The organism is Paraburkholderia sp. GAS206C, assembly GCF_050435645.1.
GTDB classification, from domain to species: domain Bacteria; phylum Pseudomonadota; class Gammaproteobacteria; order Burkholderiales; family Burkholderiaceae; genus Paraburkholderia; species Paraburkholderia phenazinium_B.
The window spans coordinates 460,827-517,679 of the sequence record NZ_JBNDKR010000008.1 but is presented as its reverse complement, the minus strand read 5'-3'; the positions used below and the strand labels follow the sequence as shown (position 1 = coordinate 517,679).

General features: G+C 59.5%; 52 protein-coding genes and 4 pseudogenes (2 of these 56 running past the window's edge). 35 read left to right on the top strand and 21 right to left on the bottom strand.

Features of this window, described 5'->3' with window-relative positions:
* The 4 genes from P3T20_RS24480 to P3T20_RS24465 form a co-directional block, all read left to right on the top strand.
* Positions 1-429: the 3' portion of an SDR family oxidoreductase gene (locus P3T20_RS24480; RefSeq protein WP_074267595.1), read on the top strand. The gene continues 285 nt to the left of window position 1, outside the view; the window shows 429 of its 714 coding nt (coding positions 286-714); its start codon lies off the left edge, out of view; the stop codon is at positions 427-429.
* A 110-nt stretch (positions 430-539) separates the two neighbouring features.
* Positions 540-1,409, top strand: a complete 870-nt coding sequence (locus P3T20_RS24475; RefSeq protein ID WP_074267596.1) for an NmrA family NAD(P)-binding protein — start codon at positions 540-542, stop codon at positions 1,407-1,409.
* Between the two features lie 76 nt (positions 1,410-1,485).
* The gene (locus tag P3T20_RS24470) at positions 1,486-2,679 is read left to right on the top strand and encodes an MFS transporter (protein ID WP_074267597.1); all 1,194 of its coding nucleotides are present in this window, start codon (positions 1,486-1,488) and stop codon (positions 2,677-2,679) included.
* 137 nt (positions 2,680-2,816) lie between these two features.
* The gene (locus P3T20_RS24465) at positions 2,817-3,833 is read left to right on the top strand and encodes a fumarylacetoacetate hydrolase family protein (RefSeq protein ID WP_254368981.1); all 1,017 of its coding nucleotides are present in this window, start codon (positions 2,817-2,819) and stop codon (positions 3,831-3,833) included.
* Between the two features lie 68 nt (positions 3,834-3,901).
* Here the strand turns inward: P3T20_RS24465 and P3T20_RS24460 are convergent, their stop codons facing one another.
* The 5 genes from P3T20_RS24460 to P3T20_RS24440 all read right to left on the bottom strand — a co-directional run bounded on the left by P3T20_RS24460 (position 3,902) and on the right by P3T20_RS24440 (position 9,804).
* Entirely contained in the window at positions 3,902-6,178 is a 2,277-nt protein-coding gene (locus P3T20_RS24460; RefSeq protein ID WP_074267599.1) for a xanthine dehydrogenase family protein molybdopterin-binding subunit, read from the bottom strand.
* Positions 6,175-6,663, bottom strand: coding sequence for a (2Fe-2S)-binding protein (locus tag P3T20_RS24455; RefSeq protein ID WP_074267600.1), 489 nt, complete (start codon positions 6,661-6,663; stop codon positions 6,175-6,177). The genes P3T20_RS24460 and P3T20_RS24455 overlap by 4 nt, the downstream gene beginning before the upstream one ends.
* Positions 6,660-7,955 (bottom strand): c-type cytochrome, encoded by a 1,296-nt coding sequence (locus tag P3T20_RS24450; protein ID WP_429288136.1) that lies wholly within the window; start codon positions 7,953-7,955, stop codon positions 6,660-6,662. The genes P3T20_RS24455 and P3T20_RS24450 overlap by 4 nt, the downstream gene beginning before the upstream one ends.
* A gap of 153 nt (positions 7,956-8,108) precedes the next feature.
* The gene (locus P3T20_RS24445; protein ID WP_074267602.1) at positions 8,109-8,744 is read right to left on the bottom strand and encodes an SRPBCC family protein; all 636 of its coding nucleotides are present in this window, start codon (positions 8,742-8,744) and stop codon (positions 8,109-8,111) included.
* 40 nt (positions 8,745-8,784) lie between these two features.
* Complete coding sequence (locus P3T20_RS24440) at positions 8,785-9,804, bottom strand: aldo/keto reductase (RefSeq protein ID WP_429288111.1); 1,020 nt, start codon at positions 9,802-9,804, stop codon at positions 8,785-8,787.
* A 109-nt stretch (positions 9,805-9,913) separates the two neighbouring features.
* Between P3T20_RS24440 and P3T20_RS24435 the strand changes: the two genes are divergently transcribed.
* A complete protein-coding gene (locus P3T20_RS24435; RefSeq protein WP_074267604.1) occupies positions 9,914-10,828 on the top strand; it encodes a LysR family transcriptional regulator in 915 nt (304 codons plus the stop codon).
* Positions 10,829-10,860: 32 nt separating this feature from the next.
* Here the strand turns inward: P3T20_RS24435 and P3T20_RS24430 are convergent, their stop codons facing one another.
* The gene (locus P3T20_RS24430) at positions 10,861-12,402 is read right to left on the bottom strand and encodes an MFS transporter (RefSeq protein ID WP_074267605.1); all 1,542 of its coding nucleotides are present in this window, start codon (positions 12,400-12,402) and stop codon (positions 10,861-10,863) included.
* Between the two features lie 327 nt (positions 12,403-12,729).
* Here P3T20_RS24430 and P3T20_RS24425 point away from each other — a divergent pair, with 327 nt between their 5' ends.
* The gene (locus P3T20_RS24425) at positions 12,730-13,743 is read left to right on the top strand and encodes a LacI family DNA-binding transcriptional regulator (protein WP_429288110.1); all 1,014 of its coding nucleotides are present in this window, start codon (positions 12,730-12,732) and stop codon (positions 13,741-13,743) included.
* Between the two features lie 137 nt (positions 13,744-13,880).
* Here the strand turns inward: P3T20_RS24425 and P3T20_RS24420 are convergent, their stop codons facing one another.
* On the bottom strand, positions 13,881-14,258 hold the full coding sequence (locus P3T20_RS24420) for a helix-turn-helix domain-containing protein (protein WP_167379440.1): 378 nt from the start codon (positions 14,256-14,258) through the stop codon (positions 13,881-13,883).
* 313 nt (positions 14,259-14,571) lie between these two features.
* Between P3T20_RS24420 and P3T20_RS24415 the strand changes: the two genes are divergently transcribed.
* The 4 genes and pseudogenes from P3T20_RS24415 to istB all read left to right on the top strand — a co-directional run bounded on the left by P3T20_RS24415 (position 14,572) and on the right by istB (position 16,829).
* The gene (locus tag P3T20_RS24415) at positions 14,572-14,877 is read left to right on the top strand and encodes a hypothetical protein (RefSeq protein ID WP_429288109.1); all 306 of its coding nucleotides are present in this window, start codon (positions 14,572-14,574) and stop codon (positions 14,875-14,877) included.
* Between the two features lie 11 nt (positions 14,878-14,888).
* A complete protein-coding gene (locus P3T20_RS24410; RefSeq protein ID WP_074296335.1) occupies positions 14,889-15,554 on the top strand; it encodes an AbiEi antitoxin N-terminal domain-containing protein in 666 nt (221 codons plus the stop codon).
* A 52-nt stretch (positions 15,555-15,606) separates the two neighbouring features.
* Positions 15,607-16,035, top strand: a pseudogene (locus P3T20_RS24405) (IS21 family transposase); the annotation flags it as partial.
* The gene (istB, locus tag P3T20_RS24400) at positions 16,032-16,829 is read left to right on the top strand and encodes an IS21-like element helper ATPase IstB (protein WP_074267609.1); all 798 of its coding nucleotides are present in this window, start codon (positions 16,032-16,034) and stop codon (positions 16,827-16,829) included. The pseudogene P3T20_RS24405 and the gene istB, both read left to right, overlap by 4 nt.
* Positions 16,830-17,652: 823 nt before the next feature.
* Here the strand turns inward: istB and P3T20_RS24395 are convergent.
* Complete coding sequence (locus P3T20_RS24395) at positions 17,653-17,973, bottom strand: type II toxin-antitoxin system YafQ family toxin (protein WP_074267611.1); 321 nt, start codon at positions 17,971-17,973, stop codon at positions 17,653-17,655.
* Positions 17,945-18,235 carry a type II toxin-antitoxin system RelB/DinJ family antitoxin gene (locus P3T20_RS24390; RefSeq protein WP_074267612.1) on the bottom strand — a complete coding sequence of 97 codons (291 nt, stop codon included), beginning with the start codon at positions 18,233-18,235 and terminating at the stop codon, positions 17,945-17,947. The genes P3T20_RS24395 and P3T20_RS24390 overlap by 29 nt, the downstream gene beginning before the upstream one ends.
* A gap of 432 nt (positions 18,236-18,667) precedes the next feature.
* Between P3T20_RS24390 and P3T20_RS24385 the strand changes: the two genes are divergently transcribed.
* The gene (locus P3T20_RS24385; RefSeq protein ID WP_074267613.1) at positions 18,668-19,486 is read left to right on the top strand and encodes a DUF5677 domain-containing protein; all 819 of its coding nucleotides are present in this window, start codon (positions 18,668-18,670) and stop codon (positions 19,484-19,486) included.
* A 70-nt stretch (positions 19,487-19,556) separates the two neighbouring features.
* Here P3T20_RS24385 and P3T20_RS24380 read toward each other — a convergent pair whose 3' ends face one another.
* From P3T20_RS24380 to P3T20_RS24365, 4 genes are all read right to left on the bottom strand, one after another.
* Positions 19,557-20,318, bottom strand: coding sequence for a hypothetical protein (locus P3T20_RS24380; RefSeq protein ID WP_143787666.1), 762 nt, complete (start codon positions 20,316-20,318; stop codon positions 19,557-19,559).
* Positions 20,319-21,039: 721 nt separating this feature from the next.
* Positions 21,040-21,507 (bottom strand): DUF6527 family protein, encoded by a 468-nt coding sequence (locus tag P3T20_RS24375; RefSeq protein WP_074267616.1) that lies wholly within the window; start codon positions 21,505-21,507, stop codon positions 21,040-21,042.
* The gene (locus P3T20_RS24370; RefSeq protein WP_074267617.1) at positions 21,504-22,691 is read right to left on the bottom strand and encodes a ThiF family adenylyltransferase; all 1,188 of its coding nucleotides are present in this window, start codon (positions 22,689-22,691) and stop codon (positions 21,504-21,506) included. The genes P3T20_RS24375 and P3T20_RS24370 overlap by 4 nt, the downstream gene beginning before the upstream one ends.
* Complete coding sequence (locus P3T20_RS24365) at positions 22,666-23,403, bottom strand: multiubiquitin domain-containing protein (protein WP_074267618.1); 738 nt, start codon at positions 23,401-23,403, stop codon at positions 22,666-22,668. The genes P3T20_RS24370 and P3T20_RS24365 overlap by 26 nt, the downstream gene beginning before the upstream one ends.
* Before the next feature lie 134 nt (positions 23,404-23,537).
* Between P3T20_RS24365 and P3T20_RS24360 the strand changes: the two genes are divergently transcribed.
* From P3T20_RS24360 to P3T20_RS24340, 5 genes and pseudogenes are all read left to right on the top strand, one after another.
* Positions 23,538-23,753, top strand: coding sequence for a ribbon-helix-helix protein, CopG family (locus P3T20_RS24360; protein ID WP_074267619.1), 216 nt, complete (start codon positions 23,538-23,540; stop codon positions 23,751-23,753).
* Positions 23,750-24,373 (top strand): GNAT family N-acetyltransferase, encoded by a 624-nt coding sequence (locus tag P3T20_RS24355; protein WP_074296331.1) that lies wholly within the window; start codon positions 23,750-23,752, stop codon positions 24,371-24,373. The genes P3T20_RS24360 and P3T20_RS24355 overlap by 4 nt, the downstream gene beginning before the upstream one ends.
* A 2-nt stretch (positions 24,374-24,375) precedes the next feature.
* Positions 24,376-24,867, top strand: a complete 492-nt coding sequence (locus P3T20_RS24350) for a helix-turn-helix domain-containing protein (protein WP_074267621.1) — start codon at positions 24,376-24,378, stop codon at positions 24,865-24,867.
* A gap of 21 nt (positions 24,868-24,888) precedes the next feature.
* Positions 24,889-25,824: an ImmA/IrrE family metallo-endopeptidase gene (locus P3T20_RS24345; protein WP_074267622.1), complete on the top strand. Its 936-nt coding sequence runs from the start codon at positions 24,889-24,891 to the stop codon at positions 25,822-25,824.
* Between the two features lie 313 nt (positions 25,825-26,137).
* A pseudogene (locus P3T20_RS24340) lies at positions 26,138-26,389 on the top strand (transposase domain-containing protein); the annotation flags it as partial.
* A gap of 223 nt (positions 26,390-26,612) precedes the next feature.
* Here the strand turns inward: P3T20_RS24340 and P3T20_RS24335 are convergent.
* Complete coding sequence (locus P3T20_RS24335; RefSeq protein WP_167379442.1) at positions 26,613-28,064, bottom strand: tyrosine-type recombinase/integrase; 1,452 nt, start codon at positions 28,062-28,064, stop codon at positions 26,613-26,615.
* Between the two features lie 62 nt (positions 28,065-28,126).
* Entirely contained in the window at positions 28,127-28,936 is an 810-nt protein-coding gene (locus P3T20_RS24330; RefSeq protein ID WP_074267624.1) for a DNA-binding protein, read from the bottom strand.
* A 1,018-nt stretch (positions 28,937-29,954) separates the two neighbouring features.
* Between P3T20_RS24330 and P3T20_RS24325 the strand changes: the two genes are divergently transcribed.
* From P3T20_RS24325 to P3T20_RS24300, 6 genes and pseudogenes are all read left to right on the top strand, one after another.
* Positions 29,955-32,717 (top strand): integrase catalytic domain-containing protein, encoded by a 2,763-nt coding sequence (locus P3T20_RS24325; RefSeq protein WP_429288108.1) that lies wholly within the window; start codon positions 29,955-29,957, stop codon positions 32,715-32,717.
* Positions 32,698-33,783 carry an ATP-binding protein gene (locus P3T20_RS24320; protein ID WP_429288107.1) on the top strand — a complete coding sequence of 362 codons (1,086 nt, stop codon included), beginning with the start codon at positions 32,698-32,700 and terminating at the stop codon, positions 33,781-33,783. Before P3T20_RS24325 ends, P3T20_RS24320 begins: the two co-directional genes overlap by 20 nt.
* A pseudogene (locus P3T20_RS24315) lies at positions 33,722-34,288 on the top strand (TniQ family protein); the annotation flags it as partial. The gene P3T20_RS24320 and the pseudogene P3T20_RS24315, both read left to right, overlap by 62 nt.
* Before the next feature lie 177 nt (positions 34,289-34,465).
* Positions 34,466-35,116 carry a hypothetical protein gene (locus tag P3T20_RS24310; protein WP_429288140.1) on the top strand — a complete coding sequence of 217 codons (651 nt, stop codon included), beginning with the start codon at positions 34,466-34,468 and terminating at the stop codon, positions 35,114-35,116.
* A gap of 233 nt (positions 35,117-35,349) precedes the next feature.
* A pseudogene (locus tag P3T20_RS24305) lies at positions 35,350-35,769 on the top strand (TniQ family protein); the annotation flags it as partial.
* A gap of 165 nt (positions 35,770-35,934) precedes the next feature.
* A complete protein-coding gene (locus P3T20_RS24300; RefSeq protein WP_429288139.1) occupies positions 35,935-36,585 on the top strand; it encodes a hypothetical protein in 651 nt (216 codons plus the stop codon).
* A gap of 147 nt (positions 36,586-36,732) precedes the next feature.
* On the opposite strand, the gene P3T20_RS24295 is transcribed toward P3T20_RS24300, so the two are convergent.
* From P3T20_RS24295 to P3T20_RS24285, 3 genes are all read right to left on the bottom strand, one after another.
* Positions 36,733-38,055, bottom strand: coding sequence for an SUMF1/EgtB/PvdO family nonheme iron enzyme (locus tag P3T20_RS24295; RefSeq protein ID WP_429288106.1), 1,323 nt, complete (start codon positions 38,053-38,055; stop codon positions 36,733-36,735).
* Between the two features lie 157 nt (positions 38,056-38,212).
* A complete protein-coding gene (gene fnr / locus P3T20_RS24290) occupies positions 38,213-38,971 on the bottom strand; it encodes a fumarate/nitrate reduction transcriptional regulator Fnr (protein WP_074267630.1) in 759 nt (252 codons plus the stop codon).
* Positions 38,972-39,047: 76 nt separating this feature from the next.
* Entirely contained in the window at positions 39,048-39,521 is a 474-nt protein-coding gene (locus P3T20_RS24285) for a universal stress protein (protein WP_074267631.1), read from the bottom strand.
* 275 nt (positions 39,522-39,796) lie between these two features.
* Between P3T20_RS24285 and P3T20_RS24280 the strand changes: the two genes are divergently transcribed.
* The 3 genes from P3T20_RS24280 (at position 39,797) to P3T20_RS24270 (ending at position 42,711) form a co-directional block, all read left to right on the top strand.
* Entirely contained in the window at positions 39,797-40,486 is a 690-nt protein-coding gene (locus tag P3T20_RS24280) for a FadR/GntR family transcriptional regulator (RefSeq protein ID WP_074269329.1), read from the top strand.
* 157 nt (positions 40,487-40,643) lie between these two features.
* On the top strand, positions 40,644-42,158 hold the full coding sequence (locus P3T20_RS24275; RefSeq protein WP_429288135.1) for an MFS transporter: 1,515 nt from the start codon (positions 40,644-40,646) through the stop codon (positions 42,156-42,158).
* Positions 42,159-42,378: 220 nt separating this feature from the next.
* Positions 42,379-42,711, top strand: coding sequence for a hypothetical protein (locus P3T20_RS24270; RefSeq protein WP_074267633.1), 333 nt, complete (start codon positions 42,379-42,381; stop codon positions 42,709-42,711).
* Here the strand turns inward: P3T20_RS24270 and P3T20_RS24265 are convergent.
* Positions 42,695-43,399: a helix-turn-helix transcriptional regulator gene (locus tag P3T20_RS24265; RefSeq protein ID WP_074267634.1), complete on the bottom strand. Its 705-nt coding sequence runs from the start codon at positions 43,397-43,399 to the stop codon at positions 42,695-42,697. The two genes, P3T20_RS24270 and P3T20_RS24265, sit on opposite strands and share 17 nt — an antisense overlap.
* 887 nt (positions 43,400-44,286) lie before the next feature.
* On the opposite strand from P3T20_RS24265, the gene P3T20_RS24260 reads away from it, so the two are divergent.
* The 8 genes from P3T20_RS24260 to araD all read left to right on the top strand — a co-directional run bounded on the left by P3T20_RS24260 (position 44,287) and on the right by araD (position 54,006).
* The gene (locus P3T20_RS24260) at positions 44,287-45,228 is read left to right on the top strand and encodes a dihydrodipicolinate synthase family protein (protein WP_429288105.1); all 942 of its coding nucleotides are present in this window, start codon (positions 44,287-44,289) and stop codon (positions 45,226-45,228) included.
* A 12-nt stretch (positions 45,229-45,240) separates the two neighbouring features.
* On the top strand, positions 45,241-46,821 hold the full coding sequence (locus tag P3T20_RS24255) for an aldehyde dehydrogenase (NADP(+)) (RefSeq protein WP_429288104.1): 1,581 nt from the start codon (positions 45,241-45,243) through the stop codon (positions 46,819-46,821).
* Between the two features lie 100 nt (positions 46,822-46,921).
* Positions 46,922-47,854 carry an SMP-30/gluconolactonase/LRE family protein gene (locus P3T20_RS24250; RefSeq protein ID WP_429288103.1) on the top strand — a complete coding sequence of 311 codons (933 nt, stop codon included), beginning with the start codon at positions 46,922-46,924 and terminating at the stop codon, positions 47,852-47,854.
* A 167-nt stretch (positions 47,855-48,021) separates the two neighbouring features.
* On the top strand, positions 48,022-49,200 hold the full coding sequence (locus P3T20_RS24245; protein ID WP_074267638.1) for an extracellular solute-binding protein: 1,179 nt from the start codon (positions 48,022-48,024) through the stop codon (positions 49,198-49,200).
* A 54-nt stretch (positions 49,201-49,254) separates the two neighbouring features.
* The gene (locus P3T20_RS24240; protein WP_429288102.1) at positions 49,255-50,334 is read left to right on the top strand and encodes an ABC transporter ATP-binding protein; all 1,080 of its coding nucleotides are present in this window, start codon (positions 49,255-49,257) and stop codon (positions 50,332-50,334) included.
* Entirely contained in the window at positions 50,331-51,209 is an 879-nt protein-coding gene (locus P3T20_RS24235) for an ABC transporter permease (protein WP_074267640.1), read from the top strand. The genes P3T20_RS24240 and P3T20_RS24235 overlap by 4 nt, the downstream gene beginning before the upstream one ends.
* Positions 51,209-52,168, top strand: coding sequence for an ABC transporter permease (locus P3T20_RS24230; protein WP_429288101.1), 960 nt, complete (start codon positions 51,209-51,211; stop codon positions 52,166-52,168). Before P3T20_RS24235 ends, P3T20_RS24230 begins: the two co-directional genes overlap by 1 nt.
* Positions 52,169-52,269: 101 nt before the next feature.
* Positions 52,270-54,006, top strand: coding sequence for an L-arabinonate dehydratase (araD, locus tag P3T20_RS24225; RefSeq protein ID WP_429288100.1), 1,737 nt, complete (start codon positions 52,270-52,272; stop codon positions 54,004-54,006).
* Positions 54,007-54,107: 101 nt separating this feature from the next.
* On the opposite strand, the gene P3T20_RS24220 is transcribed toward araD, so the two are convergent.
* On the bottom strand, positions 54,108-54,713 hold the full coding sequence (locus P3T20_RS24220) for a short chain dehydrogenase (protein ID WP_429288099.1): 606 nt from the start codon (positions 54,711-54,713) through the stop codon (positions 54,108-54,110).
* A gap of 253 nt (positions 54,714-54,966) precedes the next feature.
* Positions 54,967-55,416 (bottom strand): DUF3005 domain-containing protein, encoded by a 450-nt coding sequence (locus P3T20_RS24215; protein ID WP_429288098.1) that lies wholly within the window; start codon positions 55,414-55,416, stop codon positions 54,967-54,969.
* Between the two features lie 278 nt (positions 55,417-55,694).
* Here P3T20_RS24215 and P3T20_RS24210 point away from each other — a divergent pair, with 278 nt between their 5' ends.
* Positions 55,695-55,928: a hypothetical protein gene (locus P3T20_RS24210; RefSeq protein WP_074267645.1), complete on the top strand. Its 234-nt coding sequence runs from the start codon at positions 55,695-55,697 to the stop codon at positions 55,926-55,928.
* Between the two features lie 105 nt (positions 55,929-56,033).
* A protein-coding gene (gene epsC / locus P3T20_RS24205) for a serine O-acetyltransferase EpsC (RefSeq protein ID WP_074267646.1) crosses the window boundary here: on the top strand, positions 56,034-56,853 show its 5' portion. The gene runs 107 nt beyond the window's last position; only the first 820 of its 927 coding nucleotides appear in the window; the start codon lies at positions 56,034-56,036; its stop codon lies beyond the right edge, outside the window.

Genomic DNA, 56,853 nt, shown 5'->3' with positions numbered 1-56,853 from the left:
CGAGAAGAAATGATGACAAATTACTTCGGAACACTGAACATGTGCCGTGCGTTTTCGCCGGTGCTCGGTAATAACGGTGGCGGGGCGCTGGTCAATATGCTTTCGGTCGTCAGCTGGTTTACGCATCCGATGAACGGTTCCTACTGTGCATCGAAGGCAGCTGAACGCGCGCTGACAGACGGGCTGCGCCTGGAGCTGGCGGCACAGGGCACGCTGGTCGTGGGTGTCTATGCGAGCTTTATCGATACGGATATGGCGGCGTCCTTGGGCGTTTCTAAAACAAGCGCGGATGATATCGCACGTAGCGCGATTGCGGGCGTTGCCAGTAACCAGCGCGAAGTGTGTGCCGACGCGCGTAGCGCCGAGATCAAGGCCATGCTCGCGCGCGATGCCGACGCATTTTATGCGGGCCTGGCGCGACCGTCGTAATCGACGCACGTAATTGGGGGTAGCCAAGCTTGCCTGTCTGGTTCCACTTTCCTGGCTGACATTGTAGTCACGATGGCAGCACTTTTCGACAATCCTTCGTAGGGTGACACATGTTTTCGGTTCTCGGAATAACCGGTAAGGTCGGCGGAGCAGTGGCCCGATCGCTTCTTGCCACAGGCCAGCCAGTTCGCGCGATCGTGCGCAGTCAGGAAAAGGGATCCGCCTGGGCGGAGCGTGGATGTGAGGTGTGTGTCGCCGACATGGACGATCAGAAGTCACTGGTCACCGCGTTCCACGGCTCAAGAGGGGTCTTTGTCATGCTGCCGTCGAATTTCGATCAGGCAGACGGATTTCCCGAGACGGTCAGGATGGTGACGTCCATTCGCCGTGCGCTCGAGGAGACACTCCCTCAGAGGGTGGTCTGTCTGTCAACCATCGGTGCGCGGGCGACACAGTCAAACTTGCTGAGCAAGCTTGGGATCATGGAACGGAGCCTCATCGCGCTCCCGGTATCCGTCACGTTTTTGCGTGCCGCATGGTTCATGGAGAATGCGGCGCGCGACATTCAGACGGCCATGACAACCGGAACGATTGCCAGCTTTCTGCAGCCGCTCGACAAGCCGGTACCGATGGTTTCCACTGAGGACATCGGACAGGTCGCGGCGGAACTGCTCCAACAGGACGACGCGATACAGCGTGTTGTGCAGCTTGAAGGACCGCAACGGGTGACGCCGACCGAAATCGCGATTGCGCTCGGCAAGTTGCTCGCACGGCCGGTGCGCGCGGAGGTGGTACCAAGGCAGACGTGGGCCGACCTGTTCCGCTCGCAGGGCGCGTCCAATCCCGAACCACGTATACGCATGCTCGATGGCTTCAACGAAGGATGGATCGAGTTCGACGGCGACAAGTCTGCGATACGGAAGGGTTCTATCACGATCGATCGGGCACTCGAACGTCTGATACAGCGAATGTCGCAATAGAGTGGTCATGGTAGACCCATGATTTTTCTTGCGTCCATGCGATCCGTTGCCACCGTTGCTGTTCAGGATTCTGTCTATGCTCAAGGAAGCGCACGTGGTCCGGCAACTGGTACCGTTTTCTGCGGTAGCGTTTCTGGGCTTTCTCGCGGTTGGTCTTCCGTTACCCGTGCTGTCGCTCTATGTGCATGAAAGACTAGGTTTCGGCACGCTTGTTGTCGGCGGCGTAATTGGTCTGCAGTCACTCGCTACGCTTCTGACGCGCCAGTATGCCGGTCGGCTGTCGGATACCCGTGGCCCGAAGCTGACCTCGCTGGTGGGGCTCCTTTTCGCGTCCTTAGCGGGTTTGTTTTATCTGCTCGCCGCTGTCCTGGTTCAGCACCCGGGGGAGAGTCTCGCGCTACTTTGCCTTGGGCGTTTGCTTCTCGGTTTGGCAGAAAGCCTTTTCATTACCGCGTTGGCTGCGTGGAGTATCGGTCGTGTCGGTTCGGAATATGCAGGTCGGGCGATGGCGTGGTCAGGCATCGCGATGTACGCAGCACTGGCTGTCGGCGCGCCGCTGGGGTTGGCAATCTATCGTGCCGCTGGCTTCGGTGCTGTCGCGGCTTGCGCGGTCCTTGCCCCACTTCTTGGCGCAGCGGCTGCAAGCACATGGCAAGCCTTCGCCGTCGAACGCATCGCCCAGCGTACTTCCTTCTTACGCGTGTTGCGCATGATATGGGTACCCGGACTCGGCATGGCACTGGCGTCCTCCGGCGTAGGCACGATAAGCGCGTTTTTACCGCTACGCTACAGCATGGCGGCGTGGCCTCATGCGGGTTTCGCGCTTGCGGCCTTTGGCGCTGCCTATATTGTGATGCGTCTCGTCCTGGGTGGCCTTCCTGACCGGCTGGGTGGGTATCAAACGGGTCTTGCTTCACTCTTTGCAGAGACCATCGGGCTTGGACTGATCGGCTGGGCAAGTGACCCCTTGATCGCGCTGGCTGGAGCCACTATCACCGGGCTGGGTTACTCGCTTGTCTTTCCCTCTCTCGGCGTTGAGGCAATGAGGCGCGTGCCCGGCGAAAACCGCGGTCTCGCGATAGGTGCCTATCTTGCGTGCTTCGATCTGGGGCTCGCGATTGCGGGTCCCGGTGCCGGTGCGGTCGCACGATCCTACGGCATACCCTCTGCGTTTGCGGCAGCTACGGCAACCGCTCTCTCGGCGTTGTTACTGATCTGTGTTGACTGGCGATGGCTGAGAAAGTCCGGGCCGATCGGAGGTCGGATTTAACATAATGGGCGCGATGAAATGCGCTTGCCAGCTAATGGCGCACTCGTGCAGTCGTCGCTGTGAAAGCGGAACTCAATATCGTACATGGCACCAGACTGACCTTAACCAAGGAGATTGACATGCTGAATCGACGAACAATGATCAAAACTGTAGGCGCGCTTTCTCTCGCCGCCTCGGCCCTGACAACAAAGTCTGTGTTGGCGCAGGGAAATACTGCTGCATTGGCTGGCGCTTCGCGCTCATCGGCATTGCCGCGCGGCGTGACGCTGCTGTCCATTTATCAGCCCGATGGTTCCGAAACGCTCGGCGTCAAAACTCCAAACGGCATCCTCGATGTGGCTAAGGCCAACGCATTGCTTAACGCGAACGTCCCTGTGACGCTCGAAGCGTTGCTACGTAACGGTAATGGCGCAGAATTGACATCGCTGATCGCCGCAGCGGCTCGCAATCCGGCCGCTGCGTCCGCTTACCGTGAAGAATCGTCTATACGATACGGCAGGCTGTTTACTTCGCCCGGCAAGATCGTCTGCGTCGGATTGAATTATCGCGAGCACGCGGAGGAGACGCACGAAGCTTTACCCAAAGTACCCATTCTGTTCAACAAGTACAACAACACGCTCGCAGCTCACCGGTCGACGATCAAGTTGCCGCCGCGCGAAGTGTCCTACCAGTTCGACTATGAAACGGAACTGCTCATCGTGATGGGTAAGACCGCACGAAACGTGACCGAAGCAGACGCGCTTGACTACGTGGCCGGCTATGCGGTGGGCCATGACTTCTCGGCGCGCGATCTGCAGATGGATACGGGGGGCCAGTGGATGGTCGGCAAGACGCTAGATGGCTTCGCGCCGATCGGGCCATATTTTGTGTCAGCCGATCTCGTCGGCGACCCGAACAACCTTTCGCTTCAAACCCGGATCAACGGCCAGGTCCGGCAATCGAGCAACACGAGTCGTTTCATCTTCAATACACAGGCAATGATCGCCTATACGTCGAAGCTATTCGCGCTCGAGCCGGGTGACATTATTTTCACGGGTACGCCGCCTGGCGTTATCCTCGGCAAGCCGAAGGATCAGCAGGTCTGGCTTAAGGCGGGCGACCAGATCGAAAGTACGATAGAGAAGCTGGGCACCTTGCAGTTCGATCTGGCGTAACGGCCGTACGCGGGGTGGGAAACCATCTCGCGTTTTTTGCAGCGCGACGGTTGATCAGGATCAGGCGGTCAGATGGTGAATTCTCGTAGTCGGCCGCCGGCTGCCAGGGGCATATCATGGATCCGCTTGCCGGTTGCGTCAGCAATTGCATTGGCGACAGCCGCAGACGTCGGTCCTTGCGACGCCTCCCCGGTACCCAGGAACGGTGCACCGGGCCGGTCGATGAGATGCACCTCGACGTGCAGCGGCACTTCGGAAAACCGCATGATCGGATAGCCGCTCCAGTCGAAGCTTCGGATACGTTCGCTGTCGTATTGCACCTGCTCATACAGTGCCCAGCTGGCCGACTGCAGAATGCCACCTTCGACCTGGTTACGCACGCCGTCCGGATTGACGATCTGGCCACAGTCGAGCGCCGCGACGGCTCGTTCGATCTGCACGGCTCCGGTTTCCGGCACGACGCGAAGTTCGACGGCGATCGCCAGATAGCTCATCAGGTTCTTGTACTGTGCGAACGCGAACCCCACACCGTGGCCCGGGCGTCGCGCGTGCTTCGGGTTCCAGCCAAACTGCCGCGCTGCCAGCTCGATCACGTCACGACCACGAGCGTTGTCGAGATGTCGCAGCCGGAATTCAACAGGATCGACCTGCGCCGCGCTGGCCAGCTCATCCATGAAGCTCTCGATCGTAAATATGTTCTGGAAGGCGCCGAGTCCGCGCTGGGCTGAGACTCGCAGTGGCATGTCCGGCAGAAAGTGGTGCTGGATGTTGAAATTCGGGAAGTTGTAGAGCGGTATGCTGTTGCGGTCGCCGCCGCCTTCCGGCATCGGGATGGGTTGGGGCGGGGCAGGCGTAAAGGGCTGCGCGAGATATTGCGCGCCGAGCAATCGCCCCGCGTTGTCGATACGGAAGTTGTGCGTGTTGCTCCAGATTTCATATTGCCAGTCGATCACGTGGCCGGTCGCGTCGAGCGATGCGCGCACGTCCGTCACCATTGCTGGCCCGAACAGATCCCATGTATGTTCCTGCTCGCGCATCCATTGGACACGTATCGGTCGGCCGGGAACGGCCCGTGCGATGAGTGCGGCATCGGCGGCGGCATCGTCGGCGGGATTGTGGCCGTAGCAACCGGCGCCGGGAACGTGGATGCAGCGGATGTTTTCCGGTTTCATGCCGAGCATCTCCGCGAGCCCGCCGCGCAGCGGGAATACGCCTTGTGCGTGCGTCCACACGGTCATCTTGCCCTGATCAAGATGCGCGACGGCACACGACGGCCCAATCGATCCGTGGGACAGATACGGCTTCGTGAACCTGGCGTGCAGCGTTCGCACGGCAGGTTGCGCCGGACCATGTTGCTCGGCCACCTGAATTTCCCGCCGCGGGAGCGTGAGCAGCGTCTCGTAGATTGTCGCTGGCGTCGGCAGCTTCGCGGAGGTGTCCCAGCGGGCGGTCCGCTCGAGCGCACGCATTGCCTGGATCGCCTGCCATTCGTCCTCGGCGACCACGGCAAGATAGCTGCCGTCGCGGACAACCTTGACGACACCCGGCATCATTTCCACCGCGTTGTCGATGGAAATCAACCTGGCGCCATACGAGGGAGGGCGCACCGCCCTTGCGTGGAGCATGCCGGGCAGGCGCATGTCCTGCACGTAGCTCGCTCCACCGGTGACTTTGCCGGGAATGTCGATGCGCTGTATCGGCTGCCCGATGACGTGATGTCGAGCCGGCGCGATCAACTGCGACTGCGCGACGGCGTTACGGTGCAGGTTGAGACCGCTGACTGCCTCGCCGAACGTGAGTCTGCGGTTATCCGGCGCGACGATCGTCCCATCGCGGATCTGCAGCGTATCGGCGGACACGCCCAACTTGCCGGCGGCGGATTCCAGCAACAGGACACGCACTTGCGAGCTCGCATGCATGATGGCTGTACCGCTGTCCGCGGTGGAGTGGCTGCCTGCGGTGTAGCCCTCGTTCGGCGTCGAGCCCGTGTCGGCGGTGATCAGGTGAATGTCACCGGGACGAACCTGAAGCTCCTCGGCGGCGATCTGGATGAAACCGGTGCTGATTCCCGTGCCTAGTTCAGCCTTGCCAGTGTATACGGTGATATGACCATGTTCGTCGATGCGTATCCATGCATCGAGCGAGGGCGTCCCGGCCAGGTTGCCAGGCAAGCTGGTCAATGCTGCGCTGGTAGCATTGGGTGCGGCGTCTTCCGTGGCCCGCTGGGCCATGACGTCCACAGCAGGAAACAGCGCGAAGCTCACCGTCAGGGAGCCGGCGACGAGGAGGCGTCGGCGGCCTGGGTTCGTGGGGGCGTCCGGATTGGAGGGGGGACGCACGTTCATGCATCGGCTCCCTGCGCGCGGTGTTGTTCACGCATTGTCTGCGAGGCTTCCACGATAGCGCCGATGATACGCATGTGGGTACCGCAACGGCACAGGTTGGGCTGCATGTGTTCGCGAATCTCGACTTCTGTGGCGCCGGGCTTCTGTTCGAGTAGCGCCTGTGCGCGCATGACCATGCCGGCGATGCAGTAGCCGCACTGCGCCGCTTGCTTGTCGATGAAGGCTTGCTGAAGCGGCGACGGCCGCTCGACGGTACCGAGTCCTTCGATCGTCAGCACCGGTCGGTCCTTGACGGCTGAGATAGGCATCAGGCACGAAAACACTGCGCGTTTACTGACGACGACTGTGCAGGCGCCGCACTGTCCGAGCCCGCAGCCGTATTTCGCTCCATTGAGCTTCAGATGATTTCGCAGCGCGTAGAGAAGCGGCATGGACGGGTCGACGTCGAGGTTGTATTCGACACCGTTGACTGAGAGCTTGGTCATGGTTGTGGAATCTCCTTGCGGATTGCGGCGGTCGTCCGGGATACGTCTTTCCAGACGGGGCGCTGCGCATACTGGGTACGCAGGTAGGCGAGAAGGTCGTCGACCTGGTCGTCGTCGAGAACGTCGGCAAACGGGGGCATGTAATGCGCCGTCGCAGAGCCGTTCCACGGATTGCCCTGCAAGACGAGATGGATCGCATCGCGTGGGCTGTCGGAGGTGAGGACGGAGCTGAGCCCGAGCGCAGGGCTGCCACCGATTTCGCGCATCGGCGCTTCGCTCGCATGACAGCCGGCACACGACGATGCGAACAAGGTCCCGCCACGGATGGACTGTGCACTTGCATCGTCGGTCCTGGAGGCTTTCTCGCGGGAGGATGCAGGTTGCGCCGGTGCGGGCGGCGGTTGCAACGACATCAGGTAAGTGGCGATGGCCTCTACATCGGACTCCGGCGCGTTGCCCAGGTGTTGCGTGACGGGCAGCATTGGACCAGCTGCGGCGCCGTGCTCGGAGGCGAGCCCGGTACGCAGGTAGTCGACGAGCTGTGTGTGGGTCCACGGTTTTGGCGCACGTGTCAGTGCGTTGAGCGGCGGCGCGTTCCAGCTGTCAATCAGGTTGCCCGCGAATGCTTCGCCGTTTTTTTCCGCACCCAACGCGTTCATCGGCGTGTGGCACGATGCGCAGTGGGCGGCTCCTTCTACGAGATAGCGGCCCCGCAGCCATGCCGGCGATTCCGACCTGTCCGGCGGCTGAAGTTCGCCCGTTTTGAGGTACAGCAGATTCCACCCAGCCACGAGTGGCCGGAAGTTGAGCGGAAAGCGCAGATCGTTCGGGTGCGCCGGTGCGCTGACTGGTGCGACTGACATCAGATAGGCATAGAGTGCAGCGATGTCGCTGTCGCTCATCTTCGTGAAATGCGGATACGGAAAGGCTGGGTACAGCAGATGGCCGTCGCGTGAAACGCCTTCGCGCAGCGCGCGCGTGAACGCATCGAGCGGCCAGCGGCCAATGCCGGTATCCGGATCGGGCGTGATATTCGTGCTGTAGATCACACCGAACGGTGTATCGAGTGGCATGCCGCCTGCGAAAGGTTTTTCGCGGTTGGCGGTATGGCAGTACATGCAGTCACCCACTTCTGCGACTTGCTCCCCGTGGGCGACCAGCGCCGTGTCGGCGCCAGTCGGTGCAGGGGCCAACAGCGGCTCAATCGAGGGTTGCCATGCGTAACGGATTGCGCATGCAAGGGCGACTCCCGCCACTCCGAGCATAATCAAACCAAGCTTTCCAGCTTTCACCATCAGAACTCCCAAGCGAAGGTGGGATCGTCTGAAACCCACGATCACATTCGCCCTTGTATTGGCGAACGTTACAGATTGCTGGGGCGGTTGTTTTTCTCTACGATTTGCTTGTGCTCGTAGTCAGTGCTGGCAATGATGCCGTCACGATGGCTAGTGTTCTTCAGAAACCCACTTCAGCGTAGCAAGCCAGAGATCATGGCCGCGGTGCATGAGGCTCTCATCGGTCTCGCGTAGATGGGCTGGGGCGGCACCGTTACCTACTTCGTCCATCGCTACACGACAGGAGCTCCCCTCAGGCGTGAGATACCACGTGTGGTAGAAGCTGGGCTGAGTACCTGGTGCATAGCCGTACCAGCCGATACGCGTGTACGGAACGAATTCGTGAATCCTGCTTTCCAGTTGCAGGCCGAATGTTGTCCAATGAAACACGGAGTCGCGAGTGAGGACGGGGCTGTCACCGATGATGTGGACATCTTTCGAATTTGGATACCACTGAGGCCATTTGGTGGCATCGATTATGTTGTCCCATACGCGTTCGCACGACGCATGGATGACGGTCTCATTGTGGGAAAAGAGGTCGGCTGTTTCCGGGTTGAAACCTTCGGGCCAGTGAATCTCCCGCGAACGGTGTTGGAGATCGAATTGCATCGTTTTGACGTCGTTTGTGGCCGGCTGAGCGGTCGGCTGCATACTGCCCTGGCTAAATGCGGGGAACGCTGCAAGCGCGCTCCCTGCAATCGCCAGCAATGCGAGGGCGCGGGGAATAGTCATATTGCCTTCAGTCATGGGGTCGTCCTTTCGTCTTTCTCACCTATTTGCTGTGGGATTAGACACGGTCCTTGTCATGAAAGCGCTGCATCCAGTGCGGATACGGTACGTCCGGTTGCGAGATGCGATCGAGCCGGTCACGGAGTTCTGGCGGGAGCACGAGTTCTGCTGCTTGCAGATTGGCGCCAAGTTGCTCGTCGGAACTTGCCCCGACGATCACGGTTGCCACTTCGTCGCGCCCGAGCAACCAGGCGAGCGCGACCTGCGCTGGCGTTGTGTTCAGTGCATTTGCGACCACGCGTAATTCCTCGACGATGGGATCGACCTTTTGCGGAACGATTGGCGGAAAGTTGAGATTGGTGCGCCGACCCTTTGCAGATTCGCCGTTCTGCGCGGTGTATTTGCCGCTCAGATAACCGCCTGACAGAGGACTCCAGACCATCAGCGCCATGTCGTGTTGCCGTGCGACGGGCGCGACTTCGTGCTCGATGTCGCGTGCGGCCAGCGAGTAGTGCACCTGATTACTGGCAACCTGCGCCCAATGCGCCTGCGACGTGATCGCGTGTGCCCGCTCGAGTTCGGAAGCACTGAAATTGCATACTCCGATGTGCCGGACCTTGCCCTGTGTAACCAGATCGTCGAGCGCGCGCAAGGTTTCGTCGAGCGGTGTAAGTGCGTCGCGATCGTGCAGTTGCAACAGATCGATGTGATCGCGGCCGATCCGCTTCAGGCTCGTTTCGACCGTGCGGATGATATGCGAGCGCCCAAGGCCCACCTGGTTGGGGCCGGGGCCTGTACGCAGGCGGACCTTGGTGGCGACGAGCATGCGCGTTTCGTCGAGGCCCAGATCGGCCAACACCTGGCCGACCACCACCTCGGACTGACCCTGCGAATAGGCATCGGCAGTATCGATCAGATTCACCCCATTATCCAGGGCAAGACCCACAAGACGTGCTGCCTGCTCACGATTGAGGCCGGCGATCGTTGCCCAGATGCCTTCACCTGCGCCGAACGTCATGGCGCCGAGTGTGAGACGGGAAATGCGCAGGCCGGAGCGGCCGAAGGTGCAGTAGTTCATGACAGTGAGCCCGCTTTATGTTGAGAACACTTCACACAATAGGGAATCGACGGTCAATCGCCTAGAGCGTAAGATGCGAAGACTCTTTTCGGCTTAAGCGAGTAATCGGATGCGCGTTGATCAGTTGGCTGCCATGCGTCTTTTCGTGCGCATTGTGGAAACGGGCTCTTTCGGTAAGGCAGCCCGTTCAATGGACATGTCTTCTTCGAATGCAACGGAACGGGTGGCCCGCCTTGAGAAAATCCTGGGCGTGCGGCTTTTGGCCCGCACGACGCGTGCGGTTGCCGCCACCGAGGCTGGTACGCGCTATTACGAGGTCTGTCGCCGGGTGCTCGGCGAACTGGACGAAATCGAAGCTTCACTGACCGGTTCTCAAGAGGCGCTCGCGGGGCGGGTCCGAATCAGTGCGAACATCTCGATTGCCCGTTCGATTCTCATACCGCGCTTGCCTGATTGGTTTGAGCAGCATCCGCAGATCCACGTCGAACTGGTGATGAATGACCATCGCAGCGATTTTGTACGCGACGGGATCGATTTCGCGGTACGGATTGGAGGACTTGAGGATCAGGACCTGGTGCTGCGGCCCCTGGGGCGTCCACGACGCGTCACGGTCGCCTCGCCCGCGTATCTACGGAAAAGGGGGCGGCCGCAGTGTCCGGAAGACCTCGCCGAACACCATCTGATCGACTTTCTGCTGCCGCAGCAAGGAGCGCGGCTCGAGTGGGAGTTCGACAAGAACGGGGAACGGCAGGAACTGTTCCCTCGCAGTATCGCCTCGATTGGGGATTCCGATGCCCGGCTGCAACTGGCGATCGCCGGCATGGGTATCGTCCAGAGCCTCTCGTTCCTCGCTGCGCCCGCACTACGCGAGGGCAGGCTGGAGCGGATCCTGACCTCATGGGAGACGCCAGCGCCCGAAGTATCGATTCTCTATCCAAGACACCGCCATCTGCCAACGCGGACCGAGGCCACGATGGATGCCTTCACAACATGGATCAGGGAGGTCATTCGTGACGCGGCTTGAACGGTCCGTTGAGAGTGGCCGATCTCATGGGTTCAGTCTTCCATCACGGCGATGTGATCCCGGATGCTTTCCGCTCCCAGCGGTGCCGTCTCACCTGCGTCGACCAGCATCCAGCTCAGGGCGGCGGCTATCAGTGCAATGGCGCCGGCCGTAAAGAACACGGCCTCATACCCACTTCCAAAGCTCCACTGCGCAAATGACGAACCACCGCGCTGGCCAGCCAGCACCTGCGCGGCATGCAAATTACCACCCGTGATCATTCGCGTGAGCTCTTTGCGCACCGCCGCCGGGTACCCAGGCAAAGCGTCTGCGAGCGACGCCTGGACGCGGGAAACCAGGATCGCCCCCAGCGTCGCAAAGCCGATCACGATTCCGCTGAACTTGACGGTACCCGAAACCCCGGAGGCCATCCCCGCACGGTCTGAGGGAATGACAGTCATGCCGACCCGGGCGGTTTCCCCATTGAGAATTCCGGCACCGCAAGAGGCGACGAGCATGCTGACGAGGATGGGTGTATAGGCGAAACTGCGCATTTCGGTGGACGTCCATATCAATCCCAGCCCGACCAGTGCCAAGCCTGTGCTGAGAAGCAGGCGACCGGAACAACGCGGCGCCAGCCACCAGGCGACGACGCGTGGGATCACGAATAGCGGCAAGGCCATTGGCAACATGAGAAGCCCTGCGTCGAGCGGCGTGCGGCCCATGCCATTCTGGAAGTACATCGGCAAATAGGTCAGCATGGTCAGAAAAGCCATCCCGTAGGCTAGTCCGGCGATATTGGCGCCGACATACGTTGGCTGGTAAAAAAAGCGCAGATCGACCATTGGCCGGACTTGTCGTGTCTCGGCAGTCAGGAACCCGGCAAAGAGGACCGCTGCCCCGATGAACTCCGCCAGAATCAGATGATTGGACCATCCGGCACGGTTACCCGAGATAAGGGCAAGCGTCAGCAATATCAGAGAGCCGCCGAAGGTCGTCACACCAGCAATGTCGAGTCGCTTCGCTTGCGGATCTTTCGAATCCTCGACCGCGTACAGCGTCAACGCGATCATTGACACGCCCACCGGTAAATTGACGAAGAAAATCCAGCGCCAGCCGAGATATTGGGTGATCAGGCCGCCGGCGACTGGCCCGAGCATGATCGCAACGCCGATGACCGAGCCCCAGAACGAAAACGCACGGGCCCGTGCGAGTCCACGAAATGAGTGGGAGAGGGTTGCCATCGCCGCACTCAGCTGCAAGGCCGCACCGACTCCCTGTAGTGCTCGTGCCCAGTTGAGCGCCGTATCAGAGTGTGCCGCGCCGCACATCGCCGAGGCGCCCGTAAACAGGACCAGGCCGACGATCAGCATGCGTTTGCGACCAAAGCGGTCGGCAAGCGTTCCGGCCGGCATGAGCATGGCCGCAAAGGTCAAGGTATAAGCGCTGATAACCCATTCGACTGCGGCGAAATCGGCATGTAACGAACGGGCAATCGAACTCAACGATACGGCGATGATGTTTCCGTCAAGGTTGATCATGAACGACGGTATGGACACGCACAGCATGATCAGGAGTTGTTTTGATGCCTTCATGGACTATCTCTCCTACTGGGGCCGTCTGCATGGGAAGTTGTCCGCAGCTGCGCGCTCCCATCCTTTCCCTAGCCTTGATGAATTTGATGACAACGATTGCAACGTTCAGACTTATATCATATTTTTTCTATTTAAATCAATATTATGATGTTTTGCAATCGTTATCATTTGTGGTTTCGTGGGGCGAGTTGCCGGGAATTCAACGGGCCGGGATGCTGCGATGCTTTTGGCGCCTCCATTGGAGACGGGCATGAAGAGAATTGCTGTTTTGATACACTCAACGCCGCACGATCTTATGGGTATGAACATGCCGGTATCGGGGTGTACATGGTGAATCTGAAACAAGTCGCCGCGCTTGCCGGGGTGTCGTCGTCCACCGTTTCGCGCGCGCTTGCAGCGCCGGAGCGCCTGCACCCGAAGACGCTGAAAAAGGTCAGAGAGGCAATTGCGTCGCTTGATTACGTCCCGTACGCGCCAGCCCGCGTACTCCGGTCGGGTCGCTCGCGAACCATCGGTATCGTTGCGCCGACATTGATGAACGAGTTGTACGCGCGAGCCGTTGATACCCTGGAAAGCGAATTTCTTCAGTTGGATTACACGGGGCTGCTAACCTGCCATCGTGATGATCGAGATCTGGAGTTGCGTATCGTTCGGACGCTTATCGAACGCGGAGTCGATGGCCTCGCGCTAGTCGGTTCCAGCCATCATCCCGACGTGCTAACCCTGATACGCAGGCAGAAACTTCCTTATGTATTGATGTGGGCGACTGACCCGGAGCGCGTTCATCCGACCGTCGGCTATGACAACCAACGTGCCATGGGGCGCGTCACTGAGCATCTCGTCAACCTTGGGCATGTCCGTATTGGCGTGCTCACAGGTCCGTCCGATGTCCATCAGTTGTCGGCCGCGAGACTCTCGGGCATACGCGAGGAGTTGGGGCGTCATGGAATAGCCTTGCGGCCTGAAGCTGTGATCGCTACGCCGTATGACCCCGAGTCCGTTCGCTCCGCAGCGCGTCAATTTCTTTCCAGGGCAAATCCTCCGACTGCGCTTATCTGCAACAACGATTTCGTAGCGGCCTGGGCGCTTGCCGAGTGCAGAGCGCTCGGCGTTTCCGTTCCGGGTCAGGTGTCGGTAACGGGTTTTGGCGACTGGGATCTAGCCAGACTCGGTTCTCCATCGCTCACCACCATCCATTCCGATGCCGTTAAGATCGGACACCTAAGTGCTGAAAACCTGTTGGCGCAGGTCAACAACGTGGGTAATCAGCCCGTCAGGCAAGACGAGTTCGAAGCGGAACTCATTGTGCGGGAAAGTACCGCTGCAGCGCCGGCGGTATAGATTGGCCTGCTTTCGAACGACATACCTCAGCGAGCTTCGTGTCTGGAAGGCGCGGAGTATGCAGGTTGCGCGGATCCTGTCGGGACGCTGAAAAACTCCCTCGGTCGCGCGCTGCGGAGTGAACCGCTAAAGTCGCGTTACTGACGCGCACGGCCTTGGCCGCTCGCTTTGTGTTCATATGCGGCTGGCAACCGGTTGCACAGATCCTTGACCAGCGTGCCCACCCATGCGCGATCGTCACTACTGAGCCGCTCGAGTTGCTCGGCGATCTCCAGGCTGACATCTGTTGGCCGGTCGGACGCGCGCCTGAGCAATGTCACGACCGGAATTTTATAGAGATCCGCTAGCTCCAGCAGACGCGGGATGGTCGGCCAATGCGCGCCGCGCTCAAAGCGGCTTACGGTCTCGACAAAAACGCCAAGATGTTCGGCCACCTGCTCCTGCGTTAGCTGTGCATCGGCTCGGGCCGCTGCTAGCGCGCGCCCCAAATGCTTTGCGGTCTTCTGCTCGTTCACGGCAGTCAAAAGTCACCATTTCATGTTGTCATTCAACATGAGATGGTCTCTTCAATGTACTGATCTGATAACATCGCTTTATATTGGTTGGCAACATTAATTGTTGTCTTGTCGTGTGTTTTGCGTTTCCGTGTCACCGTAAGGGAGAGATATGTTGTTCACAGATGCAAACTGGGCCGAGTCGAGTGCGTTCCGGCGCGCCATCGCAAAGCCGTTCCAACCGTGGAGGTGTGTGGGATGGACGGACGACACGATCTGTTTCTGGGTTTTCCCCGCGCCCCAGTCTGACCGGACCGGAGCACTGCCCGACGGGTTGCTGGTCGTCGACCCGGCGGCGCTTCTCGATATCGCGAGTGAACTGACGTCAGGGAGCTTCTCTGTGTACGTCATGGATGCACCCGCCGAGGATCGGCCATCTGCGCGAATGCAACGCGTGACAGGCTTGTTGACCCAGCAGCAAATCATTGCGCCGGCGTACGACTACTGGTACAGAACGGAAGAGGGTGATCTGCATCCCTGCTCCCGGCTGCGGCATCGCCTTCCCAACGACGCCCCATTGCAGCTTGCACTCAACCTGGATGCACAGGATTGCAATGACCCGGTTGTAGACGCGACGTAGTCGAATCGGACATGGAGGACATCACCCGGTTGGTCCAGCTTCTGATGGATTTCGCGCCACGCGGAGAGCCGCTCGATCTAGGCTTCCTCGCCGAATACGGCGTGACGTCGGTCGAAGCGTCAGATCTCGTAACAGGCGGTTGGCTGCGGCGACTTTCTGACGACGCTTACCTACTCCGAGGTGATTTGCCGGCTCTCGACGGCACCGTTGCCTTTTTTGCCCGACGCGTTCCCGGGCTTCATGTGAGCGGCAAGGCCGCATTGGACATGCGAGGCATACGCTATTACCTGTACGCACGCCCCCGGATCAATCTGTGGGGCGCCGTGCCCTTCGAATTTCCTTCGTGGGCGAAAGAGTTGCTGTTGCTCACGTACGAGCACGACCGCCTGTTTGACGATGCCTTGCCGACGACGTTCGCGATTTCGGCGTTGCCCGCGCGTAGTGCAAGGATGCCGGTGGCGGCCACAGAACGTGCCATCCTGGAATATCTGGCCGGTTCTGTGCATGACGAAAGGCTGCACGAGGATAACGTCAATCTCGTGGGCATGCTGCGAAACATCCGCCTCGACGTGCTGCAAAAACTGGTTGATCACTGCCCGCAGCGCGATGTTGTCTGGACGCTCAAGTCTATCGGGGAAGATGAAGATTTCGAGTGGGCGAAGCAGCTAGTATGCTGAACCTTTTCACCGTGAAAACGATGGGCCATTAGCTGCTTCTGGTCGAATCCGGTATCTGTCGGGCGCGCTGGCGCACAGTACGCCGCGAGGCTCCCGTGCCGCCGACAACCGCCACGCGCTGGATTACCGTCACTTCATCGATTCTCTCAAGCGCAAGCCTCAGGCGTTCAGGGGACTTGCGTTTCGCGACGCGCTGTTTCCGCGCGATGCCCACCGCCGGACCTGGGAGCGGCTGGAGGCGCAACCGATGCAACGTCAGGCATGCAAGACCATGGTGGGGTTGCTCGAACTTGCAGGACACCACGGCGTTGAAGCGTTGCTGGCGCAGCGGCTTGATGCGTTACTCGTAGTCGGCGAACTGCCCGACCTGAAACAGTTGCGCGACGAATTCGCTCCGCGCGAGGCGCTGTGTCCCGAGGTGGTGGTCGAGATGCCTCTCATCGCAGTCTATGACGAACTCCTCGACAAGGCGGCCGCATGAACGCACCCGCCTATGAGAACGGTCGTCTGGCCCTGATGCTCAACGAGCTGCGCCTGCCCACCATCGGCAGGTTGTGGCCCGAGTTCGCGGAACGCTCTGACAAGGAAGGCTGGCAGGCTTCACGGCTGCTCGGCGCATTGCTCGAGCACGAACTGGCCGAACGCGCCAAACGACGCATCGAGCGCCACCGAACCGAGTCGCATCTGGACCCGACCAAGACACTTGCTACCTTCGATTTCGGCATGGTGCCGATGGTCTCGAAGGCGCATGTCACTGCGCTGGCAACCGGGGAATCCTGGCTGGAGAAAGGCGCCACGATTCTCCTGTTCGGGCCGCTTCGTGCCGGTAAGAGTCATCTGGGATCGGCCATCGGGCACGCGCTGATCGACGCTGGCTACCGGGTGCTGTTCACGCGCACCAGCGAACTCGTCCAGAAGCTGCAGGCTGCACGCCAGCGCCTGCAGCTGCCATCCGCGCTCGCGAAGCTCGATCGCTTCGATCTCATCATCTTGGATGACCTGTCGTATGCGCGCAAGGACCAGGCCGAAACCAGCGTACTGTTCGAGCTGATCGCCGAGAGGTATGAGCGAAAAAGTCTTTTAATAACGGCCAATCAGCCGTTCTCTGGCTGGAATGACGTGTTCCCCGACCCCGGCATGACGGTCGCAGCCATCGACGGGCTTGTCCATCACTCGACGATCTTTGAACTGTATGTGGAAAGCTATCGCCGTCGAAAGGCCAGCGACAAACAGAGCGCGCCGGCGACAATTACGATGGAGGCGCGACAACTATGAATTAGCCAGCGACAACTACACCCGTTGACCGGCCAAAATAGTTGTCGCTGACCGGCCGTGCTGCTTGACGCTGTCTAATCGGCAGCCGCCGCCTGACGTACGAGACTGCCTTTACGTTTCTTGGCAGTGCTTCCGATGAAATCAGTTCGCTGAATCCGCGCGAGCGTATCATTTTCGGCGCGTCAACTGTCAGAGAGGCGGACTATAGCTTCCTTATAGAAAGCAGAAAACGATTTCTCCATGAAGCCAAGAAACTTCCCCTGCTACTGGTATCGAGCAAAAAGAAAGTGCTGCCCGACTACCTTCCGACACTGGCAGGCCAGAAGACAACGTTGTTCTGGCATGGCGCCATTCCTGGGTTGACCGACAAGAAGAACTCCTTCCGCTTCGACCTTGATGCCAGTTCTCCGTACGCGGGCGTCGCGCTCAGATCCGGAGCGCTGCGACCTTGGGCAAGTGCAGCGGCTGCGAACGCGCCGGAGTAGTCATAGACTCAGGTACTGCACGACGCGTGCGGAGTCGAGCCGGATTTGTATTCGTGATGATCTGGGCGTGTTCCTAAATGTGCCGGCCGTTCCTGACTATCTGGATATCCGCGGCTACGAGTCGGAACCGCCTGTCTTCGCGGGTCACACCACTGCGGATGCCCGTGTGGGTCTTCAGCAATACCGTACTGGATGGCGCAGATCGATGCCTGGCAAAGAGGATGCCAGGGCACACTTCGTTAGCTGGCGAACGCTTTCTGCCGCCTTGGCCAGCTATTTGCGTACGCGAAAAAAAGCCGCCGCGATGCCGCGACGGCCTTTTGTCTTGCCCGCTTCACTCAGCCGAATAGCTCCGGGTGAGTCCCCGCCCGTACAAAAATCACCGCGTCCTTTGTGATCCGGTAGATCAAAAGAAAGTCGCCGCCAACATGGCACTCCCTGTGATCCTTCCAGTCGCCAGTCAACGCGTGGTCCTGGTACTCGGCCGGCAGCGGCCCCTCATTCATGCCCAGCAGCATCATGGCCCGCTTGAGCCGGATAAGGTCATAACGCCCCGACTCCGACAGCCGATTCCAGTCCTTCCTGAAATCCTTACTCATGTCGCTGCGCAGGGGCAGCGTCGTACGTTTGCTACTTGCGCCCTTCTTTTTCAAGCTCATCGATTAGCTCCGCTACAGAGCCGAAGCGCGCCTTTTCCCGCATCGCCCGGGATTCCCTGAGCGCTCTTACTGTTGCCTCATTTGGTTGCCGAACCTCAAACGGCAATCCCTTGTAAAGCACGACCTGGCGAAGGAACAGGCGCATCGCGTCAGACAGCGTTAGCCCGTTCTGTGCGAGTACCTTCACGGCTGCTTCCTTCAATTCCGGTTCGATTCGGGTACGCACATCGGCTGTCTTGTTATCAACAGTGGTTCCGACCATTGCATATCTCCACTCCAGAACCGTGCAAGTTCAAAGGCCAAGCCGCTTCACCGTTACCGGAAATAGTTACTTCATACTGCTATGAAATTGAAAATGACGATAAACAGCGAGATCCCGCGCGGGCCTTTGGTGGAATCTCGCGTAGGTTGATTGTATCTCAAAAGGTGGCGTGTAGCTACAACGTTGCTACAAAAATCGCGACAAGCCCGGGGCATTTTTCGCGTACGCGAAAAACCGCGATACTCTCCCATACGAGCCAGTTCGGCTTGGCGGCGGCTGGACTGGCCGGAAAAGCCGTCCACCCTACAGGCCATCACGTGCCTCTAGTCTTGCGCAAGCCTCAGCGAAGCAGTACATCCATCGAGCGGGATCAGGCTGCTGCGTAGTTCTAGCTGGCCCCGGCATTGTGTGCGGTGACTGGAGAAAGCCACCATGGCGAGTTTTGATGAAGTCGGGTTCCTGTCTGACGATCTTGAGGGCTGGCAGACGGCTGCGCGTGAACTGTTCGCCGGGCCCTTCGAGTTCGCGGGGCGCGCGAACGAGATGGGAATGCGAATGCGGAAGGCTTTTGATCTGAACGAGCTCCGCGAGGAAGTAAAGTGGGCCATTGCCGGGTTCGTACGGGCGTTGGGAGCGTTCCAGGGGGGCATCCTGATGGCTAGTCGCGGAGCGCTGCCAGAGGCTCGTGCGCTGGCACGCTTGTGCACAGAATCCGTCATCGTAACGGCCGGATTGGCAAAGGTGGAGGGCACGCTCGAACGCCTCCGCGAGGACGATGCAGCGCACGATCTCGGTGTATGTAACCGGGTTCTCGAACTCAACGGAAATGACGCTGGGGACGAACGGCTGGAAATTTTCAGGAGAAGGAAAGCTGAGATTGAAGCGCAGTATGACAGGCCGCGATCACTGAAGCTTGCGACGCTTGCTCATGAGTCAGATCTCACGCTGCTCTACGAACTTTCGTACAGGTTCACATCCGGGAACGGGGCACACGCGACGCTGGGTGCATTTGTTCGCCACATGAGGGAAGGTATCGACGGCGAGCCAGACGCGTACTTCTTCGGGCCCGATACGTCCGACATGGCGTCGACGCTTTTATGTGCCAACGCCGCTGCGATCCACCTGATCAACCTCGCTGTCGACAGCATGGGGCTGGGTGAATTCAACGCCGAACGCGGCGATCTAACTTTGCACTGGAACATTCTCAGGCCGGACCTCGAAGCGGCGAGCGCGGCGGAGGGGTTGGACTGAACTTTGGCAATTACCTATTCATACCGTGCTGTCCGCACGGACAGAGGCGGAATTCACTCCGAAACAGCGTTTATTGTCCATCTAAAGGCGGACGTCGCCAGGTTGCGCATCCGGTGAGTTCCATGAAGTCAGTTTCGGGATAACGGATCACCTGCCTGATGCAGTCAGCTACAATGGGCTGCACGCTTCTGTCTACATGTTTCACCGGTTCATGCGTCCCGTAGCCGCGACTAATCAAATACGTGCGTACGAGCTTCGTGGCAAGGCCGGTACCGGGGGCGAGTGAGGTAACAGGTACGTCGGCCTCGATCACACACGGTGTTCCGATCGCGCAGAGGATCTGAGACGTCACTGGGTCGTCCTCATGGGAGTTATAGAGCGCTTCACCGCCCGAATGACGGAAAAAGCGTCCAATGCCATGTTCGCCAGCGCGATGCGGCGGGAAAAAGCAGAACCACAGCCGTCCTGCGCGATTGCTCTCATCAGCCTGATTGGTCCTTGCGAGGCGGTCACCAATGTCGCCCGGAAGTCGGCCCGATTTGACCAGCGCATTGATGCGACGGCGCAGCATCGTATCGTCGGGCAGTTGCATCCCAGATCCGACGATCTGCGCGATCTCTATATCTGTGAGGCGGGTGCAGTGCCAGCCGGTGATCGAATACGGACGAAGGGCATCACCGACGGCGAGAATCGCTCGGTCATGGTCTGGCGGATTCACTTTCGTTGGGGCGATCTGCGAGTCCAGAAGTAATTCGTGGAGACTGTCCAGAAGGGATATCAGCCGAGCCGGCCACGCATCTGGTCGGTCAATTGGCAGTAGCACTTGGGTCATCAACGCTTCTCCATGTCCGTCGTTACCGATACGCCGGGTAGCCGAACACGTACGGTATGCAACGCCACTATGGAACTCCAAATGTATTGCTGGATGCTGGCAACCGCTGCTCATCGGATACGTGTGAGCCTATACGGGACCAGCCGTCACTCATTGAACGTCGAACACAAGGATGACGCCGTGTGGACCGGGGCCTTTCGGTTTTGCGGCCGGGTCGAGCGGTTGTGCGCCTAACGGCACTAGTTGAGAATGAGAGTCCTCCGTTCTCACGGGCCAAACACGAGGAGCTTTCGCTGGTACGACATAGAGTCCGGCATTCGTACTCACTGTCGGATGTCGCTGGGCGACTTCGATGTCTAGTCCCGCATACTGCTTCTGTAGGCTTTGGAGATGTTCGATGTACTCGGCAAGCTTCATGTTTATTTCCTCGTTGAACTGGGACCAATACGGTCTTGAGAATCTGGGCAGAGCTGGTCTACACGACGACAATTTGAGCCAAGCGTCCGATCGCTGCGACAGCCGCCGCTACCGGATCATGCATCACAAGCTGCGATCGCCATCGCACATGATGCGCAACGTCCGCTGGTTTGGTCAGTAATCCCCGACTGGAAACCAGCGATTCAATGGCCAAGGTCTTCGAGATGACAGGGCAGTTCGTAGTACCGCCCCGCGCGAACTTGAGGCTTAGCGCCTGTGCCGCTCGATCATGTTGTTGTCCCCCTTACCGGAAAACAGAAATCAATCTTTCCCACCAGGTACGCGAGACGGGGACGTCTGCTTCCTGGGTTACGTCATGCAACTGCGGAGCCTGCTCGACCTGTGCTGCGGGCGCTGCCGGATTCGATCGTTCCGCGTAATATCTTCTTGTTGCTTGCCGGTCGCGCTCCCGGCCTTCATCTATGGCCCATTGCGGCATCTCGCTATCCCAGCGGACATGCCCGCCCTTGATCCAGTAATGGGATCTACAGGGATAGCTCCAGTTGCCGATGGATGGCTCAAGGCTGACGTTCTCTCCGTCGTAGCGCATTTGCCATCCAACCGGCGACAGCGGTGTGACTACCTCACGGCCACATCCGCAGGCGCACGCATGAGAGGCAGTGGCGAACTCCATCGACAGATAGAGAACACCCTCGTCGAGCCGATCGGGGATGTACTCGACAAACATTGGTTTGAACCCGCTAACCTTCACGATTCGGGCTCCTCGTTTGTCAACTGGTTCAGATTAACGTTGTAGGTTGAGTCGTACTCGTTGCGGTCATCAACGTAGAACTGGCTAAGACGCTTCCATTTCATGACGGCCAGGGTTGCGTTCAGACAGTTCAGGTCGGTGATCTGTATGTTCGAGCCATATATTTCGTCATCGCGGTCCACCTTGGGGATTCGGGCGGACGCAAGCGCACGGGTCGCGGGCGTGCTGGTGGTGATGCGGCAGGTACCCCAGAGCTGGCTTCCGTCTTCTGTGAGGTTAATCCCCATTCCGACATCAATAAACCGCACAGTTTGCCGTTCGAGTTCCCGAACGATAAGTTGCCGAACCTCACCTTTGTCTACGCAGATGAAGACGAAGTCATAGCCCGACAGCTCCGCGACGTTGGTCTCGCTGATCATGACCTCGTGAGGCACGACACCTTTTCGCATGGCCGAATACACTTCAACCCAGTACGCAACCTTACTGAGCCGGCGATTGAGCATTTCGCGCGATGCAGCGCCAGGCGATCTGAACGCATTGTGTTGCCGATACGGATCTCCATCGTAAAGGTGGATTTCCTTGGCGTGCGTTTTCGCCACCAGGTCAAGTACATACGCACCGGTCCCACCGAGCCCGACTATCGCGATGCGCTGGTGCTTCAGGCGTGCGGCGATCGCTTGGATGCCGGCACGACTCGATGCGGTGTCTTCGTAAAGAAAAACGGACTCATCCTCAGCGGAGTCGACCGTTTTCCATGTCCGCGCGTCCACAGTCGGGTCAAGGGCTCTCGCCTGGTTTGAAATGACGTTGGCGTAGGTCGTTACCTTCTCGTAGTAATTCTCGTACGCGCCGGATTTCGGCTTGTTCGAGAAGTAGTGGTTCGCGACAAGGTTGTCGGCCAACTGGTAGGTTTTCGTTCCGTTCTTGATCTGGACAAGTTCAGATCCGTCAGGGTTGCACGGATGCTCCCCAACGAAATAGATTTGATGCGTGTTGGGGCGATCGAGAACGTCAGGAGACGCCATATTCATTTCCGACACGAGAACCCCAAGGCACACTTCACGCCTCGAATTTACGTACGGTATGGAATGAACAAGCAGGTAGCCTGATCTGATTTCCAGTTCATATCCTTCGTCGCGCAGGCGACGCAGGTCCTGATTAAGAGCGATCAGTCGGAGTGACATAGAACACCATATTTTCTTTGATCTTCACGTGCTGCCCATCGACCATCGAGCCCTCGGGATTCGCGTGCGGACCGCGAGCATAGTTGATCGTATAGATGATGTTCTCGCTCTTCACCGCGTCGGGAAACGCGAGCCTCACGACCTCCCAGTACGACAGGCGACGTCGGAATACCTCCTTGCGCTTGCCATTCACGACGATGGTCAGCCCGGTGTGTCGGGTGATGAAGCGCTCAACACCGGGTGCTGCAAGGTCGGCAAAACAGTCGTCCTCAATCAACGCTTCAGTCCCGTCCGTACCCAGTTGCCACGCATCGTGATCTGACATGTCAACGCCTGCGAGGTGCTTGAGGGTGGCGCCTGAAATCTGCGATGCGCCCCAGTCGAATGCACGCTCATCCAGCAGGAACCGGAAGGTGCGATCACTCCGAAACACGACAAACCTGTCCACAGCGTCCAGGCGCAAATCCAACGCCGAATCAGGGCGGATCTCTTCCGTCACGCCACTTCGCGTAATCCTGAAGAGGAGGTGCTGCTCGACGGGAAATGCCTCGGCCGCTTCGAGGATTGCGTTGCCGGTCACGACCGGCTCAGCAAGAACGACCTTCTTGAAGTCGAATCCTTGCATCCCGATCCGCACATGATAAGGGCCATGGTCGCGGATCGTGCGGCCTGCCGCCAGCGCATCCTGCAGATCTTCAATCGTTATGTTCATTCTGTTCTCCCTGATTCGAGCAACCGGCCACCCGGTAGCTTGATACTGATTATATAGCTAAATTTTAGCTAGTCAATAGCTTTGACATGGCTATTTTTTGGACCTAAAATTGTGGAAACAGTAAGGAGAAAGACATGGCCACATCAAAAAAGACTATGACCCTAAATCTCACCGATGCTGAGATGAGTGCGCTCGAGGAGCTTTGCGAAAAGAAGGATCTGAGCAAAACGGCGGTCCTTCGGCAGGCGCTGCGGCTTTATCAGGCTGTCGAAGTACGGGCTGAGCGAGGCGACAAGTTTTTTTTCGAGGATGAGAAAACCAAGGAAAAGGCAGAAGTTGTGATGCTATGAGCCAATTCCCGGTATACCTAGTTGATGTCGCTTCGGACGCGGCCGTTGAGGCAAGCCTGATCGAGGGCATTTCCGATTCCAACGTTAGCGACTGGGAAGATGCCTGGATGCCCGCGCTCGCGAGAGCGCTTCAGCAGCTAAAGGAGAAGGGTGTCGACAGGCGATTCTGGCCACAGAACCGGCATTGGGACTGGCGCAGAAAAGCTGAGGCCTTCAAAGGCCTGCTTGCGGCTCCATCTTTCAGCATCGTGTGCCAGGGGATGACCCAGGGCCTGATGATTGTCGAAACCCTGGAATCCTGCCGGTTGCCGCATCAGAAGGGCAAGCCGCTCGTTTATATCCAGTACCTCGAAACGGCGCCATGGAATCGCCCTGGCCTCTCCGCTGAACATCCACGTCTGAAAGGCGTGGGAACGCTACTAGTCCGCGCGGCTATCGAGCTTAGCCGTAGTGAAGGATTTGGCGGACGAATTGGACTTCACTCGCTGCCGCAGGCCAACGCTTGGTACGCAAACGTATGCGGTATGTCGGACCTGGGAATTGATTCCGCCAAGGAGAACCTCCGCTATTTTGAGATGACGCCTGAACAGGCGGAGGCGTTCATCGCCAAAGGAGTCTAGTCATGAAATTTGAAGTAACGAAAGAGTGGTGCCTGAAAATGGCGAGGCTTGAGCACGAGAATGGAACAGACGTCGAGATCGGTGCTGGCCTGTTTGCCGCAGACCCATCCACACAGCGTCCGGAGTATGCGATGGAGGAATCCGCCGATCCCAGGATAGCTTTTGGCAGATTTGTCAGACTCATGAGAAGGGGACGACAGCAGACGCTCGAGAAACTCGCGGAAGCTGCCGACATCGACGTCACCGAACTCGTAGAAATTGAGGAAGATTCACACTACAGACCGGAGCCGCGCACTGTCTTCCAGTTGGCAAGCTATTTCGCGATTCCCAGTTCGAAGTTGATGCAGTTGGCCGGTCTATCGCAACAGCGCGATAGCCATCTTGCCAATGAAGCAATACGGTTCGCGGCTCGATCCGAGAAGGTCACTGACCTGAATGAAACCGAGCGCTCCGCCCTGGAGGCGTTCGTCGCGGTACTCAGCGAGCAGAAGTAAACATAACTGCATGAGGCAACTATGGCCAGGAATCTGATTCTTTCTGCCAGGACTTCAAATGACATCGACAGTCGAGTTGAACGGGTGCTCCGGGGCCTCGGCAACCCTGAGCCTCCGTTGCGGCTTGAAGATGTTCGTGAGCTCCTCAAGTTAGATCTGGCTTTCTACACCTCGGACGATCCTGGTCTGGCTCGGGAAGCCATCAGCCGAATCCGCGTCGCGGCCGTGCAGGTATACCGCCGGCCCGCGCTGATTCTCGATGCAGTGAAGAAATTTTCTCTGAAAGCACTTTACCTGCCTGATCGTAAGCGGATCATGCTAGACAGTGCGGTACCACTGCTCAAGCACCGATGGAATGAAGCTCACGAAATTGGCCACAGTCTCATTCCCTGGCATCAGGACATGATGCATGGCGATAACGAGAACACGGTCTCGAGAGACTGCGCCGAACAGATTGAAACCGAGGCTAATTTCGCGGCCGGTCGGCTACTTTTCCTTCGGGACCGGTTTGTGAACGAAGCCCGCTCCTCGCCGGCGTGTCTTCAATCAATAATCGATCTCAAAAATACGTATGGGAATACGCTTTCAACGACCCTCTATCGCTTCGTCGAGAGCGTCGGACAGGAAACTCCCGTAGTGGGCCTCATGACCTGCCACCCGCATGTGGATCGTCGCCCGATCAATTTTGATCCAGCAAGTCCATGCCGCCATCTGATTCAGTCGCACGCTTTTCACGCAAGATTTTCCAGAATCACTGAAGTGGAGCTGTTCAACGCAGTGAGCAGCTATTGCGGACGACAGAAGGGCGGCCTGCTTGGCGAACGAGAGCTCATCTTGACGGATGACAATGGAGATTCGCACCGGTTTTTCTTCGAGACATTTTTCAATCGCTACGACGCTTTGACGTTGGGCGTCTATCTCGGCGCGGAAGCACTTATGGTTCCTGTGAGCGCGTGACCCTCATTGAACGCGGGCAATCCGGTGCCGAACACCGTTTCGATTGTCGGAATGAACTCTGACTCGGCAGCGGAACTCTCAGGCAAGGAGAAGCCAATTTCAACGTAGGGACTAGCGGCTGACAGTTCGGCATTCGCTGCTTGAAAGGCGAAGCACATCAGAAATTCACAGTCGTGCGCTCACGCTGCCACACCGAAGTCGATTCCCAAAAGCTGCCATTTGTCGTCCTCCGTGAGAAGGGGTAACAGAAGTCGACGTGCCTGCGCATCGAAGTAGTCAGGACTCTGAACGATCTTTATCGCCTTCTCGACGCCTAGACAACAATTGGGTCGAAAACCAGATCCGCCCATGGGCTATCGGAAGGGCCAACTGGTTGTTCGCCGGCTCGCTACGAGCAGGCCAACGTGCTGCCGCCATCATGAGCCTGATACGCTCGGCCCAACTCAACGGCCACGACCCGCACGCCTATCTGAAGGACATCCTCACGCGGCTGCCGACCCACAAGGCCAGCGACATCTCGGCATTGCTGCCGCATCGCTGGCGTCCGCCTGTGATAGTCAATTAGCGCAATCCGTCAAGGCGGGTTTGCTGCGCGCTTACGTAGGAAACACGCGCCAGCGCCTCGTTCAATTGCGGATAACTCCGCGGCAGTCGGTGCACGCTGCATCGATTCTGGATGGCCGACTGTCACATGAGGTGGGGCGCACAGCGTGCGGGCCGAGTAGAGGTGTCGCGAAGAATACTTGCACAGTGAAAGTGCCCCACTTGCTGGTCGCGCCACGGGAGGATCACGACGCTGGCACGTCGCCGAAGCTTTCCGACACAAATTTACGCAGCTGCGACTGATCGGTAAGGGCATATGCTGCCGTGGTTTGCACGGATGAGTGACCGGCGAGCGCTTGCGCCACGGGCAGTGGCACCTGATGGCTCACAACAAGGTGATGCACGTACGAGTGTCGCAGCCAGTGGGTTGACGCGGCCATGAGGGCGAACCGTCCGGCGATGTCGTTGGCTGGAAGCTGGCCTGCGATCTCCTCGAAAGCCAGCTTCACCTCGCGATATAGTCCGCTTCGTCCCAGCCCGTGTCCTCGTGTGGTGTGGATGAGAGGCATGTCTTCGATCGGAGACGGAGCGGGCGGTAGTCCCCGCGACTCGCGGTAACGCATGATGCAGCTGACACATTGAGCAGGAAGGGGAATGCGTCTCACGCGTTGACCTTTCCCCTTCACCTCGAGTGTCCATCCTGTCCGGTCTGTATGAAGCAGTGGATAGCCGTCTTCCCACGCAAGCTCGGCCAGTCTGACACCTGTATAACGGTAGAGGCCAAGGATGGTTGCCTGGCGGTTCCGTTTTGCGTTGGCCGGCGGGGCGCTAAGCCACGCGCTAATCCATGCATCGCACGCTTCAGTGGCACTGTCTGGCAGAAAGCGCTTCGGCTCGAACGTGGGTCGTTCGCCCTTGGTACTCCCGAGTTCCAGTGCGGGGTTCACCGTTATATAGCCCGTTTTCGCCCAGTACTGGTAAAGACTTTTAACGACCGCCATGGCGCGCGCGCAGCTTGCTGCTCCAAGCGGGTGGGCGGTAGCGTGAGCTGAAATATGAGGCAGCGTATCACGGAATGCGATCAAGTGTTCGCGGGTGAGACCTGATAACGGTCCGAGATCGGCACACTGGCACCACGCGATCAGCCGTTTCAGCTCTGTCACGTACGCGCGCCGGGTATGCAAAGACCGGCCGGTACGGTCAACGAGGAATGCACGGAGTGCCGTCGCGTCGTTCGTCGAGCTCAGGGTATTTGTGCTGGGGTCCGCGTTGAAGAACCTGCCCGTTCTCGCCAACCACCTTTCATCATGGGAGGAACCGGTTATAGCAACTGCATGGCCGTCGCCCTTCGGGATCGGGTGATTGTCTGCTGAACGTTTCGTTGCATCCGGGTGCGTCAGGCGAAACCGGACGGTGAGGGTGCGTAACAGCTGTTCCAGCACCTGTCCCGAGGTGGGCGCCTGCTCGCTTGTCATCACCACGATGGTGCCAGCGTGCCAGAACTGCACGGCTTCGAGCGAATCGAGCAGCAGATTGAACACTGCCGGCTGGGCACTCTTCGCGGCGGTCATCGACGGATAACGACGTGCCAGCGTTGCCGGTGTCCATCGTTCATAGACAGGGACACCCAGCGCCGCGGACACATACTCGATCGCGTCGTCGATTCGGTCTGGCAGTCGCCGCGGCGGTGCGACCATCGCGTCGATCCACGCGGAAGGCATCATGATGCAACCTTTCAAACAGTGAACGGGCGGCCTGACTACCGGACCGGGGAATCCGCATCGCGCTGGCCCGCGAGTTCGCTCCTGAGTTTTTGCCGGTCGGCCTGGAGTTCCTCAATGATTTGCTTCTGGCTTTCAATCACTTGCGATGCTCTCGTCAACCCTCCTTCGAGGGCTGCCTTTTCAGACACCATCCCCTGCCGCAGCGTGTCGGTCTCAAGCCTGAGTTGCCTGCCGAGGCCGTCAAATTGCAGTCGGAGTGCATCAACGCGCTCCTGGTAAGCGCGGTGTGCCTCATCGCGCTGGGACTTCATCTCATCGAGCCGATCCGCCATAGTCCGTGCATTGCGATTTGCTGCTTCCAGCTGCGTCTCGGTTTCCGCGAGTCGGGCACGCAGTTCGCCAACCGTTTCGTCACGGGTGGAAAGATCCTGACGCAGATCATCCAGTTCCACCTTCAGCAGATCCACCCTCGCGCGGGCATTGTCGCGCTCGGTCTCGGCGTTCTCCACGGATTCGGCCGCCGCCTGCTGGATTTTAAGTATCTCGTGGGTCTGCGCATCCAGTGCCGCAGTCCATAACCCTCGCATCAGGTCAGAGACGTGTGGCGGAATGTCCGGCACGCGCAGGTGCGCCCGGCCCGCTGCGACGAGTTCAACTTCAATCTCGTTTATCGTCCGCCCTAACGCTGTGGTGTCACCGCCCCCGAGCCTCGCCCTGACTCGTCGGACCGAGACGTGACGGCGGAACTCTTCCGTTGACGCAGGCGCGGGTTGACCAGCTTCGGCCAGCAAAGCGATTACGGTCGCACGAACGGCTTCGGGGGAATTGGACGGAGCGCGGCTCATAAAACTGATTATGGCCCGAAAACGGATTTTAATGTGATTCGCGGTTATTCCAATACATACAGGACGTACTGATTGGGATAAATGTCCGGGATAGAGCGCTGGAGAAATGATAACTTTAATTATCGTGCGAAATGAGGCGGTATTTTTCGCGCTCGCCGTGCCGACGTGGCGTGCCCGGCAGTGGAGCTATTGCAGTCATTTTATTTGCACCTTTAACTAAATAAAAACGGCTCACAGTATCCAGGAACACGCATGTTCGCAATCGAACATGACGGTTGCGCGTATAGGCAATATAAACAAAATACCACAGGCGATGTTTTTAATACAAACAGTATTCCGCCAGACGGCTCTGGAAACCCCATCTGGAAGCAATATTGATGTTTCCGGGTCTCTTTAGGAATCCGGCTTCGAGCCGAAAAGACGTTTTACGTTCCCGTGTTATCCGGCCAGCAGCGCACGAACTGAAAGCGGCCACCGATGACGTCGATCAACTGTCAGCATTACGGGGCATGCCGTGATTCCCGGGCAGGCGACCTATGATTGTTCATGGCAGTGCGCGCGCGACTGTGGTTACTCTCGGGACTGGATGTCAAGGTGCGGGAGGTCGATCGGTAGCGACGCACTTGATTGAACAGCGCGCGGGAGGCGTACAAGTAAGGTCAGCGGACAGCCGATGGAAGCGCCTGGTGGCCATTTAGCCGTGAGTCGGCGGATCGCAACAAATGGAATTTTCGGGAACGCCCGCAGAACAGGGGCGAAAGTCCGTTCACGGCTCCGTGTCAATTGAGCCCCGAAGGCGCGATGGGTTGATAACGTAACCGTCATCCCTGCATGCAGGCTGGCTGTAAATGCTCTGGCTTCCGACGGTTGGGGCCTGGTGCGTATGGGCTGCTATTGCAGGACGCGTCAAGGCGCGTAAAAGATGGCGAACGCAAACGCGTTGACCAGGATGACAGTATCCAGTCGTCGCCAATCAGAACTGTGTGGCAAATTCGCTGCATCGATTGCAGGTGTCTGAATGTTCAGTCAACTGGAACTAGCTGAGTATCTGGCAGGCCATTCGATGCCGCCCGCCATGCGCGAGCTGGTTGAAAAGATCCGGCGCGGTCAGTCAGACTTCAACCCGTTCAATCATCAGGGTACCCGAACGGTCGTGACGATTCGTTCCGCAAAAATGCAGCAGGGCGTCACCGTACAGAGTCGGACGTTGCACGCCAGTGCGGCCATGTGGTACGAATTTGACGAAAAGATTCAGGAGTACTATGCAAATGCGCATTCTTTCACTGCAATTACTGAGCGGGAGGATGGGAGTGTCGCAAACAAGTCGCAGCACTGGTTCGATTTTCTGATACTGGGAGATGGTGCGCCCCGCTTCGAGGACTGGAAAGAGGAGACGCTACTCTTCCAGATGCAGAAAAAAGACGACGATCGATGGAAAAAGGTGAGCCGCTTCTGGCGGGATGAATCCGATCGCTGGCATGACCGCGCGTGCGAGCAATATTGCGGGTCACTTGGAATTGCGCATCGACTAAGGACAAACCGGGAGATTCCACGACGGTTTCTCGAGAACATCCGTTATCTGCGGGATTTTTACGATCCAAGAACACCCATTCTCTCGTCGGATACGGCAGAGCGGCTAAGGCAATGCGTAGAGAAGGGGCCGGTCACTTACGATGACATGATCAAGCATGAGGGATTCGAAGCGGATGTTCTGCTGTCGGCGATCGCGCAGGGCGTGCTGTTCGTTGATCTGAATAACGACAGTATCGGTAATCCCGCCGATCTGCTGATGCACCGCGATGCTGACCTTGCCGAGGCCGATCGGCTCATTCGTCGGGGCGGCCTCCTGTGTGAGCCGTTGCCCGTTCCTGGGCTTGCTGCATGCCCGATCGGCACCCGACTGCAATATGGAGGAGAGGAGTGGACCGTTATTCTGGGCTCGACAGGACCGGACGCGGAGGTGCTTCTCACTTCGGGCGCGGGAGGGAGAATGACCCTCCCCACGGAGACCGCAAGGCAGTTGCTGGCCGAGCGCGCAACGGATGAAGAGCGCGTTGCGCTCCTTAACAACGAGAAACGGCGCGCCATTGCATCCCTAAGCAGGACGGAGCTCAAGGAAGGAATAAAGAAATATAAGGCGGTGGTCCTGAACGAAGGGGCCGACCAGTACTCCGATGCGACTCTGGGCAGGGCCAGGCAGGCAATACGCGATTGCACCTTTGTACAGGATGTCCTGCTCGAGCTCGCGCCGCATCACGCAGAAAAAGGCAACCGGTTGCCCCGGCTTTCACCACTCGTCGAGTTGCTTGCAAAGACGACGATTGAGACCGTTCATAACACGGCATCGGCCGGCAATGCCAAGAAGACTTACGACAGCTACTGCGAGGAATGCATTAAACAGAATGTCGTGCCCATGTCTTATCCCACACTGTGCCAGCGGGTCAAGGCATACGAGGACCCAGATGCCCGGTTCGGCAAACGTGTTGCGTACCGGGACGGGGCGATTCCCTTGATACTGGATGCACGGGAGCCGGTGGACGGCGTGGCGCCCCACGAGGTCTGCTACATCGACCACACCGAACCTAATCTCTTTACGAAGGGTCCTGACGGACAGGACTGGGGAAAGCTCTGGCTCTCTGCGGCAGTGGACGGTAACGTAACCTGTGCGCGTGCGTTCTATCTCTCATATCGTCCACCATCTGCGCTGTCGGTGCTCATGACACTGCGCGACTATGTGCGCCGCTGGAGGCGCCTGCCGCGGATTGTGGTTCTCGATGGCGGCGCCGACTTGCGTTCGCACGCGGTTGCGCAGTTCTTCAAGCTCCATAACATTGATGTGCGTTATCGCGCAACTGGTCGACCGCGAGGCGGCAAAGACATTGAGCGGCTATTCGGTCTGACTGAGGAAGAATTCCTGTCCGGCCTGGAAGGCTGTTCGATCCAGTTGAAGGAAGCTCGTACCGTCACAAGGTCAGTTGATCCCACGCGCCGCGCTGTCTGGACGTTTCCTCAGCTGTACCGCTCGACGGACTCCTTTCTTTTCGACTTCAGGTATCGCCGGCACGTTCATCCGGCGCTGGGGATGACGCAGTGTGACTACGAGCAGGCCAGACTCGAACAGACGGGCCGACGGGATCATATCCGGGTTGAATTCGACGAGAATCTGCTTCTGCTCACGGCGCCTTCGCCACCACGCAGCGAGCACAAGGTTCACGCGCAACGGGGTGTGTGGGAGAGCGGCATGTTTTATTGGCATCCGGAATTTGCAAAGATCGGCGGGAAGCAGTGTCCGGTCCGATACGAGCCGTGGCTGGCCAACGTCATCTATGTCTATATTGGTCACTGCTGGGTGACGGCCCTCGCGCGTGATCTCGACCCCTACTGGGGGCGAACGCGCTACGAAGTGGAGTACGCGAAGCGCGTGGAGCGGAATTTCAACCGCCTTGCTGCAGAGCGTGACCGCCATACGACATCACGGGCGGTGCGTCTTGGGCAGGTAAGAACCCCTATCAGCTTTGACGAGACCACTGCAAAGAAGCAGAAGAGCGAATCAGAACTTTATAAGGCGCTCGGGATGGGAACTGCAAGAGCCATTGATCTTGGCACGGTACCGCGTCGGGAACCGGCTTGCAGTCCAGCCGCTGGGCCTGGTTCCTCAGTCGACATGGCGTCCGATGCGGCGATCGCGCGAACTGATGGAGAAGCGGCTGCCGAACTCGCCACGCTGTCTGATCCGAACACTTCCGAATGGAGCGAGCCAGATGAAGCTGGACTTCTCTAGAACAACACGCGGGATCACGTACGAAGAGAGGCTGATGTATAGCAGGCTGAGTCGTGAGCAGGTCCTCGCGCTCGCCGATACGGAGAAAGTTCGCTACTTTTATTCGCTGAGAGTAAAGCATCGTCTTCGTGACGGTACAGAAAAGAAGCTGACGGATCTGTTGGGGCCGTGCACCGATACCGGAATAATTACACTTTTCGGGCCAACCGGAGGGGGCAAGACCGCGCTCGCCGAGACAGTTGGTTCCCGGATGTGCTCGACTGAGCCTGGTCACCGGCCATATATTTATGTGAGAGCGCCCGCTTTTGGTGCCGCAAAAGTATCCTGGGGTGGTTTTTTTAGGAAAGTCCTGGAGGCCGGTCGTGAACCGATGATTGACGCGAAGCGCTCATGGAGCGTCCGGGACAATCGGCTGATCGGCTCGAATGGTCGGGCTGACCTCCCGGCGTTGCAAACTGCGGTATGCAATATGCTGGACAATCGTGACACGCGGCTACTCGTCGTTGACGAGATTCTTCATATGCTGCGATATGGTGATCACGATAAAGCCCTAGACTCGGTGAAGGACCTGTCGGACGCCGTCTCGTCCCAGATTCTGTTGATCGGGCCTTATGAGCTGTTCGGCATGGTGGACAACTATGGCCAGGTGGTGCGACGAGGCGATATGGTTTATCTCGGCCGGTACCGGAATGATCGACCGGATAAGGTTCAGAATAAAGCCGACGCCGAGGAGTACAAGAAAATTATAACAAAACTGATGGAGCGCTGGCCGTTGGAGCAGGTGCCGCAATTTGAACTGGTAGCAGATGACCTGTTGACAGCGACTTTGGGCATCGTCGGATTGCTCAAGGAGTTTCTGACCCGATGTCTGATTAGCCAGCTTGAGAACGCGGGAAAATGGAAGGAAGGTTTCATAGCACTTGCACTCAAGAAGAAACATTCGATCGAAAAGATCCGGAAAGAAGTCGAGGACGGTGAAGCCATGCTGATAAGAGAAAATTTCGATGAGTCCGCCATTGATCCGGATCGTATTGCGGAAATGGAAAAGCTCGTGGCGGGAGGGTGAGTTGAACACAGATACGACGCAGTCTGCCGTCTCCGAAGACTTGCGCTCCAGTCTAACGCCGGCACGAGAACCAGTTCCGGTGTTTTATGGGCTTCTTCCAATGGGGATAGGGACGGGAGATTGTGAAGGTCTGGTGAGTTACCTTTGCAGGTTGGCTCTGGCGCATTGCGTTAGCGTCGATGATCTGGTCAACATGGGACTAGCGCGGTATTCCACAAACGATTTCAAAATCTGGCGTCATTTCTCGACGTGGATGAAAGATCGCGCGGTGGATGTCTTTACGAAGCAACGCACGCTGGCACTCCGGGACGCCCTCGTCGGAGCGACTGGAATTCAGGCGGTCGGTCGGCTTTCGCTAGCCTCACTTGATGGTGTCATAGATTTGGCGGGCATGTCTTCCCTCCGTCTTCGTCACTGTCCGCTGTGCTACGGTACTGCAGAGTTTGCGCAACTGCACCGTCCCCTTCTTTGGGATTTGAAAGCAGTCAGTTGCTGTCCGGTTCACGCGGTGCGACTGGTTCATTCTGAATGCGGACGGGAGATACCCCAACGCCGCCCGAGGTGGCATAGAGTTCACATGCCAGGTGTCTGTACCGAGTGTGGTGCGATTGCCTACGCTTGCCGGGCCGCATCCCCCGTAGGCGCGTCGCTCGCAGAACAGTGGGTGGCGCGTCAGTCAGAGATGCTCATTTCAGCAGTCTCGGGTGGCGAGAGGTTCGACGCACCGTTGGCTCCTGAGCGCATCCGGGAGCTCGCGACCCAGATAGGCGATGGCTTTCCATTTCGCGCAGCTGCAGTATGCGGGTTCAATAAAGCCAGGCTATACGATTGGATTCACGGAGTCAGGCCGATCAAGTACGCTCCACTGCTCGCGCTTTGCGCGGCACGCGGTGTAAATGTCGTTGATGTGTTGCGAAACCCGCCGCAGTGCTCGGAAGGGGCAGACTTTCGCTATAAGCCTCACGCGCGCCGAACCCGGATCACTTCTCTTGATGAGTTGCGCGAAAAGATAAAATTTGCGCTCGCTGTCCTGCAAGATCCATCCGTGGCGGCTGTCGCGGCTTATATCGATTGCGACCGTTCAACCATTTCGAAACGCTTGCCGAAGGAGGCGGCGATGATCACAGCGCGTTGGCGTTCGACAAGAAGCATTAGTACGGCCGCGCGCAGACTTGAAGCAGAAGCATCGATTGAGTCCGTGGCCCAGAATCTCAAGAATGCAGGCAAACCGGTTACGGTACGCAATGTGTGGCTTGAGTCGGGCATTTGTGTGAGTCGCGGCTCACGCTTTGAAGATCCTTTCAGGCGCGAGCAGGAGGCGCAAAATGATTAGCTTGGTTAGCCGCGGCGTTGGTACGGCACAAAGACGACGAGGCCGAAGTGCAGCGATTGAACCGACGAGGAAATGACGGGCTAGTCGTTCACATTGCCCGAATTTCTTCGATCACCATTTTCAAACGGCGTGATCACCGATTTGCTTCTAGAACGCGAGGTCCACATTTCTCGACGTTCTCGAGTCTTACGATACGTAATAGTTAGCTGACGACGTTATTTAAGGTACGTACTGTGGAAAATCAGGTAGATGTGCAGACCACGGGAACCATTCTTTATCCACTGAAGCCTATTGGTCTTGGTTCGTGGGATTGCGAAAGCGTTGCAAGCTTCATGCGTCGCCTCGCGTTCCAGCACTGCCTGAGTTACCGGAGATTAAAATCCTACCTTTCCGATATTTACCCGAATCGTCGCGGATCTGGCCATAAATATGATAGTTCAGAGAACATAGCAGAAGCGCTCATGTTAGCAGTTGGCTGCGACGGTCTGCGTAAGTGTGCACTACTACCATTTCGGAATAACTTCACTTTAATGATCGGAGGGATAGATGGCGCTGGGCGCTATTGCCCTGCGTGTATTGAGGAATCTCCATTTCCAGCTGCTTGGGGCCGGGTACTTTGGGATATTCCCATAGTTGACGCGTGTCCATCACACGGGCTCGACCTGGTGTCCCACTCATGTCTTACCCCGAGGCGGTGTGGTTCTGCAAGCGCACCGAATCTATTCGGTGTATGTCCAAGCTGTGGCTCGGTTTCGTATAGGTGTTCACAGCCTTCTGCAAGACGGGCAACCGGGGATAGACTGATAATCGCCGCGCAGATGGCCGAACTGGTTGAGGCGGTATCGGGTGGCAAGGAGTTTGATCGCGGCGTCACTGCCGAGGCCGTCTTGTGCCACCTCGCGGAAGAGTTCGGCAGCGTGTTGGAGGCATCCCGGTTTTTTAGAATGGATGTAAATCAGTTGTATCAGATGGGCGCCCGACCAAAGATCCCCGTCGATTTGCTGATGACGATATGTGTGGCAACAGGCGCGAATCTGGTACACCTGATTGACGGAAAAATTGAACGCGCTTACCAACCGTCCGATTCTATCCCCAAGGCACGCCGCACGAAGATCCGCAATGCTGAGCTCGCTCTGGCATTTCAAGAGGTAGCTGGCGAGATGCCCGGAATGTCTTTACGTGAACTCGCACGATCGTTGCGCATCACTTCAAGGAGGCTAGAAGTGATACTCCCGGACTTGGCGGCAACCATAAGAGAGGAAGAATCTAAAAAGGTCATTGAAATGGCTGGCAGGCGTCGCGCGCGTAGGCAACGGCTCGTCCACAGGCTGCATGAGATCAAGAGAGAAGTTGAGGCAACCGGCGGCAGACTTACATTGAGGCTTGCTCGCTCGAAAACAGGAGACGGGTTCTGGACCGGCACAGATAGCAGTCGCATACTCAAACTGGTAATGCGAGGTAAACTTTAGTTTGGGTCAGCTCATACTCAACCCATAGCTTTGTGCGCACGTTTTCCGTTCGCCTCAACATTTGGCGTGGGGAGATTAAAGCATAAGTTCGCTAGTATTTGCAATAAAGCATAAGGCCGTTCTACTGCTCAACTTATGCTTAATTTGTCACCCGCGCACACACCGAAACCCCGCATACACATACTGATAATGCGCTTGAAACCAGTTTCGAAACGCGGGTCTCAACATGCATTGCGCGGTGCGTGGCGAACCACCCTTCAATACGTAATGCTGCCCATCGAAGAAATTCGCTGAGTATCCCAGGTAGAACGGAAACGGCTCGAACCCCGGCAACGCATCGAACAACGTCGAGGTCCATTCCCAGCCGTTGCCGAACTGACCTTCCACCCCGAATGCGCTGATGTTGTCGGGATGCGCATCCACGGCCTGCGGATCCCAGCTGCGAAAATCGAAGTTGCCTGATGCTGCGTGCGGGGCGCCGTGCGCGGCGCGCTGCCACTGCGCTTCGGTTGGCAATGCTTTGCCGGCCCAGCGGGCGTACGCACTGGCTTCCGCGTGGCTGACGTAGACCGGCCAGTCGAGCGGCAAGGGGATCTCTTCGAACATGGTGCGCAGCATCCACTCGCCGTCACCGTCGCGTTGCGACCAGCCGGCGGGGTGGCTGATGCCCTCGCTCTCCTTCCAGACCCAGTCCTTGTCTTTCCACCAGGCCCGCTGGTGGTATCCACCGGCAAGCAGGAACTCGCGGAAGGCGCCGTTCGTCACCATGTAGCGGTCAATCTCGAAGGTGGGCACGTCGACGCGCAGTTCTCCGAACTCGTTGTCCCAGCCGAAGCGGCCGCTGTCGCGCGGCATGCCGAGCAGCGTCGAACCAGCCGGCACCTGGACCATGGCCGCTTCTTCCGGCCCGAAGGTGCGACGCTCGGAACTCGTCGCCGCCTGGCCGTCTTCGCGGCCAGGTGCGCCTACCTTCCACGCAAGCGGCAACTGATGCAGCATGTAGGCGAGCGTCTCGGCATGCATCAGACGATGCTCGATGGCCACGTTCAGCAGCTGCGCGGCCGTGGCATCCTGGGCGTCATCCGCCTCGAGGTCGCCGTCGATGTTCAAGGCCGCCAGTTCACGGTCGATCTGTTCGCGTGCCTGCTGGCCGTAGCCGCGCACGGCCTCCAACGACGGCCAGTCGTCGGGCACGTCGGTCGGCAGGCCGCCGTCGACCGGGTCGATGCCGAAGGCAAACAACTGGTCGAGCGAAGCATTGAAAGCGGGCAACGTGCACAGACGCTGATCGAACAGATTCCGGTCGAACGCCTCGAGATGGCCGATGTAGAACACGACCCGGTGACGCTCGCGGATCGGCCGTTCGTACAGGTACTCGGGTTTGACGATGGAGAAGAGGGCGTCTGTGATCTGACGCGCGTCGATCAGGCGCTGGACTAGCGGATGATGCGGGGTGGGGTCACGATTCATGTCGCCGGGTCTCCTGGATGGGGGACAGTTTGAAGACTGTACCCCAGTCGCAGGAGACGTGCCAAGGCGGAGCCACGGGGGAGACGGACGGTGGCGGAACCGAAGCGTCCGGGGACAGGCGCGGCGCGCGGGGCCGCGCCGTGTGACACCTCGCGGCTTACACGTGCCGCAGTCCGTCCAGATCGACGATACGGATGAACTTGCCTTGCGTGTCGATCAGACCGCGCTTTTGAAATCTTGACAGGGTGCGGCTCACGGTTTCCAGCGTGGTGCCGAGATAGCTGCCCATGTCCTCGCGCGTCATGCGCAGGTTGAATTCCGCGGACGAATATCCGCGTTTTGCGTTGCGTTCCGATACATCGAGCAGGAACGCGGCGACCCGTTCGTCGGCGGACAGCGAGCCGAGCACCATCATTTGCGCGGCCTCGCGGACGATCTGCTCGCCCATCAGCTTGTGCAGACGCTCCTGCATGGAGCCGATGTCGCGGCACAGACGCTTGAGCTTGACGTACGGAATGATGCACACGGTGCTGTCTTCCAGCGCGGTTGCGCTGCAGGCGTGCCGGTCTTCGCTGATGCCGTCGAAGCCGAGTGCCTCGCCGGCAAGGCGCAGGCCCGTGACCTGCTCGCGGCCGTCGCGGTAAGCCAGGGTGGTTTTCAGCGAGCCGGAGCGCACCGCGTACAGATTGCCGAACGCGTCGCCGGAGCGGTATAGCGTCTCGCCGCGCTGGACCGGGCGCGCGCTGCAGATGAGCGCTTCGAGCTTCGGCAGTTCGTCCGGGGAGAGACCTTGCGGCATGCAGAGCGGCCGCATCGCGCAGTTCGAGCAGCGCGCGATGCTGCGGGGTACCGGCAGGCTGGTGGAGGGGCGGCGGCGACGGGCTGGAGGCCGAACTACGGCGGTGGGCGTAAGCATGGTGTACGACCGTTTGTAAGGGAATTAATCCATTGTCCCACCGTGGTTATCCACCGTTTCGCGGCAAAATGACGCGTCAAGCCGATGCGGCGTCGTGCTCCTGTCCTGCCGCCGAAGGCACCAGCAGCACGGGTAGCGCAGCCTGACGCACGCAGCGTTCGGCAACGCTGCCGAGGAATAGCCGCTGAACGCCCCGGCGCCCGTGCGTGCCCATGACGAGCAGATCGGCGTTGAACGCGGCGGCGGCCTTCAGCACCACGGTGGCGACATCGTCGACCGCCGTGGCCTCGGCGACCGCCACCTCGCCGGAAACGCCTTTTTCGCGCATCGCCTGGGTAAATTCTGCGCCCAGTTCCTTGCCCTGTTCGATCAGCCGGTTACGCAGGATAGACGGGTCATAGCCGGGCGCCTCGAAATACATTGGCGTGTTTTCGACGACGTAGAACGGCTGGAGTACCGCGCCCATGGAACCCGCCAGGTTCAGCGCAGATTCAAATGCGCGGCGCGAGGTATTGCTGCCGTCGACCGCTACGAGGATACGTTTGTACATGTTGGACTCCGCGTGGAAAGGGTTCGGGACCGGCTGCGCCTGTTGCCGCCTGATTGCCGGTTTCAGCTTAGATCATGTGCGGGATTGTGTTTTTTTGTCGGGATGTAAATCAAACACTTGGCAAATTTCCGCAGGTAGGGTCATATAGGCGGAACGCCGTCCGGTGAGCCTTTGCGGCGGGCGTGCAGTCCATCTAACCAATCTTTGAGCAGGCAATCCACCCTGTTTGCCTTACAATTGTGGCCTATTCTGACAAGCTGAAACCTTCATCGATGATGAACGAGCGCAAATCGACGGGCCTGCCCGACAAGATCTACGGCGACATCCTCAATCGCATACTCGAAGGCGAGTACAAGGAAGGCGAGCGGCTGCCCACCGAACACGCGCTGGCCGAGCGCTTCGAGACCTCGCGGCCCACGGTACGCGAGGCGTTGGCCCGTCTGCGTGCCGACGGCATCATCGTGACGCGGCACGGCTCCGGCACTACGGTCGCGCGTCGCCCCGATCCGGACGTGCGCCGCTTTGCGCCGCTCGAAACGCTCTCCGATATCCGTCGCTGCTACGAATTTCGCATTGTCACAGAGGGCGGGGCCGCCGAACTCGCCGCGGAAAAAGCTGAAGTGGACGACATCGACGCGATCCAGTTCGCGTGGGACGAACTGGAGCGCATCGTCGAAACCCAAGGGATCGGCGCGAAGGATGACTTCTCGTTTCACCTGGCGGTTGCGCGGGCGTCGAAGAATCCATTCTTCATTACCGTGATGTCCTTTATCGAAGAGCAGATCGTGTTCAGCATGAACCTGTCGCGCAACCTGTCGCTGGTGAAGACGGTCGAGCGGCAGCGGCTGGTGCAGGCCGAGCATCTCGCGGTGCTCGAAGCAATCCGCCGCAAGGACGGCCCCGGAGCCGGCCGGGCGATGCGCGCGCACCTCGAAAATGCGCTCGAGCGGATGTTCGGTTCCTGAGTTATCCCAGTCTCTGCGGGCCGCGTCGAACGCGGCCCGTTTTTTTTGAACGGTCCGGCCTCGTGTCTGGCTCCCTCATGCTCCTTTACGCGCTACGCCGCGTCGTGCCGAAGTGAATCTTCCCCGCCCCCTGCCTTTCCGTGACGCGCTGCTGGCAATGCTCGGCATCGCCCTCGTCAACATGCTGGTCGCCCTCGACCAGACCGTGGTCAGCACCGCGCTACCGTCGATCGTCTCCGAGTTGCGCGGTTTCGAGTTTTACGCGTGGATCGCGAGTGCCTACCTGCTGGCGTCCGTGGTGACGGTGCCGGTGTTCGGGCGCCTTGGCGACTATTTCGGCCGCAAGCGCTTTGTGATCGCAGCGGTGATCGTCTTCACGGTCGCCTCGCTTCTGTGCGGCGTGGCGCCCACCATGCCGTTCCTCGTGGTGGCGCGCGGCCTGCAAGGCGTAGGCGGCGGGATGATGGTCGGCACCGCGTTCGCCTCGATTCCCGATCTGTTCCCCGACGCCCGCGCGCGGGTGCGCTGGCAGGTCATCATGGCGGCGGCTTACGGCATCGGCACGGCGGCGGGGCCGTCGCTCGGCGGTTGGCTGAGTCAGCAGTTCGGCTGGCGTTCTACCTTCCTCGTCAATCTGCCTGTCGGTGCGCTTGCGCTGTATTTCATCTGGGCGCATCTGCCGAATTACCGGCGTGCCGTGACCGGCGAGGTGCGTATCGACTGGAGCGGGGCGGTACTGGTGGCGCTCGTGCTGGGCGGCCTGCAGACGTTTATCGAGGCGGTGCCCAAGTCGGGGCTGACAACGGCCAATCTGCTGCTGGCGGCGTTCGTCGTGCTTGGCACCGGCGCGCTGCTGGTTTGCGAGCGCCGGGCGACGCACCCCATCATTCCGCTCGACCTGTTCAGGGACACCCAGCTCGTGACGCTGTTCACCCTCTCGCTGCTGTCCGGTTTCGTGATGTTTTCGCTGATTTTCTTCGCGCCGTTGCTGCTGCAGGGCGGCTTTGGGCTGACTCCGCAGGAGGCCGGACTGCTTGCGACGCCGATCGCCGCCTGCATCGCGCTCGGCAGTCTGATCAACACGCGGATTGTGATTCATTTGCCGAAGCCGACGCTGATCCTCTCGATCGGTTTCATGCTGCTGGTGATCGCTTCGGTCGGGATCGCACTGGCGACGCCGGCCACACCGCATCTTTATCTCGAACTGGCGATGGGCGCGGTCGGCATCGGACTCGGCTTCATTCTCAACAATCTGAACGTCTTCGGCCAGGAGATCGCGGGCCGCGAGCGCTTCGGCATCACGACGGCGTTGTTGCAGTCGAGCCGGATGGTGGGCGGCATGCTGGGTACCAGCATCGTCGCCACGATCATCAACCGCCGCTACGAGACGGGCGTCGCGGACGCGTTGCAGGTGCTCGGCGAACCGGTGGCCTCCACCTGGTTGCCAAAGTTGTCTGACCCGCGGATCCTGATCGATCCAAGCCTGCGCGATACCTTGCTCGGCGAGCTGGGGCGGGCGGGTCTCGCGGGTCCGGCGCTAGTGGAAGCGGCACGCCATGTGCTGGTTCAGTCCATCCATATCGGCGTGGTGCTCACGGGCGTTGCCGCGCTGGTGGCGGCTTTTGTGGTCCGCCGGATCTCGAATATCACGTTCAGACGCAGCGCCAATTAAGTCACATTTTTACCGTTTTTCAAACACCATAATCAGTTATCCGGAAATAATTCCTGATTTCCTGTGTTTATCGGCTCGTCCGTAGGGCATAAAAAACGCGTGAAAAACGGTATGCATGTTGGGTCGGATTTGCACCTACCTACCTGGATAGGTGTGTCCTTTTTCAGGGTCCATCAAAATTCAGACGAATAATGGTTAATCCACCTGAGAGACTCAAAAAATGGAATTACTCGAAAATCATTGGAAAGCACCCGTCACCATTCAAAACCGGGCCGTTGACGTTGCAGAAGAGACTCCGGCCACCGCAGTGGATCGGCATCTCATCATTGCTTACAGGAAAATGAAAAAGGAAAGCCAGCGCCGTTTCTGGGCGCGCTTTGGCGTGACGCAGTCGCGCGGCAGCCGGTTCGAATCGGGCGCGGAAATTCCGCCGCCGGTTTCAATCCTGCTGGGGCTTTACTTCCTGAAAACGGTTTCCGACAGCGATTTAGGGCGTGCCGAACGCGTGATTTACAGCCGCGACGCCGCTGCGCTGCTTAGCCCGGGTCAATAAGACCGAGTTGAGCGGCAATCACGGCCGCCGCGCGCCGTGAGTTCACCCCGAATTTCGCCCTGATATTCTTTACGTGGAAGTTCACTGCAGCTTCCGAGCAACTAAGAATATGTGAGATTTCCCAGGTGGATTTACCGCGCGCGGTCCAGTTCAGGCATTCCCGTTCACGTGGCGTCAATTGCGGCAGGACACTTTTCGCATGCGAGTTGAGATGCCGGCGGCTGGTGTCGATTACCAGATCGCGCAGCAGGACGAGATTGGGCAGCACGCCGTCGATGTGAGTCCAGAACGTGTCGGTCCCGTGGAAGTTGTTGGCGACGCACAGCATGCCGGCTTCCTGATTGGGTCCATGAATCGGCAACGACACACCGGAGCGCAGGCCGTGCGAGCAGGCGAGTTCGTAAAGCGCCCGCTGATCCCGTGTGGCAAAGAGTTCGGGTGACCAGACCAGCGGCGTTGCGCGGGTGAGGCAGTGGCTGACGACGGGATCGATGTGCATGTATCCCTGCTCTTCATAACTGCGGCGCCAGCTTTGCGAATAGGTGCTGCGCACATATGCATCTTCCAGACGCATGCCGGGCCGCGGCAGCATTGCAATCAGAACCCGGTCGAAACCCCAGCCGCCTGCAATAGTGGTAATCGCGTTGAACCACGTTGCTTCGTCCGGAGCGTCCACGAGTGGCGACATTTGCTCAGTAAAATGTAGCGACACTTTCGATTCCTCAATCACAGCGGCCCAGCTGCGGGCTTCGCCGGCGCGAACTCGCGACCGGCATGATAATGGGCAGCAATCTATCACCGTTTATTACTGAGCGGCTCGAAAAACGAAGTCCGGACCCATATTCCGGACTTTCAGAATCTCTCCGCGCGGCGGATAAACCAATACTATCTTCGCTCGGCGAAAATTTGCCCGGACTGGTTACCGCTTGTAAGACCAATGCACCGGCTGCTGCGGATTCCTCAAAAAATTGTCAAATCGCCCGGCTGAAAACGATTTCCGGACGATTTAACAATTGCCCCGGGCCGGTTTTTGCGCGCGGAACAGCATCATAGTTTCAAACACTTGATATCGGCAATAATCTTCAAAAATTTAGCTGCCAGGGTTGAATGGGTTGTCCGGCGTGCCGGAATTCTGTTCAAATCGCCCAACGGTTAATGGCCGGGTACTTATAAAAACCAGGCCCAAAAATAGAGTGCCTATTCGAGCGATAAAACTGCGCGAAAGATTATGTTCTGCCCGTTTGACCGTTTTCTGGTTTGTTCCGCCTGACCGATTCCGGTGCCGCCTGGCCATCGACGCTTATCCAGCGTGAACTAACGAATCTTGATTGGTCCGCGACGACCCTCGGTTTAAATGTTGTCATACGAAATTTAGGTCACTGATTCGGCCCACGGAAAAAATCTCTGACAGCACCGACAGGCCGGCTTAAAGACCAGAATCGAAAGGTTGCTTTCGTCACCGTGCGTGCACGCTTGCGCGAGCACATCCTCCGAGCGTCTCGCAAATGTTGTTTGACAACCTTGCGGACCCGGTGCTACCTTGGCATCAATTCTTCGATACTGTGCTGAGGCGCCATGAAAATCTCCCCCATCCTCGATAGCGAGTTTGCCGCCACCGTGATGGCCGTGCCGCCGCTGGCCCGCCGCGCCGATTATTCGCTCGACGCCGCCGAAAACCAGAAGCTGATCCGGCACATCGAAGCCGGCGGCGTGCGCACCTTGCTGTATGGCGGCAACGCCAACCTGTATCACGTGGCCGTGAGCGAATACCGCGAACTGCTCGACATGCTCGCGGAAAGCGCGGGTCCGGACACCCGGGTGATTCCGGCCATCGGCGCCGACTACGGCAAGATGCTCGACCAGGCCCGCATCCTCGCGCAGACCTCGTATCGCACGGCGATGGTCCTGCCGCTCGCCGGCTTTACCACTTCCGAAGGCGTCGAAACCGGTCTCAAGCGGATCGTCGACGCCGCGGGAATCCCGCTCACGCTCTACGTCAAAAGCGAAAACTACGTGGACGTCGACACGCTCGCGCGCCTCGTCGACAGCGGCACGCTGATCGCGGTCAAGTACGCCATCGTGCGTGAGAACCCGGCCGACGACGTGTATCTGCGCCGTCTGCTCGAAAGCGTGCCAGCCGCTAAACTGGTGTCCGGCATGGGCGAGCGTCCGGCGCTGGTGCATCTGCGTGAATTCGGTCTCGCCGCATGGACCACCGGCTCCGGCTGCATCGCCTCGCATGCCGTCATGGCGTTGCTGCGTGCCATCAAGGCCGGCCAGATGGACGAGGCCCAACGCCTTTATGACGCTTTCATGCCGCTCGAAACCTTGCGCGACGATATTTCGCTGATCCGCGTGCTGCACGACGCCGTGACTTTCTCGAAAATCGCGGACATGGGACCGATGCTGCCGCTGTTGAGTTCGAGCCCAGTGGGGCATCATGCGAGTATCGACAGCGCGACACAGGCGCTGCTCGCTTTCGAACGCCAATTTGCGGAAACCTCCGCGGCACGTTAAGGGAATTGCAAGATGCAGATCACAGGGGACATGCTTTTGGGTGGTTCCGCAGTACGCGGGACCAAAGGCACATTGCGCGCGTTCGATCCGGCGCGTAACGCGGAGATCGAACCCGCGTTCGGCGCCGGCGGCGCAGCGGATGTCGACCGCGCATGCGAGTTGGCGGCCCAGGCGTTCGACGCTTACCGTCATGCGCCGCTCGAGACGCGCGCACGTTTTCTGGAAGCGATCGGCGAGAATATCGTCGCGCTCGGCGACGCGCTGATCGAGCGCGCTCACGTTGAATCGGCGCTGCCCAAAGCGCGCCTCGAAGGCGAGCGCGCACGCACGGTCGGGCAGCTCAAGCTGTTTGCAACGCTCGTGCGCGAAGGCCGCTGGCTAACCGCTACGCTCGACTCCGCGCTGCCGGAGCGTAAGCCGTTGCCGCGCTCGGATTTGCGTCTGCAGAAGATTCCGGTCGGGCCGGTTGCAGTGTTCGGCGCGAGCAACTTCCCGCTCGCATTTTCCGTGGCGGGTGGCGATACCGCCTCCGCGCTGGCCGCCGGTTGCCCGGTAGTCGTCAAGGCGCATCCGGCCCACCTCGGCACCTCCGAACTGGTCGGACGGGCCATCCAGAAAGCCGTGGCCGATAGCGGTCTGCCGGAAGGCGTGTTCTCGCTCGTCATCGGCGCGGGCAATGAAATCGGCGAGGCGCTGGTCAAGCATCCGGCCATCAAGTCGGTGGGCTTTACCGGTTCGCGGCGCGGCGGCCTGGCGCTGGTCGACATCGCCTCGAAGCGTCGCGAGCCGATTCCCGTGTTCGCTGAGATGAGCAGCGTCAATCCGTTCTTCGTGTTCCCCGGTGCGCTGGCGAAGCGCGCCGAAGCGCTGGCGAATGCGCTGGTCGATTCGGTCACGCTTGGAGTGGGCCAGTTCTGTACGAATCCGGGCCTCGTGCTGGTGCTCGAAGGGCCGCATACACGCGGCTTTATCGACGCTACCGCGCAGGCGCTCGCCAAGAAAAGCGAGCAGACGATGCTGACCGCCGGCATCGCCGCTACCTATAAGGACAGCGTCAAGCAACGCGCGGAGCAGAGCGGCGTACAAAGCGTGGCGCAGGGCACGCCATCGGAAGCGACTTGCGCCGCCATCCCGGTCCTGTTCGAAACCACGGCGGCGAAATTTCTCGCGACAGCACAACTCGAAGACGAAATCTTTGGGCCGACCTCGTTGATCGTCACCTGTGCGGACATCGACGAAATGCTCAAGGTGGCCGGCCATCTCGAAGGCCAGCTGACGGCGACCCTGCAACTCGAAGCCGACGATTACGCACTGGCGCGGCGTCTGTTGCCGACACTCGAGCGCAAGGTAGGCCGGATTCTGGCGAACGGTTTTCCGACGGGCGTCGAAGTTTCACATGCGATGGTTCACGGCGGCCCGTTCCCGGCTACGTCCGACGGGCGTGCGACTTCAGTGGGTGCGACCGCAATCGAGCGCTTCTTGCGCCCGGTCTGCTATCAGGACCTGCCGGCCGAACTGTTGCCCGAAGCGTTGCACGACGATAATCCGCTCAAGCTCTGGCGCCTGCGCGACGGCAAGCTTGTGCAGGGATAAGCGCCGATCGCTTCGCACGGGCGCCGAACAAGGCGCCGTGCGAAGAAGCGCCATAGGGGCGTCGCAAGAGGCACCAAACGAAGCATCCAAAGGACATTGCATGACCGAGACAAACCGACGCTATCCCGACCCCGCCGTCCGTATTCTCGATCCGCGTTTCAAAGCCTTGCGTCTTGCGTCGGCTTCGGTCGAATGCCTGTACCAGGGCGCGCGCTGGTCGGAAGGTCCGGTATGGTTTGGCGACGGGCGTTATCTGCTGTGGAGCGACATCCCGAACAACCGCATTCTGCGTTGGGATGAACACAGCGGTACGGTGACGCCGTTTCGCCAGCCGTCGAACAACGCCAACGGTCACACGCGCGATCGTGAAGGGCGGCTCATCGGTTGCGAGCATCTGACACGCCGCGTCACGCGTACCGAGTACGACGGTTCGATCACCGTGCTGGCGGATCGTTACAACGGCAAGCGCCTCAATTCGCCTAACGATGTGGTTGTCAAGTCGGACGGCTCGATCTGGTTTACGGATCCCACCTTCGGCATCGACGGGTTTTACGAAGGCGAGCACCAGGAATCTGAATTGCCGGCCTGCGTGTACCGCGTGGACGGGCAGAGCGGCGAAGTGACGATGGTGATCGACGATGTGCTTGGCCCGAACGGGCTCGCTTTCTCGCCGGATGAAAAGATTCTGTACGTGGTCGAGTCGCGTAGTGAGTCGCGCAAGATCCGCGCGTTCGACGTCAGCGGCAACACGCTTTCGAACAACCGCGTGCTCATCGATGCGGGCCCGGGCACGCCGGACGGTTTCCGCGTGGATATTCACGGCAACCTGTGGTGCGGCTGGGGTATGGGCACCGACGAACTCGATGGTGTGCGCATCTTCACGCCGCAAGGCGAGGCGATCGGCCATATTGCATTGCCCGAGCGTTGCGCGAACGTCTGCTTTGGCGGCGTGCATCGCAATCGCCTGTTCATGGCGGCGAGCCACGGTTTGTATTCGCTGTACGTGAACACGCAGGGTGTGAAGGGCGGTTAAGCATCAAAAGGATTTTGCTGAAACAGGCTACGGCGTCTTGCCCGCGCTTTAGCCTGCGATTTGCTTGACGTGATGAATGGGCGCTGGCTATGTTGCATTGAGAGACACGTACCGCGGGCACCGCAATCCGACCGGCGGACTTCCATACCAAGAAGCGAGGAGACGTAATGACTTTTTCTGGCAGCTTGTCAGTCAGGTTAGCGAGTATCTGCGTGGCAGTGGGAACAGCGTTGGGCGCGACCTTCGCGTCGCCGGCCTATGCAGACCCCGTCACGCTCAATATCGTCGATGTAGCGGGCGATCTTCAGTTGACGCAAAAGGGCTTTGAGGCGTTCAAGGCGAAGTACCCGAACCTCGTGGCGAACATCACCTATACGAACGCTCCGGCGCCGCAATTGCCCGGCAAGATCAAGGCGATGCAGGCGGCTGGCCGCTCCGATATCGATCTGGTGCTGACCGGCACGGACGCACTCGCTGCAGGCATCGAACAGAGCCTGTGGACCAAGCTGCTGCCGGAGCAGGCCGCCACCTTCCCGGGCGTGCTCGACAAATACGCGCCTGGTCCACGCAAGATGCAGGACCTGGCGCAGGGCTTTGGGCTGGAAGTGGCGTACATGCCGGCTGGACCGCTGCTCGAATACAACCCGGCCAAGGTCACCGATCCGCCGAAGACTCCCGATCAGTTGCTGCAATGGTGCAAGGCGCATCCGAACAAGCTGATCTACGCCCGTCCGGCTAACTCCGGCCCGGGCCGCACGTTCCTGATGGGGCTGCCGTATGTGCTTGGCGACAAGGACCCGCGCGATCCGGTGCACGGCTGGGACAAGACCTGGGCATTCCTCAAGCAGCTGAACGACTGCATTCCGTATTACCCTGGCGGCACATCGGCGGTGATGAAGGAACTCGGCGAAGGCACTCGCGACATGACGGTGACGGTGACCGGCTGGGACATCAACCCGCGTGCGCTTGGGATCGTACCGGCGGAGTTCCGTGTGCAGAACTTCGACAACATGACGTGGGTCGACGACGCGCACTACATGGTGATTCCGAAGGGCGTACCGAAAGAGAAGCTCGACGTGCTCTACAAGTTGATGAACTTCATGCTGGAACCGGCGCAGCAGGCGTTGACCTATGACGATGGCTACTTCTACCCGGGACCGGCTATCAAGGGCGTGACCGTCGATCAGGCACCGGCGCATAGCCAGGAAGTCCTGAAGAAATACGGCCGGCCGGAATATACGCAAATGCTGGCGGCTCATCCGCACGTTCTGCCGCTGGACGCTGCTGCGATGGTCGCCGCGTTCCAGAAGTGGGACCGTGATATCGGCGCGCAGAAAAGCCAATAGCCGGAGCGCGGGCTACGGCCCGCCTCCGCTTTGCATGGGACGGGAGTAAGCGCCATGAAGCCTCATTTTGAGCAGTTGCGTCTCGATTCGGTGAGCCGCAGTTTTACGAATGCTGAAGGGCATCCTGTGGCTGCGTTGCAGGGCCTCGATCTGAACATCCAGCGCGGCGAGTTCATTGCGTTGCTGGGGCCGTCCGGGTGCGGCAAGTCGACCGCGCTCAATTGCATCGCCGGCTTGCAACCGCTCACCGGCGGCGGCATCTGGCTCGACGACACCCGTATCGACGTCCTGCCGCCGGAAAAGCGCGGCTTCGGCATGGTGTTTCAGAACTACGCGCTGTTTCCACACATGAGCGTACTCGACAACGTCGGCTTTGGACTGAAGATGCGCGGCGTCGCGAGAAGCGAGGCGGTGCGCCGCGCGCGCGAAGCCTTGCAGCTCGTTCAACTGGTCGGGCATGAAGGCAAGCTGCCGGGTCAGTTGTCCGGCGGCCAGCAACAGCGCGTAGCAATCGCGCGGGCCATTGTGATCGAGCCGCCACTCGTGCTGATGGATGAACCTTTGTCGAATCTCGATACGAAGTTGCGCATCGAGATGCGCGCGGAGATTCGCCGCATCCATAGTCAGCTCGAGCGCGCGACGATCTACGTGACGCATGATCAGGACGAAGCGCTTTCGATGGCAGACCGCATCGTCGTGATGAAGGAAGGCGTTGTGCAGCAGGTAGCGACGCCGAAGGAAGTGTATGGGCGGCCGAAGAACCTGCACGTCGCGCGTTTTATGGGTTATCGCAACGTGATGGAGTTCACGCTCGAAGGCACGCAGGGAGAAGCGGTCGCGGTGAACGCGAACGGTGTCCGTCTATTGGGTATGCCGATGCACGGCTTCAACAGCAAGCGGGTGAATGTGGCCATGCGTCCTGAAGATCTGGAACGCAGCACGCCCGGCGCCGAGAACGCGTTTGACGTCGAGGTAACGACCGTCGAATACGGCGGCCGCGATTCGCTGATTCGTGTGAAGTCGGCATTCGGCGATCTGTGGGCGCGCGTGGCGGGCGACTTCGCTGAGGGCGAGCGCATTACGTTGCGCGTGCCGCCTTCACGCACGCTCGTCTACGACGGCGACGCGCTATGAACGCCGGCACGCTGTCACCGCCGGTCGCTGCGCACGATCCCAAGGGCTGGCTGGTTGCGCCTGCGCTGATCTTTATCGTTGCGCTGTTTATCTACCCGTTCGCCTACGGCCTGGTGCTGTCGTTCCAGCCGATGAACGGCGGTGGCCTGTGGGCGAACTACGTCGCGTTCTTCACCGATACGTCGATGTGGCCGACCATCCTGGTCACATTGAAACTCGCGGTGCCTGCAACGCTGATCAACGTGGGCGTGTCGATTCCAGTAGCCTTCGCGTTGCGCCGCAATTCGCCGTATCAGAAGCTAGTCACGACGCTGTTAGTGATTCCGGTCACGCTCGGCACGGTGTTGATTGCGGACGGCATGCTCACGTATTTCGGGCCGAACGGCTGGTTTCCTCAGGCGCTGCAAGGCCTGCATCTGTACACCAACGAAGTACGGCTCACGCACAATTATTGGGGTGTCCTGATTTCGCTGATCGTGTCGGGCTTTCCGTTTGCGTTTCTGCTGACGCTGTCGTACGTGACGGGGATCGATCCGACGCTTGCCAGCGCCGCCGCCACGCTCGGCGCGAGCCCGTGGCAGCAGTTTCTGCGCATTTACCTGCCGCTGCTGGTGCCCGGTTTGACGATGGCCGCTTGCCTCTCGTTCGTGCAGGCGTTTTCGGTGTTCCCCTCAGCGGTGCTGCTCGGCGCGCCGGCGGGACCGACACGGGTGATGTCGATTGCTGCCGCCGAAGCTGCGTTCGAAAACTACGACTACTCGCTGGCGTCGGCCATCGCGATGGTGATGGGCTTCGTGCAGTTGCTGGTGGTCGCCGGGATGCTGGGTGCGCGCCGCTTCTTCTATAGCGGCCCGGTGACAGGAGGGAAGGGCTGATGACAACCGATCATCACGCTACGCAAGCGTGGCCCACCTCCGCCAAGCCGCAAACCCAGGCCGGCCAGACCGAAGACGATAGCGCGGGCCGCAATCGCGGCGTGCAGCCGGGCAAAGCCGTCAAACAGCGCACGCCGCTTGCCGAGCGGATCTGGAAAGTGCTGGTGTGGGGCGCGATGGTGTTTTTCCTCCTCAACGTCCTGCTGCTGATCGCGACGGTGGCTGTCAACTCGGTGGGCACGCGCTGGTTCGGCACGCTGCTTCCGCAAGGCTTCACGCTGCATTGGTACGCGCAGGCATGGAGCGACTTCCAGTTGGCGAGCGTGCTGTGGGTCACGGTGGAAGTGGTTGGCGCCGTGGTGATCCTGTCGGTACTGCTCGGTGTGCCGGCCGCCTATGCGTTGGCACGCGTGCAGTTCCCCGGCAAACGCTTCGCAGTGCTGGTGTTTCTGCTGCCATTGATGGTGCCGCCGGTCACTTACGGCATTCCAATGGCAACGGTGATGTACAAGGTCGGCCTCGCCGGCACATTGCCCGGTGTGATTCTCGCGAATCTCGTGCCGGCGCTGCCGTTCGTGATTCTGGTGATGACGCCGTTCATCGAGCAGATCGACCCGAATCTCGAAGCGGCTGCGCGGATCTTCGGCGCGAATACGTTTCGCTATTTCCGTTACGTGCTGCTGCCGCTGCTGGTGCCCGGCATGCTGGCCGCGGGGTTGCTCGTGCTGGTGCGCACCATCGGTATGTTCGAACTGACCTTTTTCACGGCCGGTCCCGGCACGCAGACACTGGTGGTCGCGCTGTACTACGCGGTGTTTTCGACCGGGGTGCGAGCACCGCAATCGATCGATGCGATGGCGATGATCTATATGGCGATCACGCTGGTATGGGTGTTGATCGCGCTGCAATTCGTGAGCCCGACGCAGATCGTCTCACGTGTGAAGGAACAGAAGCGCTGAGCGAAACGAACTGCCGCGCGAGGTAACGCGGCGGTTCGGGCAGGCGTGCTCAGCGTGTTTTATTAACGAGCTTTGTAGTCAAGACGTCGTTGGAGAGTGTTGTGACCAAGAGAAAGACCCCTGAAGAATTGCGCAGCCATCGCTGGTATGGCGTAAATGACCTGCGCTCGTTCGGCCACCGTTCGCGCACCTCGCAGATGGGCTATAGCCGCGAGGAATATGCAGGCAAGCCGGTGATCGCGATCCTCAACACGTGGAGCGAGATGAACCCGTGCCACACGCACTTCAAGCAGCGTGTGGAAGAAGTCAAACGGGGCATCTGGCAGGCGGGTGGCTTCCCGATCGAGCTGCCGGTGCAGACGCTCTCCGAGCCGTTCCAGAAGCCCACCACGATGCTCTACCGCAACTTCCTTGCGATGGAAGCGGAAGAGACGCTGCGTTCGTATCCCGCAGACGGCGTGGTGCTGATGGGCGGCTGCGACAAGACCACGCCGGCCTTGCTGATGGGCGCGATCTCCATGGATCTGCCGACCATCTTCCTGCCGGCCGGTCCGATGCTGAACGGCAACTGGAACGGCGTGACGCTCGGCTCCGGTTCGGACACCTGGAAGTACTGGGCCGACCTGCGCGCGGGCAAGATCACCGAGCAGGACTGGCAGGGCGTGGAAGGCGGCATCGCGCGCTCGCCGGGCCACTGTATGACGATGGGCACGGCCTCGACCATGACGAGCGCAGCGGAAGCGCTGGGCTTCACGCTGCCGGGCTTCGCCTCGACGCCTGCGCCGGATTCGCGCCACGCGCAGTTGTCGGCGAAAACCGGCATGCGGATTGTCGAGATGGTGTGGGAAGACCTGAAGCCGTCGGACATCATCACGGCGGGTTCGATCGATAACGCCGTGACCACGTGTCTGGCGCTCTCCGGTTCGACCAATGCGATCGTGCATATGATTGCGCTGGCACGCCGCGCCGGCATCGACCTGACGCTGAACCGCTACGACGATATCTCGCGGCAGACGCCGGTGCTGGCGAACGTCCGTCCGACCGGTTCGTACTTGATGGAAGACTTCTACTATGCGGGTGGCCTGCAGGCGATGCTGGCCGAGCTCGGCGACTTGATCGACCGCTCGCAGAAGACCGTGAACGGCCGCACGATCGGCGAGAACCTCGAAGGCGCGAAGATCTTCAACGACGACGTGATCCGCCGCCGCGCTGCGCCGCTGTTGCCGAACAATGGTCTCGCCGTATTGCGCGGCAATATTGCGCCGGACGGAGCCGTCATCAAGCCGGGTGCGGCCGACCCGAAGCTGCACGTGCATACCGGCCGCGCAGTGGTGTTCAAGGACTACAACGATATGGCGGCGCGCATCGACGATGACGCGCTCGATATCGACGAGACCTGCGTGATCGTGCTGCAGCATGCGGGTCCGGTGGGCGCACCGGGCATGCCGGAGTGGGGCCAGTTGCCGATTCCGAAGAAGCTGCTGCAACAGGGCGTGCGCGACATGCTGCGCATCTCCGATGCGCGCATGAGCGGTACGAGCTACGGTGCGTGCGTGCTGCATGTGGCGCCGGAATCGTTTATCGGCGGACCGTTCGCGCTGGTGCAGGACGGCGACATGATCGAACTCGACGTGCCGCAACGCAAACTCAATGTGCTGGTATCGGACGAGGAACTGGCGCGCCGCAAGGCCGCGTGGGTCGAACCGGCGCCGCGCTTTACGCGCGGTTACGGTGCGATGCATCAGGTACACGTGATGCAGGCCAACAAGGGTTGCGACTTCGACTTCCTGCAGCGCGACGGTGCGGCTGAGGCGGGCAGCGAGCCGGAAATTCACTGAGTGTTTTGCTCGGGGCGGGGGGACGTTTTTGGTCGCGTCCCGCCGCCGTTGGTTGCCTGGCGCCGCAGGCATCTAATACGTCATTGCGCATCAATGCATCGTCAAGACCCGATCCGATACACGCGTCCCGTCTGCGCGCCTTCTACGCTGCGCAGATACCCCTGCGCAGCGCGCTGGGCCGTCACCGGTTCGAAGCCGCGGAAATACGGCGCGTAGCCTCCCATCGATTCGGTCAGCACCGTCGGGCTCACCAGGTTGATGCGGATACCGCGCGGCAATTCGATCGCCGCGCCGCGCACAAAACCTTCCAGCGCGAGATTAACGGTGGTCGCGTTCGCGCCTTCCCGGATCGGCTCCTCGGCGAGGATGCCGCTGGTCAGCGTAAACGAGCCGCCGTCGTTGACGTACTGCTGCGCCGCGAGCACCACGTTGATCTGTCCCATCAGCTTGTCGCGTAAGCCGACCCAGAACTGTTCGATCGTCATCTCCGGCAGCGGGCCGAAATGCACCTTGCCTGTGGTGGTGACGACGCCATCCACCTTGTCGATTTCGCGGAACAGCGTTTCGATGCTCGCAGGATCGGTGCTGTCGACGCGATATTGGCCGCGCGTCGCACCCACTTCGATTACTTCATGGCGGGCCTTCAATTCGGCGCTCACTGCCTGGCCGAGTGTGCCGGTAGCGCCAATCACGACGATCTTTTTCATCTGCCACCCCTGAATGTTAAATGTGGGTTCGATTGTCGACGGGATAGGGAGCGGGAGTAAGAGGGTGCGGCTTGCAAGTGCTTAAACCTGCAGTTTCGAATCGTCTTGCGAAGCGGCGTGTCGATGCAGCGACGCGTAGCGCCACGTCGTCATTCAAACGGTACGCGCTACGCGGATTCCCTCCGATCCGGGCGAAACAGGAAGAAAGTAAACGCTGCGCCGCATGAGTCTCGTGAGCTCATGCGGTGCAAGGTCAGTCCTTGGTCCTGCGCTGCAACTCGATGACGCGCGTAGGCCGCATATGGTTCAGCGCGTAATGAATGCGCCCACGGTCCTGACGGCTCCCCACCGGCCGCGGATCGTCGAACTGATGATCTTCATCGTAGGCGGACTGCGGCCCGACCATGCCCTTGTCGATCACCGTATAGCCCGGCTCTAACGCGAGCAGTAGGCGATTGCCGCCAACGCGGCTGTCGAAGCCGCCAAGACCGTCGCCTGCTTCCGGCACACTGTTCACCAGCGTGGCGTTGGTGGTTGTGACTTCGTCCGGTCCAATCGGGCTATGGCCCGCGAGACGCGCGGCTTCGAGATTCTTGCCGTCGGTGTCGACGGTGCTGTCGTGAGTGCGGTCGTTGTGCAACTCTGTGCTGCTCGGACCGCCGGTGCCGGGCTTACGGGTGGTGTCTGTGACATTGCTGTTCATTATGCTTTCTCCTTGAAGACAACATAGGTGAGTGCAGCAAAAGTTGTTCCGGGTCTTCCCTGAGTAGCGCTGCACGGTTCAGCTTGCACCAGGGCGGGCGTATGACATTCTTTTGATTTTTTTTTGACCAGCGCGTATTTTCTACAGAGTATGATCTTAATCCGACGAGTCAGCGCGGTTATTAAATCGACGGTTTTTACCGAGCCGTTTCAGCGTGACCAGAGAGAGACGGCGCTGCTTGAGCCAACTATATACGAGGCAATCAGGGGCGGTGACACATGCACTTCGATGCTGCATTCACACATCGCGGCTACTTGCTGAATTGCGAGCCGGCGCGCGCAGGAGATGGAACCTGGCAACCTTACGTGGTGATCTCCCGTTCGAGCGACGGCGAACTGGTGGCCAACCGTTTCTTCCCTACCGATTTCCGCTTTACCGATGAAGCCGCCGCGATCGCGCATGCGCGAGACTGGGCGGTGCGCTGGATCGACGCCAGCAGCGTCACCATATGACGCTGCTGGCCTGGATGCAGCGCCGCGCGAGCGGCGGCAAAACGCGGTAATCTCTGGGGACAATTCACTCTGAACCGTGCTCGCCGCACGGGCGCCGTCCTCACCATGTCAAACCGTCCTTCCCATAACTGGGGCCTCGAGCAGATCGTCGCAGACCTGCGCGAGTCGCGCGAGCAGTTGCACCGCACCCGCCACCCGCTCGGCATTCGCGACCTGCCCTCACGCGAGGCAGTGGGCAGTATCGTCACGGGCCTGCGCGCCGCGCTCTTTCCGACCCACTATGGCGCGCCCGACCTGACTGACGAGACCGTCGACTACTACGTTGGGCACACGCTCGAAAGCACCTTGCGGCTGCTCGCCGAACAGATTCGCCGCGCCTTGCGATTCCTGCCGGAACACGCCGAGACACCGGAGACGGAGCTGGGCGAGCGCGCGTTCGAGGTGGCGCGTGAATTCGGCACGCAGTTGCCTGGTATCCGCGCGCTGCTGGTCAGCGACATTCAGGCCGCATTCACGGGCGACCCCGCTGCGCAGCACATTACCGAAATTCTGCTCTGCTATCCGGGCGTGTGGGCGATGACGCACCACCGCCTCGCGCACGCACTGCACCGGCTCGGTGTGCCGCTGCTGGCACGCTTTATCAACGAGATCGCACATTCGGCCACTGGCATTGATATCCACCCTGGCGCGCAGATCGGGCCGAGTTTTTTCATTGACCATGGCACGGGTGTGGTAATTGGCGAGACCGCTGTGATCGGCGAGCGCGTGCGGGTGTATCAAGCCGTGACGCTCGGCGCGAAAAGCTTCGCGGCGGATGTGGATGGCACGCTGGTCAAGGGCAATGCCCGCCATCCGGTCGTTGAAGATGACGTCGTGATCTACGCCGGCGCGACGATTCTCGGACGTGTGACGATTGGGCGAGGCT

Excerpts from the sequence above, each read along its gene's own strand:
- P3T20_RS24475 (WP_074267596.1), top strand. The coding sequence starts at position 540 with ATGTTTTCGGTTCTCGGAATAACCGGTAAGGTCGGCGGAGCAGTGGCC.
- P3T20_RS24470 (WP_074267597.1), top strand. The coding sequence starts at position 1,486 with ATGCTCAAGGAAGCGCACGTGGTCCGGCAACTGGTACCGTTTTCTGCG.
- P3T20_RS24465 (WP_254368981.1), top strand. The coding sequence starts at position 2,817 with ATGATCAAAACTGTAGGCGCGCTTTCTCTCGCCGCCTCGGCCCTGACA.
- P3T20_RS24460 (WP_074267599.1), bottom strand. The coding sequence starts at position 6,178 with ATGAACGTGCGTCCCCCCTCCAATCCGGACGCCCCCACGAACCCAGGC.
- P3T20_RS24455 (WP_074267600.1), bottom strand. The coding sequence starts at position 6,663 with ATGACCAAGCTCTCAGTCAACGGTGTCGAATACAACCTCGACGTCGAC.
- P3T20_RS24445 (WP_074267602.1), bottom strand. The coding sequence starts at position 8,744 with ATGACTGAAGGCAATATGACTATTCCCCGCGCCCTCGCATTGCTGGCG.
- P3T20_RS24440 (WP_429288111.1), bottom strand. The coding sequence starts at position 9,804 with ATGAACTACTGCACCTTCGGCCGCTCCGGCCTGCGCATTTCCCGTCTC.
- P3T20_RS24435 (WP_074267604.1), top strand. The coding sequence starts at position 9,914 with ATGCGCGTTGATCAGTTGGCTGCCATGCGTCTTTTCGTGCGCATTGTG.
- P3T20_RS24430 (WP_074267605.1), bottom strand. The coding sequence starts at position 12,402 with ATGAAGGCATCAAAACAACTCCTGATCATGCTGTGCGTGTCCATACCG.
- P3T20_RS24425 (WP_429288110.1), top strand. The coding sequence starts at position 12,730 with ATGGTGAATCTGAAACAAGTCGCCGCGCTTGCCGGGGTGTCGTCGTCC.
- P3T20_RS24410 (WP_074296335.1), top strand. The coding sequence starts at position 14,889 with ATGGAGGACATCACCCGGTTGGTCCAGCTTCTGATGGATTTCGCGCCA.
- istB (WP_074267609.1), top strand. The coding sequence starts at position 16,032 with ATGAACGCACCCGCCTATGAGAACGGTCGTCTGGCCCTGATGCTCAAC.
- P3T20_RS24395 (WP_074267611.1), bottom strand. The coding sequence starts at position 17,973 with ATGAGCTTGAAAAAGAAGGGCGCAAGTAGCAAACGTACGACGCTGCCC.
- P3T20_RS24390 (WP_074267612.1), bottom strand. The coding sequence starts at position 18,235 with ATGGTCGGAACCACTGTTGATAACAAGACAGCCGATGTGCGTACCCGA.
- P3T20_RS24385 (WP_074267613.1), top strand. The coding sequence starts at position 18,668 with ATGGCGAGTTTTGATGAAGTCGGGTTCCTGTCTGACGATCTTGAGGGC.
- P3T20_RS24380 (WP_143787666.1), bottom strand. The coding sequence starts at position 20,318 with ATGACCCAAGTGCTACTGCCAATTGACCGACCAGATGCGTGGCCGGCT.
- P3T20_RS24370 (WP_074267617.1), bottom strand. The coding sequence starts at position 22,691 with ATGTCACTCCGACTGATCGCTCTTAATCAGGACCTGCGTCGCCTGCGC.
- P3T20_RS24365 (WP_074267618.1), bottom strand. The coding sequence starts at position 23,403 with ATGAACATAACGATTGAAGATCTGCAGGATGCGCTGGCGGCAGGCCGC.
- P3T20_RS24360 (WP_074267619.1), top strand. The coding sequence starts at position 23,538 with ATGGCCACATCAAAAAAGACTATGACCCTAAATCTCACCGATGCTGAG.
- P3T20_RS24355 (WP_074296331.1), top strand. The coding sequence starts at position 23,750 with ATGAGCCAATTCCCGGTATACCTAGTTGATGTCGCTTCGGACGCGGCC.
- P3T20_RS24350 (WP_074267621.1), top strand. The coding sequence starts at position 24,376 with ATGAAATTTGAAGTAACGAAAGAGTGGTGCCTGAAAATGGCGAGGCTT.
- P3T20_RS24345 (WP_074267622.1), top strand. The coding sequence starts at position 24,889 with ATGGCCAGGAATCTGATTCTTTCTGCCAGGACTTCAAATGACATCGAC.
- P3T20_RS24335 (WP_167379442.1), bottom strand. The coding sequence starts at position 28,064 with ATGGTCGCACCGCCGCGGCGACTGCCAGACCGAATCGACGACGCGATC.
- P3T20_RS24330 (WP_074267624.1), bottom strand. The coding sequence starts at position 28,936 with ATGAGCCGCGCTCCGTCCAATTCCCCCGAAGCCGTTCGTGCGACCGTA.
- P3T20_RS24325 (WP_429288108.1), top strand. The coding sequence starts at position 29,955 with ATGTTCAGTCAACTGGAACTAGCTGAGTATCTGGCAGGCCATTCGATG.
- P3T20_RS24320 (WP_429288107.1), top strand. The coding sequence starts at position 32,698 with ATGAAGCTGGACTTCTCTAGAACAACACGCGGGATCACGTACGAAGAG.
- P3T20_RS24310 (WP_429288140.1), top strand. The coding sequence starts at position 34,466 with ATGCTCATTTCAGCAGTCTCGGGTGGCGAGAGGTTCGACGCACCGTTG.
- P3T20_RS24300 (WP_429288139.1), top strand. The coding sequence starts at position 35,935 with ATGGCCGAACTGGTTGAGGCGGTATCGGGTGGCAAGGAGTTTGATCGC.
- P3T20_RS24295 (WP_429288106.1), bottom strand. The coding sequence starts at position 38,055 with ATGAATCGTGACCCCACCCCGCATCATCCGCTAGTCCAGCGCCTGATC.
- fnr (WP_074267630.1), bottom strand. The coding sequence starts at position 38,971 with ATGCTTACGCCCACCGCCGTAGTTCGGCCTCCAGCCCGTCGCCGCCGC.
- P3T20_RS24285 (WP_074267631.1), bottom strand. The coding sequence starts at position 39,521 with ATGTACAAACGTATCCTCGTAGCGGTCGACGGCAGCAATACCTCGCGC.
- P3T20_RS24280 (WP_074269329.1), top strand. The coding sequence starts at position 39,797 with ATGAACGAGCGCAAATCGACGGGCCTGCCCGACAAGATCTACGGCGAC.
- P3T20_RS24275 (WP_429288135.1), top strand. The coding sequence starts at position 40,644 with ATGCTCGGCATCGCCCTCGTCAACATGCTGGTCGCCCTCGACCAGACC.
- P3T20_RS24270 (WP_074267633.1), top strand. The coding sequence starts at position 42,379 with ATGGAATTACTCGAAAATCATTGGAAAGCACCCGTCACCATTCAAAAC.
- P3T20_RS24265 (WP_074267634.1), bottom strand. The coding sequence starts at position 43,399 with ATGTCGCCACTCGTGGACGCTCCGGACGAAGCAACGTGGTTCAACGCG.
- P3T20_RS24260 (WP_429288105.1), top strand. The coding sequence starts at position 44,287 with ATGAAAATCTCCCCCATCCTCGATAGCGAGTTTGCCGCCACCGTGATG.
- P3T20_RS24255 (WP_429288104.1), top strand. The coding sequence starts at position 45,241 with ATGCAGATCACAGGGGACATGCTTTTGGGTGGTTCCGCAGTACGCGGG.
- P3T20_RS24250 (WP_429288103.1), top strand. The coding sequence starts at position 46,922 with ATGACCGAGACAAACCGACGCTATCCCGACCCCGCCGTCCGTATTCTC.
- P3T20_RS24245 (WP_074267638.1), top strand. The coding sequence starts at position 48,022 with ATGACTTTTTCTGGCAGCTTGTCAGTCAGGTTAGCGAGTATCTGCGTG.
- P3T20_RS24240 (WP_429288102.1), top strand. The coding sequence starts at position 49,255 with ATGAAGCCTCATTTTGAGCAGTTGCGTCTCGATTCGGTGAGCCGCAGT.
- P3T20_RS24235 (WP_074267640.1), top strand. The coding sequence starts at position 50,331 with ATGAACGCCGGCACGCTGTCACCGCCGGTCGCTGCGCACGATCCCAAG.
- P3T20_RS24230 (WP_429288101.1), top strand. The coding sequence starts at position 51,209 with ATGACAACCGATCATCACGCTACGCAAGCGTGGCCCACCTCCGCCAAG.
- P3T20_RS24220 (WP_429288099.1), bottom strand. The coding sequence starts at position 54,713 with ATGAAAAAGATCGTCGTGATTGGCGCTACCGGCACACTCGGCCAGGCA.
- P3T20_RS24215 (WP_429288098.1), bottom strand. The coding sequence starts at position 55,416 with ATGAACAGCAATGTCACAGACACCACCCGTAAGCCCGGCACCGGCGGT.
- P3T20_RS24210 (WP_074267645.1), top strand. The coding sequence starts at position 55,695 with ATGCACTTCGATGCTGCATTCACACATCGCGGCTACTTGCTGAATTGC.